The organism is Cupriavidus sp. 05T313, from assembly GCF_056396665.1.
Map to the genome: position 1 here is coordinate 1 of NZ_JBFTLX010000008.1, position 57,671 is coordinate 57,671.

Sequence of the window (57,671 nt, forward strand, 5' to 3'; positions counted from 1 at the left end):
CCCCGTCTCGATCACATACCCATAGTCCGCCACCTGCAGCGCCGCGCGTGCGTTCTGCTCGATCAGCAGTGTCGCCACACCGGTCTTGCGCAGGTCGTTGATGATGTGGAAGATTTCCTTCACGATCAGCGGCGCCAGCCCGAGGCTTGGYTCRTCCARCATCAGCAGTTGCGGCTTGGCCATCAGCGCGCGSCCCACCGCCAGCATCTGGCGCTCGCCGCCGGACAGCGTGCCGGCATCCTGCYTSGCCCGCTCCTTCAGGCGCGGGAACAAGCCGTAGACCACTTCCATCTGGTCGAGAAAGTTCTTCTCCCCGGCGCGCTTGCGRCGATACGCCCCCAGCACCAGGTTGTCCGCCACGCTCATCGAGCYGAACAGCTCGCGCTTCTCCGGCACCAGGCACATGCCTCGCGCCACGCGGCCCTCCACCGGTATGCCGGCGAGGTCGTGGCCGAGATAGGTCACCGCACCGGCCGAGGAGCCGCTCACCGGCAGCGCCCCCAYGATCGCGTTGAGCATGGTGGACTTGCCCGCGCCGTTGGGGCCGATCACCGTGACGATCTTGCCCGCCTCCACTTTCAGGTTGGCGCCGTGCACCGCTTCGACCTTGCCGTAGCGCACGTGGAGGTCTTTCACTTCGAGGATCAGGCTCATTGTCTTTTCCTTACTCCACGCCGCCGAGATAGGCTTCGAGCACCGCCGGGTTCTTCTGCACGTCCTCGGGCACGCCTTCCGCGATGCGCGTGCCGAACTCCATCACCACCAGGCGGTCGGTCAGATTCATCACGAAATCCATGTCATGCTCGACCAGCAGCACGCTCATGCCCTCGCCCTTGAGCTTCTTCAGCAGTTCCGCGAGCGCCTGCTTTTCCTTGTAGCGCAGCCCCGCCGCGGGTTCGTCCAGCAGCAGCAGCGCGGGGTCGCAGCACAGCGCACGGGCGATTTCCAGGATGCGTTGCTGGCCCAGCGCGAGGCTGCCGGCCTCCATGTACATGCAGTCGGCCAGCCCCACGCGTTCGAGCTGGCGCGCGGCCTCGTGCAATAGCTTCGCCTCTTCGTTCTGGTTCATGCGCAGGATCGCCGCGGTCACGCCGCCCTGCGCCGCGAAGTCGCCGCGCAGGTGCGCGCCGATCGCCACGTTCTCCAGCACCGTCATGGTGGGCAGCAGATGCACGTGCTGGAAGGTGCGCCCGATGCCGCGCTTGACGATCTCGCGCGACGGCAGCCCGGAGATCTGCTCGCCACGATAGAGCACCTCGCCGCGCGTGGCGGGCAGCACGCCGGTGACGAGATTGAAGGTGGTGGACTTGCCTGCGCCGTTGGGACCGATCAGGCCGATGATCTCGCCGGCGCGCACCTGGAAGCTGACGTCATTGACCGCCACCAGCCCGCCGAACTCCTTGCGCGCGGCCTTCACATCAAGGATCAGCTCGCCGGCCTGCGGCTTCGCCCGCAACGGCAACCGCTCGGCCTGCGCCGGCGCCGCCACCGGCAGCCCGCTCGGGAACAGCTTCTTGATAAAGGGCCAGATGCCGTCGCKCGCGTAYTGCAGCAGCAGCACCATCAGCACGCCGAACACGATGGTTTCGAAGTTGCCGTTGGCGCCGAGCAGCTTGGGCAGCACGCCTTGCAGCACGTCCTTCAGGATGGTGAGGATGCCCGCGCCGAGCACCGCGCCCCACACATGGCCGACGCCGCCCACCACCGCCATGAACAGGTACTCGATACCGTAGTTCAGGCCAAAGGGCGTCGGGTTCACCGCGCGCTGCAGATGCGCGTAGAGGAAGCCAGAGATGCAGGCGAGTATCGCCGCCACCACAAAGATCACCACCTTCATCCACGCGGTGTTGACCCCCATCGCCTCGGCCATGGTGCCGCCGCCCTTGAGCGCGCGAATGGCGCGGCCCGGGCGCGAGTTCAGCAGGTTCTGCATGGCGATCACCGCCAGCAGCACCACGGCCCAGATCAGGTAGAACATCGAGCGGCCGGAGGCCAGATCGATGCCGAGCACGTTCAGCACCGGAATGCCGTTGAGGCCGTCGTATTTGCCGAGGAACTCCAGGTTGCCGAACAGGAAGAACAGCGACAGCCCCCAGGCGATGGTGGCCAGCGGCAGGTAGTGGCCGGACATGCGCATGGTGATCAGGCCGATCACATAAGCCGAGGCCATCGTGATCACCAGCCCCACCAGCAGGCCGAACCACGGCGACAGCCCGAACTGCGTGGTGAGGTACGCCGTGCTGTAGGCGCCCAGGCCAACGAAGGCGGCCTGCCCGAAGGAGGTCATGCCGCCCACGCCGGTGAGCAGCACCAGGCCGATGGCGACGATGCTGTACAGGCCGATGTAGTTGCCCAGGGTGATCCAGAACTCGGGGGTGGGGAGCACCGGCAACAGCGCCAGCACCACCGTGAAGGCCAGCAGGAAAATTCGGTTCTTGAGGTTCTTGTTCATGGTGTGTCCCTTATTCCTCTTCTTCCACATGCTTGCTGGTGAGCGAGCGCCACAGCAGCACGGGCAGGATCAGGGTGAACACGATGACCTCCTTGAAGGCGCTGGCCCAGAAGGAGGAATAGGATTCGAGCAGCCCCACCAGGATGGCACCCGCGGCCGCCACCGGATAACTCACCAGGCCACCCACGATGGCACCGACGAATCCCTTGAGACCGATCAGGAAGCCCGATTCGTAATAGACGGTGGTCAGCGGCGCGATCAGGATGCCGCACAACGCGCCCATCGCCGCCGCGAGCGTGAACGACAGCCGCCCGGCCTGGGTCGTGCCGATGCCCACCAGGCGCGCGCCAAGGCGATTGACCGCGGTGGCGCGCAGCGCTTTACCGGCGATGGTGCGCTCAAAGTAGAAGTACAGCGCCGCGATCAGCAACGCCGACACGCCCACCACCCACAGGCTCTGGCCGGATATCGACAGGCTGCCCACTTCGAAGCGAGCCTCGGAGAACGGCGTGGTGCGCGAGCCCTCGGCGCCGAACATCACCAGGCCCAGCCCCACCAGCGCGAAGTGCACGCCGACCGAAACGATCAGCAGCACCAGCGTGCTGGCCTCGGCCAGCGGCTGGTAGGCCAGGCGGTACAGCATGGGCCCGAGCGGAATCACGATCAGCAGGGTCAGCGCGATCTGCGCCAGCATCGGCATCGACTGTCCGTTGAAATTCTGCGCCAGCAGATGCACGGCCAGCGGGAAGACCAGGTACTTGCCCGCCAGCACGGCCAGCCGCCTTGCTGCCGTACGGCGCAGCTCGGCGCTGCCCAGGATGGTGATCGTCTCGTAGAGAAAGGTCAGCACGCCCATGACCAGCAGCAGCCAGCTGCTTTGCGGCGCATGACCAGACTGGATCGCCGCCAGGGTCAGCGCGCCATAGGCGACGAACTCCCCTTGCGGAATGAAGATGACGCGGGTCACCGAGAACACCAGCACCAGGGCCAGCGCAAGCAGCGCGTAGATGGCGCCCGAGGTGATCCCGTCCTGCGCCAGGATGGCGGCGATCGAGAGGTCCATTGTCTCCCCGTATTGTTGAATAGTCCTGCCGGCGAGGGAGGCCGGCTGGCTTGTGAAAAAACGAATTACGAAATAGTAAAGAACTTACGCATAGCGTAAATCCTGACGAACCCTTAGGTTGCGCAGTGCCGCATCGGTCATCCGCAAGCACGCACGCCAAACCTCTGATATGCCTGAAGCAGCATATCCGCGGCGCAGCGTGGCCGCCATCCCGATTCGCCCGCTCCTGCCGGCCTCGCAGACCCGTCAATTTAATTAACACGTTAAAGATCGTGCATGACGCATGCGGTGTCAAGTACGGGATTGCCTGTAGTGACGGCGCTGCCCGCTCTGCTTCCGGCAAGCCGCTGCGCACCCAATAAAAAGGGCGCATGGTTTGTCCATGCGCCCTCCTCGCACCGCCGTGCACCTATGCCGGCGGTCTTACTTGGTCTGCAGCTTCCACTTGCCGTCGACGATCTCCACCATCACGCGCGAGCGCTGGTCCAGACCGAGGTGGTCCGTCGGCGTCATGTTCATGATGCCGTGGGAGATCGGCAGTTCCTTGGTCTGCTCCATCGCATCGCGCAGCGCCTTGCGGAATTCCTTGGTACCCGGCTGGCCCTTCTTCAGCGCCTCCGGAATGGCACGCTGCAGCAGCAGGCCGGCATCCCAGGCGTGGCCGCCGAAGGTCGAGACCTGCCCGCCATACGCCTTTTCGTACGCGGTCTTGTAGGTGATGGCGGGCTTCTTGACCGGGTTGCTGTCAGGCAGTTGCTCGGCCACCAGCAGCGGGCCGGCCGGCAGGAAGGTGCCTTCGCAATCCTTGCCGCACACGCGCAGGAAGTCGGCGTTGGCCACGCCGTGCGTCTGGTAGATCTTGCCCTTCCAGCCGCGCTCCTTGAGCGCCTTGGCCGGCAACGCGGCCGGCGTACCCGAACCAGCGATCAGCACCGCATCGGGATTGCTCCCCATCATCTTGAGCACCTGKCCGGTCACGGAGGTATCGGTGCGGGCGAAGCGTTCGTTGGCCACCACCTTGATCTTGCGCATCTCGCCAACCTTGGCAAATTCCTGCGCCCAGCTATCGCCGTAGGCATCCGCGAAGCCGATAAAGGCCACCGTCTTCACGTTGTGGTTGGTCATGTGCTCGGCAATGGCGGTTGCCATGTGCGAGTCGTTCTGCGGCGTCTTGAAGACCCAGTAGCGCTTGGCGTCCATCGGCTCGATGATGCGGGCCGAGGCGGCCAGCGTGATCATCGGCGTCTCGTTCTCGGCGACGACGTCGACCATGGCCAGCGAGTTGGGCGTAACGGTGGAGCCCACCACCACGTCGACCTTGTCCTCGCTGATCAGCTTGCGCGTGTTCTTGACCGCCGTGGTGGTGTCCGATGCATCGTCCAGCACGATGTACTCGACCTTCTTGCCGGCGATCTCCTTCGGCAGCAGCGAGATGGTGTTCTTCTCGGGGATGCCCAGTGAAGCCGCGGGTCCCGTGGCCGATAGCGTTACCCCGACCTTGACCTGTGCGCTGGCGGTGCCGGCGCACAGGCCGGCGGCAGCGAGAGCCAGCAGGCTGGCGCGCTTGAATGTCATCGTGTCTCCTTCCATTGCGGCAAACGGAAAAGGCATCCGTCCCGGCCTCCGGCCGGTCGGATGCCCCAGTCTGGTGTTCTTGTCTTTCTATTCTTCTTATAGTGCCGGTCCCTCGCGGGACCGTCTCCAGGCGCAACGCCGGCGCCTGCCTGCTACCCCAGGGCACTTGGCGAATGCAAATTCGYCGCACCCCGTCTCCCGCCCGACGCTTGATCCCCGGCGGCGCTCGGCACGAACTCGCCATGCCAAGCCATGGCGCGCCGGACCGGCCGCGCATTCGCCGACCGCCCGGTCGGGAATGCGTAGCGAGTCTAGCAACAGCCATATCGGCCGGGTAGCCGGATTAACCCGCATCGCAGCATGCAAGCGACCCGGCCTCTCGCGGACATCGCGCGACGCCGTGTTGGCTCAGCGGCCGAACGCATCCCACGCGGTCTTCACAATCAGCGCGGCCACCACCACGATAAACACCCGCCGCACGAAGGCGCTGCCATGCTTGAGTGCGAGGCGGCTGCCCACCTGGCTGCCCGCCACGTTCGCCACGGCCATGACCAGGCCGAGCTGCCACCAGACATGCCCCTTCGCCGCCAGCAGCAGCAGCGCTGCCAGGTTGGTGGCGAGGTTGACCACCTTGGTCGACGCCGATGCGTGCAGGAAATCGTAGCCGAACACCCGCACGAACACGATCATCAGGAAGCTGCCGGTCCCCGGCCCGAACACACCGTCGTAGAAGCCGATGGCCGCCCCCGCCAGCAATGCCGCCGCGCGCTCCTTGCCGCCCGACAGCGACGGCGCATGCTCGGTACCCAGGCTTTTCTTGGCCACCGTGTACACCAGCAGGATGACCAGGATAAAGGGCAGTGACTTGCGCAGCGGGTCCGCGGGAATCAGCGTGAGCGCGTAGGCCCCCGCCATCGAAAAGGCGAAAGCCGACAGCATCGTCGGCAGGGTCGCACCCCAATAGATACGAACGCTGCGTCCGTAGCGAAGCGCGGCATTCGTGGTCCCGGCCAGCGAGGCTACCTTGCTGGTGCCCAGCAGCGTGGCCGGCGACATGTTGGGATAAGCGGAGAACAGGGCCGGGATCTGCACCAGGCCGCCACCGCCAGCGACGGCATCGATCAGGCCGGCAAGAAATGCGGCAACAGCGAGAAACGCGAATTCCATGGAATGCGAGAAAAATAAAGAGGGGAAAACGAAGCAGCAGAGACGGTCGCGCCAGTCAGGCGCGACACCTGTCAGCCCAGGGTCTTGGGCGCCGGCGTGAGATTGCGATGCCACAGGCCCCCGGCATGCGCGACAAAGCCCGCTGAAGCGGCCTGTGACCCACCCAGCAGCGCCGGCGCCAGGAGCATGTGCCGCACGCCGTGCGCGCGGCACCAGTCGGCCAGCAGGTCGCAACAGGCCAGCAGCACAGCGGGATCCTCTTGCGCGGCTTCCGCGCCAACCCACCACTCCACGGCTAACGCCGCCAGGCCGGACAGTTGGAGATGTGGCACCAGCGCCACGGGGAGGCATCCCACCAGCCGCGGCGCCGCAGCGGCCCCGGCCACCGCCAACACGCAGGTCCCGCGCTCGGGCCTGGCCAGCAGGTTCTCCACCAGCGCATCCCGGGCGCGCGCCGCCGCTACGGGCAACGCTTGCCGTGACTGCAGCCAGGCGCACAGGGGCCCGGCATCGGCCGGGGTGGCGAGACGTACCAATGCCTGCGGACCGGCGGGAAGGGCCGGGGCACTAGCGGGATCGGGCTGGGAAGGAAACGGGGAAGGGAAATCTGAAGGCATGGCGGGCCCGATGGCAAGGCAGCATTGTCTCATGCGCTTCTGGCTGCCCTTATGCCGATTCCACATGGCGAGGGCATTACGCACCACAAACGGGCATTCACGGGTATCGAGCGGGCATTAAAAAAGGCGTTGCCAGGGATCACCCGGCAACGCCCTCATCTTATATTGGCACTCCAGCCTAGTGACTGCGCGCCTGTCGTCTCCTCGCTTCCGCCTCCATTTAACCTGCGAAAACCGTATATGGAATGTAACGAAGCGGTGCGTTTCCAGCAAGCTAGAAGAAACCCTAGCCCCAAAACCGGGCATGTATCCCGGCGGTCACTCCCGGGACTTCCCGAAGAAGCGCGCCATCACTTCACCCATGATGCCGCGGCGGAAAGTCAGCACGCAGATCACGAAGATCACGCCGGTGACCATTGTGACGGACTCGCCCAGCGTGCCGAACCACTCGATGCCCGTCGCCGACGCCAGGAAGTTGCCGATATCGCCGAGCTTGTTCTCAAGGGCCACCACCACGAAAGCGCCGACCAGCGGACCGGACAGTGTACCCAGCCCGCCCACCAGCGTCATCAGGATCACCGAGCCCGACATCGACCAGTGCACGTCGGTCAAGGTGGCAAAGCCCAGCACCAGCGCCTTGATCGAGCCGGCCAGCCCGGACAGCGCGGCGGACAGCACGAACGCCATCAGCTTGAAGCGGTCGGTATCGTAGCCCAGCGAGATGGTACGCGGCTCGTTCTCCTTGATCGCCTTGAGGATCTGCCCGAACGGGGAATGCACGACGCGCACGATCAGCGCGAAGGCCGCCACGATGATGGCCAGCGCCACATAGTAGAGCGTCAGGTCGTTGGCCAGCGGCAGCAGGCCAAACAGCTTGCCGCGCGGAATGCCCTGCAGCCCGTCCTCGCCGCCGGTGTACGGCACCTGCAGGCAAAAGAAGAACAGCATCTGCGCCAGCGCCAGCGTGATCATCGAAAAGTAAATGCCCTGGCGCCGGATCGCGATATATCCCACCACATACCCGATCAGGGCACCAGCCAGCGTGCCCAGCACCAGCCCGACCTCGGGCGTGACGCCCCACGCCTTCATGGCATGGCCGGCCGTGTAGGCCGCGCCGCCGAAGAAGGCGGCATGGCCGAACGACAACAGGCCCGTGTAGCCGATCAGCAGGTTGAAGGCGCAGGCGAACAGCGCGAAGCACAGCACCTTCAACACGAACACGGGATACGCCCCGGCCATCGGCGCCAGGATCAGCGCCAGCAGCAACAATCCGTACAACAGTTTCTTCTGCACGCCCCGCCCCTGTCTTGTCTGCCCTGCGGCCACCGCCGCGCCGGTTGGTTGGTTCATCACTTCTCCCTCCCGAACAGTCCGGCCGGGCGCAGCATCAGCACGATCACCATGATGAAGAACACGACCGTGGATGAGGCCTCGGGATAGAACACCTTGGTCAGGCCTTCGACCACGCCCAGGCCAAGGCCGGTCAGGATCGAACCCATGATCGAGCCCATGCCGCCGATCACCACCACGGCAAACACGATGATGATCAGGTTCTGCCCCATCAGCGGCGAAATCTGGATCACCGGGGCCGCCAGCACACCGGCGAACGCAGCCAGCGCCACGCCGAAGCCGTAGGTCAGCGTCACCATCAGTGGCACGTTGACGCCGAAGGCCTCGACCAGCTTGGGATTCTCGGTGCCCGCGCGCAGGTAGGCACCCAGCTTGGTCTTCTCGATCAGGTACCACGTGGAGAAGCACACCACCAGTGAAGCCGCCACCACCCAGGCCCGGTAATTCGGCAAGATCATGAAGCCCAGGTCGGTTGCGCCGCTGAGCGCCTCGGGCGCCGAGTACGGCAACCCGGACACACCGTAGATCGACCGGAAGATGCCTTCGATCACCAGCGTGATGCCCAGGGTCAGCAGCAAGCCGTAGATATGGTCGAGCTTGTAGATCCAGCGCAGCATCGTGCGCTCGATCACGATCCCGATCAGCGCCACCGCCAGCGGCGACAGCACGAGCATCACCCAGTAGTTGAGCTCGAAGTAATTCATGCCCATCCAGGCCAGCACCGCGCCGAGCATGAACAGCGCCCCGTGGGCGAAATTGATGACGTTGAGCAGCCCGAAAATGACCGCAAGGCCAAGGCTCAACATCGCGTAGAAAGCACCGTTGACCAGTCCCAGCAGTAACTGGGACAGCATGGCGGGCAGAGGAATACCGAAGATGTCCATCGCAGGCGTTACCGTTTGCGCACCAGCCGGGATCCGTCGTTCCCCGCCAGCAAGGCGCAGTCAAAATGAAGCGTGCCGGTCCTGCCCTGACACAATGCCTGAGGCAGTATCACCACGCCGGAATCATCTTGCTTGTGCCTCCAGGCGGGAACCCAGCGCCGTTGCTGGCCCGGTGCAAAGAAAGACACTGGACCCCCGCTTCGGTCCCCGTAGAAGGCACCGGGCGCGGGGGCGACATACGTCATGCATTCACATCACGTTATTACTTCTTCATCAGCGCGCACTTCGATTCCGCCACCGTGGTGAAGGCCTGGTCGCCAGGAATGGTGGCCACCACCTTCATGTAATCCCAGGGCTTCTTGGATTCCGCCGGCGCCTTCACCTGCATCAGGTACATATCGTGGATGCCGCGGCCGTCCTGGCGGATGTAGCCCTTGGTGTAGAAGTCGTTGATCTTGGTCTTCTTCAGTTCGGCCATGACCTTGTCCGGGTCATCGGTCTTGGCTGCCTCGACCGCCTTCAGGTAGGTATGCGCCGCGGAGTAGTCGGCCGCCTGCAGGCTGCTCGGCATCTTCTTCATCTTGGCGAAGAAGCGCGTGGCGAACTTGCGGGTATCGTCGTTCATGTCCCAGTACCAGCTGTCGGTCATCAGCAGGCCTTCGGTGTTCTTCAACCCCAGGCTGTGGATATCGTTGATGAACATCAGCAGGCCGGCGATCTTCATATTCTTGGTGATGCCGAATTCCTTGGCCGCCTTGATCGAATTGATGGTGTCGCCACCGGCATTGGCCAGGCCCAGGATCTGGGCCTTCGACGACTGCGCCTGCAGCAGGAAGGACGAGAAATCGGAGGCGTTCAGCGGATGGCGCACCGAACCCGCCACGGTGCCGCCATTGGCCTTCACCACGGCGGCGGTGTCGGTCTCGAGCGAGTGGCCGAACGCATAGTCGGCGGTCAGGAAGAACCACGACTTGCCGCCCTGCTTGACCACCGCGCTGCCCGTGCCCTTGGCCAGCGCCACCGTGTCATACGCATAGTGCACGGTGTATGGCGAGCATTCCTCGTTGGTCAGGCGCGCAGTGCCGGCGCCGATATTGATGTAGACCCTCTTCTTCTCCGACGCCACCTTGTTCATGGCCAGCGCGGTGCCGGAATTGGTGCCGCCGATCAGCACGTCGAGGCCCTGCTGGTCCATCCACTCGCGCGCCTTCGAGGCGGCGATATCGGCCTTGTTCTGGTGATCCGCCGAGACCAGTTCGATCGGCTTGCCCAGCACCTTGCCGCCGTTGTCTTCAATCGCCATCTTGATGGCCTCGAGGCCGCCCGGGCCGTCGATGTCGGCGTACAGGCCCGACAAGTCGGTGATATAGCCGATCTTGACGGTATCGCCCGAGACCTGTGCCGATGCCGTACCCGTTGCCACGCCCGCTACGATAGCCGCCAGAGCGACCGCCACCCGAGTCATCTTCATTACCTGTCTCCTTAGTTTCGGCGGCACGTTACGCCACCCGTTCCTGCCCTAAAACAATGCCTGCGATGCATGCCGGCGATGTGCGCCGGCGTGAATCAGACCCCAAGCAGTTCATTCAGCACCGGCATCTTGGCCTGCAGCTCCGCGGCCGCGAAGCGCTCGACGATGGTGCCGTGTTCCATCACATAAAAGCGATCGGCCAGCGGCGCGGCGAAGCGGAAGTTCTGCTCCACCATCACCACCGTGTAGCCCTTCTTCTTGAGCATCAGGATCATGCGCCGATGGTCTCGGTGCCGTTGACGCGGATCGAACCCTTGCGCTGGCCGGTCAGGCCCATGATCGCGCGCAGCGTGGTGGTGCGCCCGGCCCCGTTGCGGCCCAGCAGCGTCACCACCTCGCCGGGATTCACGGTCAGGTCCACGCCATGCAGGATGTGCGATTCGCCGTACCAGGCGTGCAGGTCCTTGATTTCTAGTGCGGGCGTTGTGCTCATCCTGGCTCCTCAGTGCGCGCCCTGCAGTTCAGCGTCGACGGTGCCCATGTAGGCCTCCATCACGCGCGGGTCTTTCGATACTTCGGCGTACGGCCCTTCGGCCAGGATCGCGCCGCGCTGCAATACCGTGATCTTGTCGGCGATCGACGAGACCACGTTCATATTGTGTTCGACCATCAGGATGGTGCGCCCCACCGCCACCTTGCGGATCAGTTCGGTGACACGCGCCACGTCCTCATGGCCCATGCCCTGGGTGGGTTCGTCGAGCAGCATCAGCTCCGGCTCCATCGCCAGCGTGGTGGCGATCTCCAGCGCGCGCTTGCGGCCATACGGCAGGTTGACGGTCACGGTCTGCGCGACGTCGGTCAGGCCGACCTGATCGAGCARCTCCATGCCGCGCCCGTTGAGCGTGTCGAGCGTGTTCTCGCTGCGCCAGAAATGATAGGACGTGCCGAGCTGCCGCTGCAGGCCGATGCGCACGTTCTCCAGCACCGTCAGGTGCGGGAACACGGCCGAGATCTGGAACGAACGGATCACGCCGCGCCGGGCGATCTGCGCCGGTTTCTCGCGCGTGATGTCGATGCCGTTGAACAGGATCGTGCCGGTCGTCGGCTCTAGGAACTTGGTGAGCAGGTTGAAGCACGTGGTCTTGCCGGCGCCGTTGGGGCCGATCAAGGCATGGATGGACCCGCGGCTCACCCGCAGGTTGACGTCGCTCACCGCGGTAAACCCCTTGAACTCCTTGGTGAGGTTCCGCGTTTCCAGGATCGTGTCTTGCTGATTCATGGTCTCCTGCCCGCCCTCTTGCTGCGGCCCCGGCTTCTGGTCGGCACCGCCAAATGGTCAGAACTGTGGTGCCTGTCGCACCACCACGGCACGGGTCGCGCCAATCCAGTTGCGCTCCCCGTGGCTGCTGCGGCGTTGGCGCCGCTTGTCTTTTTCTACCCGCCGTGCCCCGCCCTCCCTGAACGCGCGACGCGCCCTGGGGAGGGCGCGCCAATGTGAGCGGTACTGCACGGCATCTCGGCGTCTATTGTGTGCGTCTGCTGCGTCGCAAAACATCCGGGTTTGCACTAATTATGAAACATGAACCAGATGTCAGGTTGGTGTCAGGTTCGCGTCAGTTTTGCGATGCCGGCGCATTCAGGCCTGGGTTGCGGCTCCCGCCTTGACGGCGAGCGAGGCTTCCGCCGGGGAAACAGCATCCCCCGCCACCTTGCCGGCCACGCCGCTCACGCGCAGGCGCCGGTCTTCGCGGATCATGTCGCTGGCGCGCTCCGCGATCATGATGGTGGGCGAGTTGGTATTGCCCGAGGTGATCAGCGGCATCACCGAGGCATCCACCACGCGCAGACCATCGATGCCGATCACGCGCAGGCGCTGGTCCACCACCGCCTGCGGATCGTCGGGACGCCCCATGCGGCAGGTGCCCACCGGATGGAAGATAGTGGTGCCGATTTCGCTCGCTGCCTGAGCGAGCTGCTCGTCGGTCTGCAGGGCCGCGCCGGGCAGCCATTCCAGCGGCTTGTAGGGTGCCAGCGCCGGCGATGCCACGATGCGCCGCGTCAACCGCAGCGAATCTGCCGCGACCTTGCGGTCCGCATCGGTGGACAGGTAATTGGGCGCGATCACCGGCGCATGGCGGAAGTCCGGATCGGCGATATGCACGCTGCCGCGCGAGGTCGGGCGCAGATTGCACACGCTGGCCGTGAAGGCATTGAAGCGATGGAGCGGATCGCCGAACTTGTCGAGCGATAGCGGCTGGACGTGGTACTCGAGATTGGGCCGCGCGTACGAAGCGTCCGAGCGCGCGAACGCGCCCAGTTGCGACGGCGCCATGCTCATCGGGCCGCTCTGGTTGACCGCGTACTGCAGGCCGATGCCGAGCTTGCCCCACCAACTGCCCGCGCGGGTATTGAGCGTGCGCACGCCTTCCACCTTCACCACGCTGCGCAGTTGCAGGTGRTCCTGCAGGTTCTCGCCCACGCCSGGCAGCGCMTGSCGCACRSRGATRCCSAGCGMCYGCAGCCGCTCSGGCTGSCCGAYGCCGGACAGCTCCAGCAGCTGSGGCGWATTGACCGCGCCCGCCGCCAGGATCACCTCCTCGCGCGCCGCCACCGTGAACGGCGTGCCGCCGCCGAGATAGGCCACGCCGCTGCAACGCCGTCCATCGAACGTCAGGGCGCTGACCTGCGCGCCGGTGACGATGGTCAGGTTGGGCCGTTCGGCCGCGCGGCGCAGGAAGGCCTTGGCGGTATTCCAGCGAATGCCGCGGCGCTGGTTGACCTCGAAGTAGCCCACGCCGAAGTTATCGCCGCGATTGAAATCGTCGGTGCGCGGGATGCCGGCCTGCTCGGCGGCCTCGATGAAGCGCTCAAGGATATCCCAGTGCAGACGCTGCCCTTCCACCCGCCATTCGCCGCCGGCGCCGTGGAATTCGTCGCCGCCGCGATGATGGTCCTCGCTGCGCTTGAACAGCGGCAGCACATTGTCCCAGCGCCAGCCGTCGTCGCCCGTCAGGCGTGCCCAGTCGTCATAGTCCTCGCGCTGCCCGCGCATATAGATCATGCCGTTGATCGACGACGAGCCGCCCAGCACGCGCCCGCGCGGATAGCCCAGCGTGCGGCCGTTCAGGCCAGCCTCCGCGGCGGTGCGGTACATCCAGTCGGTGCGGGGGTTGCCGATGCAATACAGGTAGCCCACCGGGATATGGATCCAGTGATAGTCGTCGCGCCCGCCGGCTTCGAGCAGCAACACGCTCACCTCGGGGTCCAGGGTCAGGCGGTTGGCCAGCACGCAGCCGGCCGAACCGGCGCCGACGATGATGTAGTCGTAAGTCTCCATGCTTTTTCTTGTCAGGCCTTGCGCCGCGTTTGAAAGGGTTGAAGATGGGCCCGCACGGGAACGCTCCGCCGGGCTTGCGAAACCATGCGGCCCTGCGCGGGCTGCGGAACTTGGGCCATGGCCGCGCGCAATGGTTCAGGAAGCCGCAGCCGGCAACGCATCATGCGCTCACGCAGCCTGCGGCTGCAAATGCTTGCGCAGCCAATCGGCGAGCGCGGCAAAAACCTCGCCGCGCAACGGCTGGGCCTCGTTGAAAATCTCGTGGTAAGCGCCATCGAACCAGCGCGCTTCGCACAGGTCGCGCGGCGCACTATCGCAGAAGCGGCGGCTACCGGCCGGGTCGACGATGCGATCGTCGCCCGCGACGAGCATCAGCGTGGGCGCTTCCAGCAAGATCGCATCGGCCTGCGCCTGCGCCATGCCGCGCAGGAACGTCTCGAGCACGCTGGCGCTGATGGTGCCCTGCACCAGCGGATCGGCGCGATACCGCGCCACCACCGCCGCATCGTGCGAGAGGTAGCGCGCGTCGATCGGGTTCGGCACGCGCAGGCGCGGCGCCAGCGCCAGCAATATGTGGTGCAGCGTCAGCATCGGTGCGGAGAGTTTCAATGCCAGCGCCGGCGACGACAGCACCAGCGCGCGCACGGGCCGCACCCGTGCCGTGGCAAAACGCGCCGCCACCAGGCCGCCCATGCTATGGCCCAGCAGGAATGGCAGTTCCTTCCACTGGCTCAAGGCCGCATCGTGGATTTCGGTGAGGTCGTCGACAAACACGTCCGGGTGCCCGGCCACCATGCGCGGACCGCCGCTGGCGCCATGGCCCCGCTGGTCGTAGGCGCGCACGCGCAGGCCCAGGCCGCACAACAGCTCGGCCACGTGCTGGTAGCGGCCGCAATGCTCGGCCAGGCCATGAACCAGCAAGAGCGAGCCAGTGGCCTCGGGAAAGGAGTCGGGATCGGGCTGCCAGGTACGCAGCAGCAGCTCCGTGCCGTCACGCATGCGCTGGCGGCTTTCAGAGGGAACGACAGGCCGCGCCGGTGCCGCGGCGCCGGAACCAGCGCCACCGGCCTCGCCGGCACCACCGCCAGCAATGCTCGCGGGAGCCCCGGCGGGAGCAGCGGTACTCGGTCGATCCATGCGATTGGTCTCCATATCTGTTCCGCTACGGTGGTGCTGGTACGGCGCTACGGTTCCACTGGCCGGCGCCGCGCGGCTAGGTGGCCGCCGTGCCGTCCCCTTCACGGGCATGGCGATGGCAATCAGGCATTGCCACGCCGCCAGCCTCGTCCAGGCCGGCCCGCGCCATATCCGCCAGGATCGGGCAATCGGGCCGCGCGTCGCCGCTGCAGGCCTCGGCCAGCTGGCGCAGCGTGTCGCGCATGGCGGCCAGCTCGGCGATGCGCTGCTCTAGCTCCGCCACGTGACGCAAGGTAAGCGCCTTGACATCGGCGCTGGCCCGCGCGCGGTCATGCCACAACGACAGCAGGCCGCGTATCTCGTCCAGCGAGAACCCGAGATTACGGGCACGCCGCACGAAGCGCAAGGTGTGCACCGCGCGCTCGTCGTAGCGCCGGTAGCCGCCCTCGCTGCGCGGCGGCGCCGCCAGCAAGCCGATGGCTTCGTAGTGCCGGATCATCTTGGCGGAGACGCCGGAAGCTTGTGCCGCTTCACCGATATTCATGCTCTGTCTCCCGCCGGCTTCCAGCGCCGCAACAACAGTGCATTGCCGACCACGCTCACGCTGGAGAATGCCATGGCCGCGCCGGCCACCACCGGGTTCAGCAAGCCGGCTGCCGCCAGGGGGATACCGATCACATTGTAGAAGAAGGCCCAGAACAGGTTCTCGCGAATCTTGCGCACAGTGCGGCGCGAGATCGCCAGCGCATCGGCCACCAGCGCCGGATCCCCGCGCATCAGCGTGATGCCGGCGGCATGCATGGCCACGTCGGTGCCGGTGGACATGGCAATCCCGACATCGGCAGCGGCCAGCGCCGGCGCATCGTTGATGCCGTCGCCCACCATCGCCACCACGGTGCCACCCGCCTTGAGTCCGATGACGCGCTCCGCCTTGTCGGCCGGCAGCACTTCCGCCTGCACCTCGTCCAGCCCGAGCGTCTCGGCCACGCGTGCCGCGGCTCCCCTGTTGTCGCCGGACAGCATCACGGTACGCACGCCAGCGGCACGCAGCCGGTCGATCGCGCGGCGCGCGCCGGGCTTGATGGCGTCGCCAAAAGCGACCAGGCCCAGCACGCGCGGCAGTCCTTGCGCAGGCGACGCATCCTGCGCGCCCGTCTCGATCAGCCAGGACACCGTGCGCCCCTGGTCCTGCAGTGCTTGCGCCTGTGCGCCGAGCGTACCCGGTGCTGCGCCCAGCGAAGCACGCAGGCGCTCGCTGCCGAGCTGCAGCGCCACGCCGTCCACCTTGCCGGCCAGGCCCATGCCCGGCAGCGCGCGCACATCGGTAGCCGTCGGCGCCTCGATGCCGCGCGCACGGGCCGCCGCCAGCACGGCATGCGCGAGCGGATGCTCGCTGCCGGCCTGCAGCGCGGCCAGGCGTGCCAGCAAGCGTTGCGCTTCGTCCGCGCCGGCGCCTTCGGGCACCGCCAGCGCCACCACTTCCGGCTTGCCCACCGTGAGCGTGCCGGTCTTGTCGAAAGCCACCACCTTGACCCGGTGCGCCACTTCCAGTGCCTCGGCGTCCTTGATCAGGATGCCGGCGCGCGCGCCCGCGCCGGTGCCCGCCATGATCGCCGTCGGCGTCGCCAGGCCGAGCGCGCACGGGCAGGCGATCACCAGCACAGCCACCGCGTTGAGCAAGGCCGCTTCCCAGTTGCCGCCGAGCACGCCCCAGCCCAGCAGCGTGACCATGGCGATACCCAGCACTACCGGCACGAACACCGAGCTGACGCGGTCGACCATGCGCTGGATCGGCGCCTTGGCCGCCTGCGCGTGCTCGACCATGCGGATAATGCGGGCCAGCACCGTTTCAGCGCCCACCGCCACGGTGCGCGCAACCAGACGGCCTTCGTAATTGATGGCACCGCCGGTCAGCAGCGTGCCAGGCTCCTTGGGCACCGGCAGGCTCTCGCCGGTCAGCATCGATTCGTCGGCATGACTGCTGCCCTCGATCACTTGAGCGTCGACGGGCACGCGTGCGCCCGGCAGCACCACGATCTCGTCGCCCACCCGTACCAAGCCCAGTGGCACCGTGACTTCGCCGCCATCGCGACGCACGATCGCGCTATCGGGGCGCAGCGCGGCAAGCGCGCGGATGGCGTCGGCGGTCTGGCGCTTGGCGCGCGTCTCCAGCCACTTGCCCAGCCGCACCAGCGTGATGACCACCGCCGCGCTTTCGAAGTAGAGGTGCGGCATGCCGTCCGCGCCGCGCCACATCAGCCACAGGGACAAGCCATAGGCCGCCGAAGTGCCGAGCGCGACCAGCAGGTCCATATTGCCGGCGCCCGCGCGCACCGCCTTCCAGCCCGCCTTATAGAAACGCCAGCCGAAGACGAACTGCACGGGCGTGGCCAGCAACCATTGCACCCAGGCCGGCAGCATCCAGTGCACGCCGAACCATTGCGCCACCATCGGCGCCACCAGCGGCAGCGACAGCGCCGCCGAGATCGCCACCGGCCACGGCCCGGACCAGAAGCCCTCGCCTGCCGCGCCCGCGGGCAATTCGCCGCCCACCGGCACGGCGCCATAGCCGGCGCGCGCGACCGCCGCGGCCAGCGCATCGGCGTCCACGGCACCGCGCAGCACCGTGACCTCGGCCTGCTCCGTGGCCAGGTTGACCTGCGCATCCACCACGCCCGGCACCGCTTTCAAGGCACGCTCGACGCGGGCCACGCAGGACGCGCACGTCATGTCGCTGATGGACAAGGCAATGGCCTGGTGCGGTACCTCGTAGCCGGCAGCCTTCACCGCCTCGGCCGCGGCGGGCAACACCGCCGCGCTATCGGCTTGCAGCGTGGCCTCTTCGGTGGCGAGGTTAACGGCGACCTGCCGCACGCCAGGCACTTTGCCCAGCGCGGTTTCGACACGCCGCACGCATGAGGCGCACGTCATGCCGCCGATCGGCAGGCGCCATTCGGAAGCCGGCGCGCTCGCCGCTGCGCCGGGTACGGGAAGAACTTGGGAATTGGCGGGCATGGCCTGAAGGAAAGAGATCCTCAATGATGACCAACACATGATGGACCTTACCATGCTGGGAAGGTCAAGGGCGAAGACAAGCCACTCTTCAATCACCCGCGCAAGCGGACCTTGCTTCGAAAAGGCCTTGCGCTTGCCACCGTGGGAAGGTGCAAACTTCAGGGGTAGATGCAGTCCGGCCCGGTCAGCGCAGCGGTGGGTACGCTTTTTCCGGGGCCGCCGGACGCTTTCATTGAATCCTTTCCTACAGGAGATTCCAGATGATCCAGTTCCAGGTTGAAGGCATGTCGTGCGGCCACTGCGTGGGCGCCATCACCCGCGCCGTACAGGCGCTCGATCCGGCCGCGAAGGTGTCGGCCGACATTCCCGCGCAGGCGGTTATGGTCGAAGCCACGGCAAGCAGCCAGGCGCTGCGCGAGGCGATTGAAGCGGCCGGCTATCCCGTCAAAGCCAGCGCATAAGCTGGCACCGCGGGCATGGCCCGCGGCTGCCCGGAAAACAAAACGGGCGCCTCGCGAGAGGCGCCCGTTTGCTTTCTGGCGATACGGCAGCTTAGAAGCGGTAGCCGACGTTCAGGAAGGTCACTACCGGATCGATCTTGATCTTGGTGTGCGACACCACGGTGGCATTGCCCGCCGGACCGGCGTTCTGCGTAGTCAGCGTAGCGGTGCTGGACAGCGGCAGGTAGGAAACCGACAGGCCGACAAACCAGTTGTCGGTCACGGCATAGTTGGCGCCGATATTGAAGACCGGGTTCCACGAGCTCTTGGCGCTGGCCGACATCGTGGCTTTCGGACCGAACTCGGACTTCACAAACGTCTGGTTACTGATGGTCTCATCGGTGAACCACGTGTAGTTCACGCCGATGCCCACATAGGGGCGGAACTTGGACTTCGCTTCCAGGAAGTGGTACTTCACCAGCAGCGCCGGGCTCCATTGCTTCACATTGCCCAGCGTGCCGTACTTGGAAAACGACCCCGAGCCCTGCACATCGTGCTTCGGCGGGATGCCGGCCACGAATTCACCCGAGATATTGTCCGTAAAGTAGTGGGTAAACGCGATGCCAAGCGTATCCGCGGACTTGATCTTGGCGCTGGTACCGGTCTCGGTCAGGCCAACGGGAGCACCGTTGATGCTATCGACCACCAGCGGGTCGGCGGAGCTGGTCGGCATCACGCGGAACCAGCCCAGGCTGACGATGTTGCTGCCGGCGCTTTGCGCTTGCGCGGCACCGGCGATTAGCATGGCTACKCTGGCCAGCAGGATCTTCTTATGGGACATGCCTCTTACTCCTAGTTAATTCTCTACCCGAGGCACGCATTATCCTGCTTGGTATGACCCGTCTGTTTCAAGCGCTTAACACATTTGTAGAAGGCTCACCCTAAAGTGCGGGTTAACCATTAAAAAAGCGACAAATCACGGCGAAATCGCGTTCAAAACTGTAACGAATATGCGACGCCCGCCGGCCGAAAATCCTACTGCGCGGTATAGGCCTACTTTGGACAAGGGAATTCCCATAGTCCACCGGCCGGCGAGGCTCCCGAAGCACAGTACGAAGGTGTCAGGCCGCCGGGTTGCCCGCCTCGGGTCCGGCGCTGGCCAGCACACAGGCGGCCAGGTCCCACAAGGCATAGCCGACACTTTTGAATACCAGCGGGCTGCCCCTGCGCGCGCGCAGTTCGTCGGCGGCGAGGATGGCTTGCTCGAAGGGCTGCACGGTGGCCCAGTCGATGCCCGCCTGCAGCAGGTCGCCCGCCTCCTCCTCGATGCCGAACGATGTGTCGGCCAGCAGCCGGCCATGCGCCGAAGCCGCCTGGCACAAAGCCGGTGGCAGCTCGCACATCTCCGGGCGGAAAGCGCCGACCGCGGCAATGAAATGCTCGTCGCGCCACAAGCCGCTATCCAGGTCCGGCAGCACCGGGGTCAGGCTGGACGTCACGGTCACCACCATCGACACGCGCGGCAGCACGGCGCTCACGTCCGCCACCGTCTGCGCCTCGACACCGAGCGTGCGCGCGTGCGCGGCGAGGGCTTCGGCCTTGGCGGCCGTGCGCGAATGCAACCACACGCGACGCGGCGTCAGCCCGGCCACAAAGGCTTCCAGATGCGTCTGGGCCTGCACGCCGGCACCAATGATCAACAGTTCGCCGCCGGGCTCCGGGGCGAAGGTCTGCGCCGCCAGCAGCGACACGGCGGCGGTACGCCGGCCGGTCACGGTGGGACCGTCCAGCAGCGCCAGCCGGCGCCCGGTATGGGCGTCGGCCACCACCACTTCACCGAGGATATTGGGCAGGCCGCGCCGCGGATTGCCGGGGTGCACGGTGATGTTCTTGGTCATCACCAGTTCTCGGTTACGCGCCGGCATCACCAGCAGCGTGCCTTCGCCACCGGCCGCATCGCCCACCGGCAAGGCAATGCGTGGCGGCGCCATGGCCGTGCCGGCGCGCAGTTCGGCCAGCATGCCGGCAATGGCGCGGGCCAGCGCGGGATACGGCAGGCGGGCCGCGGTCTGGGCGGCGTCGAGCAGGGCAAGGGACATGGCGGATAACTCTGGAGGCGGTTCGCGATGCTGGATTATCGGCGAACTCGCCACCTGGGTAACGCGTACCCGCTACTGCGATGCGGTCTACGTACATCACCCGTATTAATATCATTGATTAAATTAGATGCCACGTGATTGATATCACGAATAAAAATTCCATCATCATGGGCACCGTCAACKTGCTCATGCCCATGCAGCCAGGGCCGAGGGGAACCCCCGCGGACCATGGCGGGCCCCAGCCAAGCACAACTTCACGATCAAGCCTGACCCTCCCGCCAGGACAGGAAGTCGACCAGCACCCGAAGCTTCGGCAGCATGTGCCGGCTCGATGGCCACAGCATCCAGAACGTACCCTGGACCACGTTGTATTCGTCCAGCGTGGTTTCCAGGCGCTTGTCGCGCAGCGCGTCTTGCGCGACAAAATCCGGCACATAGCAAATGCCCAGGCCGTCGATTGCGGCAGCCAGTACGGCTTCGATATTGTTCAACGCGAAGGCGGCCGGCAACCGTAATGCCTCAGCACCGGCATCCTCCACCAGCACCCAGTCCTGGAGTTTCCCGCTGGAGGGAAACCGGTAGCGCAGGCATGCGTGCTGCTCCAGGTCCTTCGGCAGCCGCGGCATGCCGCGACTCGCAAAATACCCGGGCGAAGCACAAACCACAAAACGGAATGGACGCAGGCGTCTGGCCATCAGTTGGGAATCCGACAGTTCGCCGCTGCGGATCACCATGTCGAAGCCCTCTTCGACCACATTGACCATGCGGTCGCTGAAGTCCAGGTCGAACTCGATCTCCGGATAAGCCGCGCAGAACGCGGCCAGGTCCGGCAGCAGCAGGCGATAGCCGATCGCCGGGACGCTGATGCGCAACCGGCCGCGCGGCGCCTCCTTCAGCCGCGTCAACTCGAGTTCGGCTTCATCGATTTCGCCGAGGATGCGCCGGCAGCGCTCGAAGAAGAGCTCGCCCTCCTCCGTCAGCCTGATCTGGCGCGTGCTGCGGTGAAACAGGCGAATGCCGACCCGGGATTCGAGCCGCATCACGCTCTTGCCGATGGCGGATGACGATACGCCGAGCAGCCGCCCTGCGGCGACGAAACTGCGCGACTCCGCTGCGCGCACGAAGGCATACAAACCGCTGAGACTATCCATACCGGGCCATTAGAGAATTTTTGTCCGTTATTAGCGGAAATCACGGTGCTTTAAGCAACATTAAAGCGATCCTATCATCAGTGCACTTTCGCGGAGTGGCGCTGTCGGCTATCGAACGTGCCCGCTCCCCTCGCCTCCCGACACGGACTTCCGATGAGCACACCTGCACAGCCCGCCGTGCGCAAGACCGCGCAAAAACTGTTGATCCTGGGCGCTGTCTGCCTTGCGGCACTGGCCATGCCGCTGAGCTTCACCGGGCCCGCCGTGGCGTTGCCGGCGATTGCCGATGACCTTGGCGGCAGCCCCATCGCGCTGAGCTGGGTCACCAACGCCTTTATGCTGAGTTTTGGGAGTTGCCTGATGGCCGCCGGCGCACTGGCGGACCGCTTTGGACGCAAGCGCATCTTCATCGCAGGCATCGCCGGCTTCGGACTCGCCTCCCTGGCCCTGAGCGCGGCACCCGACACCACCTGGCTCGCCTTCCTGCGCGCAGCGCAGGGGGTAGCCGGCGCCGCGGCATTGTCCGGCGGTGTGGCAGCACTGGCGCAAGAGTTCGAGGGCCAGGCCGCTACCCGCGCCTTCAGCTTGCTGGGCACCACCTTCGGCGTCGGACTGGCGTTCGGCCCCGTACTAGCCGGATTCCTGATCCAGCACCATGGCTGGCGCTCAGTGTTTCTCAGCGCAACCGCGATCGCCGCATGCGCGCTGGTGTCGGGCGCCCGCTGCATGCGCGAGTCGCGCGACCCCGCCGCCACCGGGCTCGACTGGCCGGGTGCGGCCACCTTCACGGGCGCGCTGGCCTTGTTCACCTATGCCGTATTGAGCGCACCGGAGAACGGCTGGAGCAGCCCGCCGGTGGTCATCCAGCTGACGGGCGCGGTGGTACTGCTGGCGGCGTTCATCGTCATCGAACGGAGCGTGCGCGCACCCATGCTGGACCTGTCGCTGTTTCGCTATCCGCGCTTTGTCGGCGTGCAATTCCTCGCCGCCGCGCCAGCGTATTCCTACGTGGTGCTGCAAGTGCTGCTCCCCATCCGCCTGATCGGCATCGAGGGCTACAGCGCGATGGAAGCGGGCCGCATGATGATTGCCCTCTCCGCCCCCATGCTGGTGGTGCCGCTGCTGGCTGGCCAGCTGACGCGCTGGCTCGCGGCGGGATTCATCTCAGGCCTGGGCTTGCTGGTCTGCACCGGCGGCTTGCTGTGGCTGGCGCAATGCGCGCCCGGCCAGCCAGGCGCGGCGCTRGTGCTGCCCATGCTGACCATTGGGCTTGGCATCAGCCTGCCCTGGGGTTTGATGGATGGCCTGGCCGTGAGCGTGGTGCCCAGGGAGCGCGCCGGCATGGCCACAGGCATCTTCAACACGACGCGGGTCGCCGGGGAAGGCATTGCGCTGGCCATCGTCGGCGCCACGCTCGCGGGGCTCGCCGAGTCCAGGCTGCATGGCCTGCCCATCGCCGGGCCTGCCACAGCACTGCCGGAAGCCGCCCACCGGCTCGCCATGGGCGACCTGCCGCGCGCCATGTCCCTGCTGCCCCAAGCCGGCCAGCACGCGCTGGTGCAAGGCTACGGCGACGCATTCCACCTGCTGCTGTATATCCTCGCGGCAATCACCGTGGTGTCGGCGGCGCTGGTGTTCGGCTTCCTGAGTCATTCACGCTTGCCGCATCGCTCCGGATCCGCGCCGGAGCCGGCATAGTCAGCGGCGCCTTCGCCACCGCGCCGCGCACCTCGATGCCGATCTGGTCCACCACCTTGCCGGCGGCATCCAGCAGTTCCACCTGGTGCCGGCCCGGCCAGGGCAGCCAGGCCAGTTGCCCTCCACGCCCCAGCGGCTTGCCGTCCATGCGCCAGCTGACGCGCTGCGCGGTCTGCCCGCTGACCCCTTCGGCGTGGAACCACACACGCTGCGCCGTCGGCGGGATATCGGGATCAAGCGCGAACACGGTGCCGTCGGCGGGACTTGCAATGGCGGCTGCGCGATCCTGGCTGCCGCCCTGCTTGTCCGTACGCGCGGCGCCGCGCGCGCTATCCGCGCTGGCCAGGTTGACCATGCGCAATGCCGTACCGGCCAGGAAGACTTCGTCGCGCGCGGGTTCGAGATCATCGGCAAAGCGCAGCGGTACACGTTCCACGCCCGCGGGCATGACCGGCGCCACGCTCGGCACCGAGCGGTGCAACGCGTCCATGATTTCGTGCCACACCGGCGCCGCGCCGGACACGCCCGACACCTCGTGCATGCTCGCGCCGCTGGCATTGCCCACCCACACCCCCACGGTGTAGCGCTGCGACCAGCCCACGCACCAGTTGTCGCGCATGTCCTTCGACGTACCCGTCTTGACCGCGGTCCAGAAGCGCGTGGTGAGCGGGCTGTCGAGACCGAACGTGCGCGCCCGCGCGTGGCGGTCCGACAGCACGTCCGCCACCAGGTAGCTGGCAGCCGGCGACATCACGGCGCGCGCCGCCCCGGGCGCCGCATCGGTGCGCCATCGCGCGGGGGCGTAGCGCCCGCCGTTGGCGAATGCGCGATACGCATTGGTGAGCGCGGCCAGCGGTACGTCGGCGCTGCCCAGCGCCAGGCTGTAGCCATAGTAGTCGCCAGCCTGAGCAAGCGGCAACCCGAGCGCCGTCAGGCGCTGGTGGAATCGATGCGGCGTCACCATCACCAGCGTGCGCACSGCSGGSACGTTGAGCGAGGAAGCCAGCGCCGCGCGCATGCTGACCCAACCCGCATACTGGCGGTCATAGTTCTGCGGCACATAGAGCCCGCCGCCCCCGCCGGTAGGCAGGTTGACCGGCCGGTCGTCGAGCAGGGATGCCGTGGTCAGCCGCCGCGCCTCGAGCGCCTGCTCGTACAGAAAAGGCTTGAGCGTGGAGCCGGCCTGGCGCGGCGCCGCCGCGTGGTCGACCTGCGCGGCCGCCGACAGGACGCCTGACGAACCGACGTAGGCGAGCACGTCGCCGCTGGCATTGTCGATCACCACCACCGCGCCATCTTCCACGTTGCGTCCGGCGAGTTCGCGCAGATGACGGTCCAGGCTGCGCGAAGCGGCACGCTGCAAGCCGGCATCGAGGGTGGATGTGATGGTGGGCGGTACGGTGCCCGCGGCACGCGCTTGCGCGACCAGCAGGCGCGCCAGATGCGGTGCGAGATCCGGCGCCAGGGCCGACGCCTGTGCGGAGGATGCAGATGCGCTGCCCGCACCGCCGCCACTGCGCAGCAACGCCAGTTGCGCAAAGCCGTCCAGCCCGTCGCACGCCTTGGGCAACTGCTGTTCGCGCAGGATGCCGCAGGCGCGCTGCGCCACCTGTGGCGCGCGTGCATTGGGCGCGCGCACCAGCGCCACCGCGAGCGCCGCCTCGCGTGCGTCGAGCCCGCTGGGATACTTGCCGAACAGCGCCTGCGACAGCGCGGACAATCCCACCAGCTCGCCGCGGAACGGCACCAGGTTGAGATAGGCCTCGAGTATCTGGTCCTTGCTCCAGCTGCGCTCCAGCGCCGCGGCGCGCACGGCCTGCGCCATCTTCTGGCTCACGCTGCGCCCGCCCTCGGCACGCCGCAGGTCTTCGTCGAGCAGGCCCGCGAGCTGCATGGTCAGGGTGGACGCGCCGCGCGTGCGCGTGTTCCACAGATTGGCCCACGCGGCGGCGGCCACACCCTGCCAGTCGACACCGCTATGCGCATAGAAGCGCCGGTCCTCGGACAGCACGATGGCGGTGCGCACCGCTGGCGAAATCTCCGCCAGCGTGACCCAGTCGCCGCGCCGCGCCCGGAAGTCGTCGCGCACGCGCGACAAAGGCTCGCCGTGGCGGTCGAGCACCACTACGTCGGCGCTGCGCCAGCTTGCGCGAACGCTATCGAAGGTGGGTAGTGCATGCGCCTGCGCGCTCGCCACGCAGGCAGCGAGGAGGACGGCGCGCACGGCGTACCGGCTTGCGTTCATTCGCTTCGCCTGGCTACCACGCCGGCCACCAGCAACACCTGCGCGACCGCGTAAGTCCACCAGATGCCAAGCGCGAAGGTATCGAACGGCACCAGGAAACGCGCGCTGCCGAGCAAACCGTCGGACACGGCGAAGAACACCGCGCCGATAGCCGCCAGCGCCGTCGGCAGCTTCGCCACCAGCGCGGCGCAAACCATCGACGCCAGCGCCACCACATAAACCGAGACCGGCACCACCAGCGTGCCCAGGTTGGGCCAAAAGCGCCCGAGCATGACGCCGGCCGCGCCCAGCACCATGCCGCAGGCGAGCAGGCGATGCGCCCGCCAGTCGCCCGCCATCGGCAAGAACAAGCCAAGGTAAGCGAAGTGCGCGATCAGGAAGGCCCCCAACCCGCCGATAAAGGAGAACGACAGCCACGGCATCGCCAGCAGGAAGTCTCCGATCGCCGAGAACAGCAGCGCCGCCATCAGCCAGCGCCGCTCGCGGCGCGGCGGGTGGAAATGCGCCGCGCGCACCAGCAGCAGCGCCATCGCCGTCTTCCATACCGGCTGGAAGGCAATCTGCCCATTCAACGGCGCACCGGGCGGCGAATCCATCGCCACAGTGACCAGCAGGCCGCCGTAGACCAGCCCGGCCATCGTGCCTGCCAGCCACCATTCGCGCACCCGCGCGGGCATCATCATCGCAAGCCAGCTCAAGGGCGTGCTCCTACGGTCAGTCTGGCATTGGGTTGCGCGCCGAACACATCGGGCGCGTACATCGCCTCCACCCGCGTGGGCGGCAACGCGAACTCGCCGGCGTTGTTCAGCCGCACGGTGTATTCCACCGTGGCGCTGCCGCGCGGCATGTAGGCGTAGTACTCGCGGAAGGCCTGCGGCGTGCGCTCGGTGAATGCGGGCCATGCCCCCTTGCGCCGCTCGCCGCGCGAGGCGATCTCCGAATCGCGCCCGAGGCCGCTGCCGAGGATGGTGGCGCCGGCAGGCACCGGATCGCTCACCACCACCCAGGTCATATCGGCCTGAGCGTCGATCTGGAGCTTCACCCGATAGCTGTCACCGCGCGACCATTTGCCCGCCACCGCCTGATCCACCGGCGTCACGCTGCGCGTAATGCGGTAGCCCGCCGACAGCGGCGAGGCCAGCGGTACCGCCGCCAGCGCGCGCACCGTGGCCCAGGGCTTCCCCGCGCCTTCCTGGCCGGCGCGCAAGTTGGCGGCAACCCCCGCGCGCGGCCACGGCAGGCTGACGCTGCCTCCGGCCACGCCATCGACCTTCGCGGCGCGCACCCAGTCGAAGCTGCGCGTGGCCTCGGGCACGCCCTCCAGCGTCACGCGCGTCGCGCCCGCCACCGGCGTCTTCTCGAAGGCTTGCGCAAAGCGCGTGATCGCCAGCGCGCCCCACGCGTTGGCCGTGGTGGTGCCCCAGGCGCCGCGCATCTGGCGGCCGAGCAGGCCGGTTGCGAGTTGCGCGCTTTCCGACTTCCAGCCGGGCAGGTCGAGCGACAGCGACAGCAGGCGCGCCGCATTGAAATCGCCGCCGCTCATCAGCCACCACCAGTTGTCGTCGCGCTCGGTGGAGAACGCCAGCCGCGTGCCTTGCACTGTCAGCCGCGAACGCAGGATCTGCTGCGCTTGCGCCAGCCGCTCGTCGCGCTGCGGGATATCCTGCACGCGCGACAGCACGGCGATCCAGTCGAGCAACGCCGAGGTCGGCCACTGCGCGGGCAGGATCTGGATCGACCCGAGCATGCGTGCCTGCGCGTGCCCGTTGCGCGACAGCGCCTCGAGCGCGGCCAGCTTGCGCACTTCCAGGTCCTGCGTGGGCGCCCAGCGTTCGCGCTTGATGCGGCCCTCGACGAAGGCGGCCAGCCCGCGTTCCATGCGCTCGCGCGTCTCGTCGGGCAGGCGCAGCGGCAGGCCCGCGCGCACGGCTTCGTCGGACACGGCCAGCAGGTATGCGGTCAGCACTTCGCTGCCGGCATTCCCCTCGTTTTGCAGCGGAAAATACGCGGCCAGCCCGTCGTCGTCGAGATAGCCCGGCAACTGCGCCGTCAGCGCGTTCCACTGCACCGCATCGCCCAGCCCGACCGCGCGCGAGGCGCGCTGCTCCAGGCACGAGAACGGATAATTGCGGAACCAGTCGCGCACGCCCGGCATGCCGCCCGCCAACGAAGCTTGCAGGTTCACCTGCAGGCCACCGCGAGGCTGGCCCGTGGCGTCCGCGAGCGCGCCCTGCGGCGCACGCACCGGCACCGACAGATCCGGCGCCAGTTGCGCCAGCGTGGCTTGCTGCACGGTAAGTGGAACCGCGGGCACCAGCTGCTGCGAGAGCTTCACGCGGTCGCTGGCGCCGGCGGCCTTGCCGGTCTCGGTGGCTTCCACCTCCCACTGCACCGTGCCCTCCTGCACCAGCGATCCCGCTGCCAACAGCGGCGCGCTGACGTCCCAGCCGGTCTCGCGCGATTCGCCGGCGGGAATCTCCACGGTCTGCGCCGGCAGCGCCTGAGACTGTCCGGACTGCCCCGGCGGACTGACGCGCGCCACGGCCTGCACCGTCATAGCGCGCTGCGTCGTGTTGCGCAAGGTGAACATCGCGCGGTAACGATCCTCCTCGCGCACCAGCGGCGGCAGGCCCGAAATCAGTTGCAGATCCTGCGTGGCGGCGATGCTGGCACTGCCGCTGCCAAAGCGGCTCACGCCCAGGTCCGCCACGGCGACGATGCGGAAGCGCGTGAGCGAATCGTTAAGCGGCACCGTCAGCGTGGCCCGCCCATCGCCGTCGAGCTGCACGCGCGGGTTCCACAGCAGCAAGGTATCGAACAGCTCACGCGTGGGGCTCTTGCCGCCGCCGCCGCCGACCGGCACCGCCTTGCGTCCGTAGTGGCGCCGGCCGATGATTTCCATCTGCGCGGTAGCGGTCTCCACGCCGTAGCTGCGCCGCCGCAGCATGGCGTCGAGCAGGTTCCAGCTTGTGTTCGGCATCAGCTCCAGCAGCGCTTCATCGACAGCGGCCAGCGCGATTTCGCCATTGGCCGCGGGCTTGCCGTCGGGCAGCTTCACCTGCACCGCCACCTGCGCCTTGCCGCGCACCGGATAACTGGTCTTGTCCGGCGTCACCTTCACATCAAGCCTGTAGCCTTCGTTGCCCACGCGGACCTCCGCCAGCCCGAGGCGGAACGCCGGCTTGGACAGATCGACCAGCGCGGTGGGCGCGGCATACTCGCGGCCCTCGCTGCGGAACGCCTGCCACCACTCGCCCGGCTGGCGCCAGCCCCACGTGAAGAAGGAATACCAGGGCACCTCGCGCAAGCGTCCGCGCAGCGCCAGTACCGACACATACACATTGGGCCCCCACTCCGGCCTGATCTTGACCCGCACGGTGGGATCGCGTCCGTTGAGCTCCACCACGCTGGTTTCCAGCACGCCCTCGCGCTCCACCGCCACCAGCGCGGTGGCGTGGCGGAACGGCATGCGCACCTGGAACACCGCGGTCTCGCCCGGCGCGTACGCCTTCTTCTCGGGCAGCAGATCGATGCGGTCGTTGTTCTCGCCGCCGAACCACAGTTCGCCCTGCCGCGTCACCCACACCGAGGTAGCCGCCTGCGATACGCGCCCCGCGTTATCCCTGGCCTGCGCGATCAGCTCCACCTGTCCGGCCTCGGGCAACGAAACCTCGCATTGCATGCGGCCTTGCGCGTCGGTCCTGCCCTCGCACACGCTGCCGAGATCCTTGCTCTCGTTGCGATTGTCGTAGCGATAGAAACCGCCCACCACGCGCTTGCGCACAGACGTGGTGATGCGCAGTTGCGCGCGCAGGGCGATCGGCACGTTGGCCTGCGGCCGCCCTTGCGGATCGAGCGCCACGGCATGTACGAGGAGTTTCTGCCTGACCGAAACCCAGCTCTCCGTGCGGATCCCCGCCACCACGCCAGCCGGCCACAGCGGCACGGTTTGCCGTAGCGTCTGAATCTCGCCGTTGGGGTCGGCAAAGCCCGATTCCACCACCAGGTCCTTGGGCGCATCCAGCCTGGGCATGTTCTTGAGGTTCAGCGTGCCGCTGCCATTCTTGTCCAGCTTGAGCGGCAGCTTGTCGGCAACCAGCTTCTGCGCCTCTTCGCGCTGCGCGGCACCGTCCTCGCTTTCGTCCTCGTCGCCGCCGCTGTCCTTGCGCGGTTTGCGCGGCGCATCGAATGCGTAACCGTCGTAGTCGGCAAAGCGCACGTACTTGTCGCGCAGCAGTGCCGACACCTGTACCGGCAGGCCCGCCGCGCCGCCGCCCGATACGTAGTGCACTTCCAGGTTGAGCGGCACCTCAGGCGGCGCCACCAGCGCCCCGCCGCTGCCCGCCTTGAGCGTCCCCGCCAGCACCGGCAGGCGGAACGCCTCGACACGGAAGCTGCCGCTGTCCAGCACGCGATCCTTCGCATCGCTGAACGATACCGAGTAGATACCCAGCTTGGCCGCCTGCGGAATCGCGAAGGTGTTCTCGGCGCTGCGCCCGCCGGTGGCTGTGGTGCGCCACTGCACCGGCTGCTCGTAGGTCTGGCCGCTGCCTTCGTGAAGGATGACCATCTTCTCCGGCAAGGGATCGCCTGCCGGCGGCAGCGCGAAACCATTCGCGGTCTCGGTGCGGATCACGTGCTTCATCGACACCGTTTCGCCAGCACGCAGCAAGGTGCGATCGAAGATCGTATGGGCGCGCACATCCGGCACCACGCTGGTGTCGGTGGGCACGTTGAAACGCCAGCTCTCGATGCCCTGGTTCCAGCCGGACATCACGAAGGCCATGTCGGCTTGGCCGCGCGCCTGCGGATGGTCCGCGGCAATGCGGGCGGAGACGAAATAGCCTGATAGCCCGGTGTCGTCGCAACTGCGTTCGCGCACGTCGTCCACGCCGTTGAAACTGGCCAGCCCGGCGACATCGGTGCGGCCCGATGCCAGCAGCTTGCCGCTGCAATCGCGCAGCGCCACGGCGGCATTGGCCACCGGCTTGCCGTCGTCGAGCGTGGTGACCCAGGCCAGCGCGGTCATCTTGCCGGGGCCGCGCGCGAGCTTGAAATGCACGCCAAGGTTAGTCACCAGCGCGGCGGTGCGCACGTACATCGGCGCCGGCTTGCCGAGCAGTGCCTCGCCGAGCATCGGCGAAGCGATTTCCACCACATGAAAACCGGCTTCGGGCAAGGGAATGCCCACCACCTCGAACGGCCGCGGCGCCTTGCCGCCCGGCTCCGACAATTGCGGAATGGCAAGCTTGCGCGCGCCGGCCGCGCCATCGAGCAGCGAGATCGAACGGGTCTCGATGGAAGGCGCATTGCGCGGGTTGTTGACGGCGGACGGCGACCGGCCCGCGAGAATGGCATCGAGTTCGCTCCGGGTCCAGCTGCTCTCGTGCAGCCGGCGCACCAGCCCGTACCAGCGCAGCACGGCGCCGTCGTCATCCACCTTGAGGCGGCGCACGGTGCCGGCTTGCGCGCGCACGCCCAGCGCGGGCAGGTCGGCTTCGACATTGCGCAGCGTCACCGGCAACAGCGCCGGGAAGTCGGCCGGCGACTTGCCCTTGGGCAGCTCGCCAAAACGCTCAAGCACGCCGAACGGCGCGGCCGGGAACTTGGCCAGCGGCGGCATCGCGGCCGTGCTCACCTTGAGGGGGAACAGGTCGGCATTGGACAGCACGCGGCCGCTGTCGTCCTTCAGGCCGGAAGGTACCGACAGCGTGAACTCGGTCTTCTCGGCAAAGGGCGGCGTGAAGGTGACGCTGCTGACGGGCGCGTCGCGCGCCGCGCCCGGCTCGAATTGCGGAGCCCGCGGACCTTTCGGCGTATTGAGCAGGATATGCTCGGCATCCTTGCGCGAGATCGGTGCCGAGAACGACAGCGAGATCGGGCGCAACGGCGTGCAAGGCGACTGCGCGCGTTCGCGTTCGCAAGTAAAGCTGGCGGTGAAAGGCTCGCGCACGGTGTAGTCGAAGCGCCGTTCGTCGCGCGTGGCCAGGCCCGACGGCGTGGCAATGCCGCCGCCCAGCACAAGTTGCATGCGCGCGCCGGACGGCAGGCGTTGCTGGCAGGCCAGCAGGTGCACGGTGTCGGCCTCGCCGGCTTTCAGCTTCCAGTGCAGCGCGGCCAGCACGGCCTCGCGTTCCTTGCCGCCCAGCAGCCGCACCGGAATGCGCTCGCCCAGGCCCTGAGCCTGGCACCATGCGGCGCTGCGCACCGAGTCGGCGGTGGCCGGCCCGTTGAAGCGCAACGCGAATACCTGGTCTTCCTCGATCTGGCCGCCACCTGGCCGCGCCGTCACCACGGTCGGGCCGCCGGTCTCGAAGCGGTACTCCGGCTTGCCGGCGTAGGCCTTGCCTGCCTCGCTCTTCAGGCCCGCGACAATGCGCACCGCGCATTTGACGCCGGGCGGCAGGTCGCGCGCAAAATCGAACACCCAGTTCTTCGCGTCGATCCAGCGCGCCTGTCCGGCGATTGCGCTGCCGCTGCAGGACACCACCGCGGGCGGGCTTGCCTGTGCGTCGCCCAGCGGCACCATCGCTTCGTCGAACCGGATCGCCACCTGCCGCACGCGCGAGACCTCGCCCTCCGGCGAGAAGCGCGCAATCTGCGCGGCCTGGCCCGAACCTGGCATCGTCGCCAACACAACCTGCAGGCAAGCCGCTGCGGTCCACCCGGCCCACCAGTACTCACCACGTTTCGCACGCTTGTCCATCCGAGCGACGATCTGCGTCATCCTGACCCTCCCGTTTACGGCACCCGGCGAGGGTGACATGCGCCGATGGCAAGTGCAAGTCCGCGCAGGACGCGCGGGCCCGATGGCTATCGCAAATGCGACAGCGGCAGCGGCCCGTCGCGCTTGAGCGCGGTCAGCACAATGTTGGACCGCACACTCTCCACGCCTGGCACGCGCATCAGCTTCTTCATGGTGAATTCGGCCAGGGTCGGCAGGTCCGGCACCATGATGCGCAGCAGGTAGTCGGCCTCGCCGGCCACGGAGTAGCACTCCTGCACCTCCTCCAGCAGCAGGATGTCCTCGCGAAAGCGCTCGACGATGGTATCGCCATGGTGGGCCAGCTTGACGCTGGTAAAGACCAGCACGCCGAGGCCGAGCGCCGGCGGCGACAGCACCACGCGGTAGCCGGTGATGACGCCGTCGGCTTCCAGCCGCGCCAGGCGCCGCCCGATCTGGCTGGGTGAAAGATGGATGCGCTCGGCGAGCTGCTGGTGGGTGGAACGGCCGTCGGTCTGCAACGCCGCCAGCAGCGCGAGGTCGAATGGGTCGAGGTTGATCATGGTTGGGTCGCTTCGATCGCGTTAGTCGAGTCAGAATCGCTTCTTGTTGTGCACTACGCCGGAAGGAATGCTAACCCTCCCGGCCTGGTGGCGGCGCGCCGATTGTCGGCAGCAACGCACCCGCGCAGATTTCACGCATAAAATAACAAATTCTTGCGCGCTCAATGCATCACTATACGAAAGTAAGCCGTTTTTGCGGGCCATCTGCGTCATCTCCTCGCTAAACTGTGCGGTAAATCTGCAGGAGATAAGACATCATGGACGCCATGGCTACCGCCACCCAGGCAAGCAACGCCCAAGCCAGCTTTGCCGGCACCCTGACCGATAAGCTGAAAGAGCAGTTCGACGCCGGCCTGCTGTCCGGCCAGGCGCTGCGCGACGATTTCACCATCGCACAGCCGCTGGAGCGCTATACCGAGACCGACCACGCGGTATGGCGCAAGCTGTACGACCGCCAGGCCACCATGCTGCGCGGCCGCGTCTGCGACGAATTCCTGCAGGGCCTGTCCACGCTGGGCATGGAGCGCGACCGCGTACCCAGCTTCGACCAGCTCAATGAGACCCTGATGCGCGCCACAGGCTGGCAGGTGGTGGCGGTGCCCGGCCTGGTGCCGGATGCCGTGTTCTTCGAGCACCTGGCCAACCGGCGCTTTCCCGCCAGCTGGTGGATGCGCAAGCCCGAGCAGCTCGACTACCTGCAGGAGCCCGACTGCTTCCACGACGTGTTCGGCCACGTGCCGCTGCTGATCAACCCGGTCTTCGCCAACTACATGGAAGCCTACGGCAAGGGCGGGCTCAAGGCCGCCTCGCTGGGCGCGCTCGACATGCTGGCGCGGCTGTACTGGTACACCGTGGAGTTCGGCCTGATCCGCACGCCGGAAGGCCTGCGCATCTACGGCGCGGGGATCCTGTCGAGCCAGGGCGAGTCGATCTACAGCCTGGATTCGGCCAGCCCCAACCGCATCGGCTTCGATGTGCGCCGCATCATGCGCACGCGCTACCGCATCGACACCTTCCAGAAGACGTACTTCGTGATCGACAGCTTCGACCAGCTGTTCGACGCTACCCGCCCGGATTTCGCGCCGCTCTACGAGGAACTGCGCGCGCTGCCCACGCTGGGCGCCGGCGACGTGGCCGCCACCGACCTCGTGCTCAACCGCGGCACGCGTGAAGGCTGGGCCGACAGCGACGACGTCTGATCCCGGCTCCGGCTGCCTTTGCACAACGGCTGCAGGCTGCCCACGCACGCACTTTGTGAAACAATGACGGCATGCCCGCCCGGCCCCCAGCCCCGACCCAGGTCGCACAGGCTGGAAGGCTGCGCGGGCGGGCCGGTTTCATCCTTTGCTTATCCCTTTCCGACCATCGAGCCCATCATGTCCCCTGCGCCCCTCGTGCCCCTTTCGCTGGAAGAACGTGCACCGCTGCTGGCTGCCCTGCCCGGCTGGAGCCTCGTCGAAGACCGCGACGCGATCCACAAGCGCTTTACCTTTGCCGACTTCAACGCCGCCTTCGCCTTCATGACGCGCGTGGCGCTGGCGGCGGAAAAAGCCGACCACCATCCCGAATGGTTCAACGTCTACAACCGGGTCGATATCACCCTGTCCACCCATGACGCCAATGGCCTGACCCGGCGCGATACCGACCTGGCGGGCTTTATCGAACGCGCTGCCGCGTCGCTGGCCAAAGCCTGAGCACACCGCATGCGGCAACGCAGGGGACTGTAGGCAAACCGAAAGGTCGGAGGCGGCCCCGCCCTGTACAATCGGTGGCTAACCGGTTAATCAACGCACCGGTTTATTGCTTTCCCGTTCCTTTCCAGCTTCCTCCTGCCCCCATGCGTATCCTTCTGATCGAGGACGACCGCCAGATTGCCAGTGGCGTCGAAGCCGGCCTGTCCCAGGCCGGCCATCAGGTGCGCGTGGTGCACGACGGCGTCTACGCCACCGAGCACCTGCTGCGCGAACAGCATGACCTCGTCATCCTCGACCTGGGCCTGCCCGGCATCGACGGCATGACCCTGCTGGCGCGCTACCGCGCCCGCAACCGCACCACGCCCGTCATCATCCTGACTGCGCGCGACGAGCTCGAAGACAAGCTATCCGGTCTGAACGCCGGCGCCGACGACTACCTCGTCAAACCCTTTGCCCTGCCGGAGCTGGAAGCACGCGTGCGCGTGCTGCTGCGGCGCAGCCAGCATGGCGAGGCCGCGCCCGAGCGCGACGTGCGGCTGGGCCGGCTGCGCCTGTCGGGCAACGACCGCCGCATGTTTATCGACGGCAAGCCGCTGGAACTCTCCCCGCGTGAGTTCGCCGTGCTGGAACTGCTGTTGCAGCGCCAGGGCCGCGTGGTCAGCAAGGCGCAGCTGCAGGACCACCTCGCCACCTTCGCCCATCCCGCGGGCGAAGGCGGCGACACGGTCGGCGACACCGCCATCGAAGTCTATGTGCACCGCGTGCGCAAGAAGCTGGAAGAAAGCGACGTGGAGATCGTCACGGTGCGCGGCTTCGGCTACCTGCTGCAGATTCGCGCCGGCACCTGACGCCGCGCACAGAGCAAGCCCGCCATGTGGCTGCGCCCACGTCCTCCCCAGCCGCCCGAGGGCCTGACCGGCACCGCTGGCGGCGTATCCGGAAAGCCTGCCGCAGCGGCGGAACAACCCTCGGCGGCGGCACCCGCGCGCACCGCCTCCACGCAAAGCCTGCGCGTGCACCTGCTGCGCGCGCTGGCCACGCCGCTGTTTGCGCTGGTACTGACCAGCGGCTCGCTCTCCTACTGGCTGGCCGCGCACTACACCACGCAGGTATTCGACCGCGCCCTGTACGGCGTGGCCAACAATATCGCCCAGCAGATCCGCATTGCCGGCCCGCGCCTGGAGCAGGACATCCCGATGATCGCGCAGACGCTGGTCGAGGCCGAAGGCACCGACCGCATCTACTGGCGCATCCACGGCCCGGACGGGCTGATCGGCGGCATGGACACCTGGCTGGGCTACGGCACCGGACAGACATCGCTGCACGATGCGCGGCTGTTCTACGCCTGGTTCAGCGGGCGCCAGGTGCGCGCCGTGCGGCTGCCGGTCAACCTGCCCAGCCCGGCTTCGGACGAACTGGCCACCAGCGAGGCTGGCCGCGCCCCGCGTGGGCCCATCGTGGTGGAAGTGGCGGAGTTGCTGGACCGGCGCGAAACCGCCGCCAACGAGATCCTGCTGTCGGTGTCGGTGCCGCTGATCCTGCTGCTGGTGGTGGGCAGCCTGATCCTTTCGCACGTGCTCAAGGAAGAGCTGGTGCCTTTGCAGATCCTCACCGACAAGCTCAATCGCCAGACCGCGCGCTCGCTGGCGCCGCTCGATGAAACCCAGGTGCCGGCCGAAGTGGAGCCGCTGATCCGTGCGCTCAATGCGCTGCTGGCCAGGCTGCGCGACGCGCTTGATGCGCAGCGCAAGTTCATCGCCGACGCCGCGCACCAGTTGCGCACGCCGCTGACCGCCGTCAAGCTACATGCCGACCGCGCGGTGCAGTCGAACGATCCCGCGGTGACGGACCACGCCCTGCGCGAGCTGCAAGCGGCGGCCGACCGCGCGGTGCGCCTGTCCAACCAACTGCTGTCGCTGGCGCGTGCCGAACCGGGACTATCCCTGGAGCGGCTCGGCCCGATCGAGCATTTCGACCTGGCCACGCTGGCGTTCGAGACCGGTGCCGAGTGGGTGCCGCAGGCACTCGCGCGCCAGATCGACCTGGGCTTCGAGACCTTGCCCGGCCCCACCTTTACCGGCGCGGCACCGTCCACCGTGCGCGGCAACCGGCTGCTGATGCGCGAAGCGCTCAGCAACCTGATCGACAATGCCGTGAAATATGTGCCGCCCGGCGGACGCATCACCGTGCGTGCCGGCGGCGAGGCACTTGGCCATCGCGGCATGGCGGTCGTGATGGTGGAAGACAACGGGCCTGGCATCGCCCTGGCGCGCCGCGAGGAAGTCTTCAAGCGCTTCTTCCGGGGCGACCATACGCCGGGCCCCAATGCGCCGGCGCAACCGCCCGGCGGCGCCGGCCTGGGGCTGGCGATCGTGCATGAAATCATCGGGCTGCATCACGGCACCATCCGTATCGAGGATGTGCCCACCACCGGCGAGCAGGCTGAGGCGCGCGGCATGCGTTTTGTGATCCGCATTCCATGCGAGGCGGCGGGCGCCGCCTGAACCGCATCAAGCTGCGGCGCAGATCCGGCATCTGCGCCGCGGCTGGCATTGTTACCGGCCTTTCTTTGCCTTCGGCGCCAGCATGGTCCCGCGGCACTTCGGGCTGCCGCAGCGGCACTCGAATTCCTTCTTGAGCTTCTTGGTGTAGCGCGCGTCGATCACCAGTCCATAGTCGTAGAACAATTCCTCGCCACCGGCGATATCGCGCAGCGCGTGGATGAATACACGCCCCTTCTTCTCACGCGCCTCGCAATTGGGTTCGCAAGCATGGTTGATCCAGCGCGCGCGGTTGCCGCCGAACTTGGCGTCGATCACATCGCCGTCTTCCAGGCTGAAATAGAAGGTGTGGTTAGGATCCGCCGGATCGTGCGGATGGCGCTTGAGCGCTTCCTTCCACGAAATATGCTCGCCCTTGTACTCGATGATGCGTTCGCCCTCACCGATCGGCGCGATCGCGTAGACGCCCTTGCCGTGCACGCCCGAACGACGCACTTCGACGCGGTCGGCAGCGGTCTTGCGCTTGCCTTCCTTGGGACTCTTGACGCCCTTGCCGCTCCCTGCGTCTTTCACGTCAGTCCCTTCCTGCTTCAATTCCTCTTGCTTCGCCTGTTCCGCCATGTGCCATCCCGTATTGATCCGCCTGCCACTGCGCGTGGCTGTGCGCCGCCCGGCGCGATGGCGATGATACCTGCCCATATTGGCCGCGGCATCCCCCTTGCCGGCAAATAGACGTTTACGGATGAACCGGCCGGCCCGTATACGTCAAGGCAGGTATACGTACCGCCCGCAAGTCGTGCGTCCCGTCGATTTGCCGCCCGGCAAACAGCCTTAAGAAGCCCTTGTCCACCCGCGTATACGGCACGTATACCGCCATCGGCCAGCCCAGACGATGTGGATAACCCGGCAAAAATCTGTGGATAAAGACATGCGATTCATGTGGGCTGCCTGGGGTTGGCATGGGGACGCGTCAGGCATAAGTCGGAGGGTTGCACCTGGACCCCTCATCCAAAAGGCCAAGTCATCCACGGCAGCCAACATCCGGTCCGACCACTTTTGCTTCCCACAACCCATTGATTTCAAAAGTGTTTACCGGGTTATCCACAGAAAAGGCAGCCGTTTACCTACTACTACTATTTGTATACATTAAAGAAAGAAGTAAACCGAAAGGACAGCGTCCTGCTATCGGCAAAGAAAGAAGGCAGCCGGAAAATAAACTGCCGGAAACCCGCTTCAGGCGGGGCTTCTTTTTTAAGCAAGGCGAAATGACCTGTCGAACTGAGGTTTACTGCGATGTCCCGAAAGGTTTTTTCGCGGGAACTCGACGTATCCGCATGGCGGTGATGGCCAGGCGAGGTGGTATACGCTCGTCCTCGAAGGCTGCGTATACGTTCGACCCCGGTTTACCGACGAGCGCGCTGCGTGGAACGGGGGATTTCTGTGCTGGCGGGGATCTGCGGGCCAAGACGTAAACGCATGCCGTTAGCGCCGCACGCAAGGCATGCACGATGCGAATATCCGCGAAAATCCATTCCCCGTCGGGGGCTATCGGACATGCACAATAGTTCATGAGGTTGCCCGGGAGCGCCTGCGCCCCGTAGCTACGCTGCACTGGGTACGCGTTGCCGGGGGCAGGACTCCGGCTGAAGAGTCGCTCACAGCGCCGCTAAGGCCCTCTGGCGGGCAGAGAGCGCCTGCCAGGGCGGCCACCTGCCGTTGGTGCCGCCTGCGGTCCAGGTATACGCCGGGAAATCGCCCGGATGCCCTGGGCCACACCTCCATCGTGCCAATGCCCCTGAGAGGGGCCAGGAGGCCGCTGTAGCCGTTTTCCAGGCTGGGATGCCCTGTGGGGCACCTATGTACGTTCTTTCGCCTGAGGGCCATCCTGACGCCCTCAAAGGCTCGGCCTGCCCCGCCAAATCCCCCCAAAGCCCCAGCCAGCGCGGGCTGGCGGCGCCTGCGCTGTAACAATCTGTTCCCAGTCCGCCTTGCCCGACACGGTATGATGTGGCCCGCGGCGCCTTTGCCGACGCCGGTGCCCAGTGGGCCGGCCCAGCCAGGCGTCCTTGTTTTATCAACTCGACACGGAGTGAAGCATGACGAAAACCGAACTGATCGACGCCATCGCGGCCGGCGTGGACGGCCTGACCAAGGCCAAGGCAGAACAAGCGCTGAACGTGACGCTTGGCGCCATCATGGAAGCCGTGGCCAAGGGCGACACCCTGAGCCTGATCGGCTTTGGCACCTTCAGCCAGGGCGAGCGCGGCGAGCGCATGGCGCGTAACCCGCGCACCGGCGAAGAAATCAAGGTGGAAGCCGCCAAGACCGTCAAGTTCAAGGCTGGCCAGAAGTTCAAGGACGCAGTGAACCAGTGAGTCCCGCGGGCGGTCTCGTGCCAGCCCCGTTGGATCTACCCCGCCGTGCCGCCACCCGTAGCCTGATGGCGCTGGTGAGCGCCAGGCGGGGGGCGTTATCCACAATATTTGCCCACTGGTTATCCTGCGCCATCGCGGTATACGCCGCACCCCGCGCAAGACCGGTAAGATCGTGCCCTATCGGCGCCTTCCCTCAGTAAATACAAGGGTCTCGGGCGTCCTGCTCAGTAGGCCCCTCATGTCCCGTCGATCGCCGCCAGGCAGATTTCCACAGTTTTATTCACAGCGTTTCCCACAAAATTTTCCACAGGCGCGCCGGCTCGGCCTGAGCTTGCTGACGGCTCTCGCGCTACTGTCGGGTTGCACCACGCCATCCCAGCCGGCGCGGCCCCAGGCTATCCCGTTGCCTGACACCGAACGCCCCGCGACGACACCTGGCGCCACGCAGCGCCAGCGCATTGTCGAGATCGCCTGGCAGGAGTGGCAGCGCTGGGGAGGGCAGACCGTGCGCCTGGGCCGCGACGATACCGCTTGCGTGGCCGATAGCCCACTGCCGGCGCCGGCGCTGCCTGGCCTGCCGGCGGCGACGGATACCGAGGGCAATCCGGACGCCAGCGATGCGACGGGGCGGACGGCCGACCGCGAGGATGAGGAAAGCGGCGAGTCGAGCTGCCTGCACTTTCCCGATGGCACCGGCATGGAAGCCACCGCCCAGGGGTGCCGGCTGGCGCAGCGCTATTGGGCCATCGTCGGCAAGGCGGTCACGTGCCACCAGATCACCCAGGGCAGCTGGGCCTGGTCCGCGGTCTTTATTTCCTGGGTGATGCGCAAGGCGGGCCTGGACGACCGCCAGTTCCTCACCGGCGATTCGCACTCGATGTACGTAGTGGACGCGCGCGACGGCATCCTGCCCGCGCCAGCCTTCCGCATTGAACCGCTGCCGGCCATGCCGCGGCCAGGCGATGTGCTTTGCGCCGGGCGCGGCAGCGACAAATACCTGGCCAGCGTGGCCGCAATCGGCTTTGGCACTACGCCCATGCATTGCGACATCGTCGTCGAGGTGGACCCGGCGGCACGGATGGTCAAGGCGATTGGCGGCAATGTCCAGCAATCGGTCTCGATGGAACTGATCGAGCTGGGAGACTCCGGCATGATCGATGGCGTGACCAACTCGCACATGCCGTGGCTGCTGATCATGCGCAACACCCTGCCTTGAGTGTCGATATGGGCCTGCGGGTACCTCCGGCTTGACCGGCTCCATATAATCATTAACATGGTAATTAATCGAGGCATCGGTATCGCCATGCGCGTGCCGTAGCCCGACCCCACCCGAATAGCACCCCACGGTGCGCGCACCGACGCGCGAAAACGCAGAGGAGACCTGCATGGCTGTCGCTAACTGTCACCCGGCGGAATGGGAGGCGCGCGTCAAGCTCGCCGCCTGCTACCGCATCTTCGACCGGCTGGGCTGGACCGAGCTGATCTACAACCACATCACGCTGCGCCTGCCGCCCGAGGCCGGCGGCGATACCGGCAAGCCACTGTTCCTGATCAACCCGTTCGGCTTGCGCTATGCGGAGGTGACCGCCTCCAACCTGGTGAAGATCGACCTGGCCGGCCAGGTTGTCGGTGAGAGTCCTTGGCCGGTCAATCCTGCCGGCTTCGTGGTGCATGCGGCGATCCACGCCGGTATTCCGGGCGCGCATTGCGTAATGCATACGCACACCACGGCCGGCATGGCGGTGGCGTGCTCGGCGCAGGGCCTGTCGATGAGCAATTTCTATGCAGCGCAATTGTTCGACAAGGTGGCCTACCATCCTTTTGAAGGCATTACCGTGCACGACGAGGAAGGGCCCAGGCTGGTGCGCAATATCGGGGACAAGCCGGCCGTGATCCTGCGCAACCATGGCTTGCTCGCCTGGGGCGACAGCATCGCGCGCACCTTCTCCACCCTCTGGCTGCTAAACCGCGCCTGCGAGATCCAGCTTGCCACGCTGGCCATGGGTGCCGCGCTGCCCGTGCCGGAGGAGATCCAGCGCAAGTGCACGCGCGACTCGCTGCAGTTCAATCCGAAGTTTGGCGCGGGTGAAGACGTGTTCGCGGCGCTGACTCGAGAGATTGATGCTATCGATGGTTCGTATCGTAATTAGATACATATGATTCGTTCCGTAAATAAACAAAGAAACCCACGAGAGTGACGGCCATGACATCTCTTTGCATCGTCGGCGCAGGCGCCGTCGGCGGCTTTATTGGCGCGCGGCTTGCGCGTTCCGGCCAGGGGCTCAATGTGCTGGCGCGCGGCCAGACCTTGTCCACGCTGCGCGCGCAGGGTCTGACCCTGGTCGAAGGCGAACGTAGCGAGACCTTCCAGGTGCACGCGGAAGGCGATCCCGCAGCGCTAGGTACGCAGGACGTGGTGATCCTGGCGGTGAAGGCCCCGGCGTTGCCGCAGCTGGCGCGGGCCATAGGGCCGTTGATCGGCCCCGATACGGTGGTGGTCACGGCCATGAATGGCGTGCCGTGGTGGTTTTTCGAGCGCCCCGGCCCGCACGCGGGGCTGTCGCTGCACACCGTGGATCCGGAAGGCGCCATCGCGCGTGCCATTCCGGCCACGCAGGTGATCGGCTGCGTGGTGCACCTGACGGCCTCCACGCCGGCGCCGGCCACTGTGCGCCATGGCTTTGGCGAGCGCCTGATCCTTGGTGCCGCCGGTGGCGATTCGGGGATGGCGGCCGGCAAGGTCGAAACGGTGGCCAGCCTGCTCGCCCGAGGTGGCCTGGAGATCGAGCGCAGCGCGGCCATCCAGCAGGACATCTGGTTCAAGCTATGGGGCAATATGACGATGAACCCGGTCTCAGTGCTGACCGGCGCGACTTGCGACCGCATCCTCGACGACCCGCTGGTCAACCGCTTCTGCCTGGCGGTGATGGAGGAAGCTGGACGGATCGGCGCGGCTATTGGCTGCCCGATCGCGCAGAGCGGCGAGGAGCGTAGCCAGGTGACGCGCAAGCTGGGAGCCTTCAAGACCTCAATGCTGCAGGATGCCGAGGCGGGGCGGCCACTGGAGATCGACGCGCTGGTGGCCTCAGTGAGGGAAATTGGCGAGCACGTGGGGATTGCTACGCCCAATATCGATGCGCTGCTCGGCCTGGTGCGTCTGCATGCGCAGGTGCGCGGCCTTTACTGAGGGGGATTGGACTGCAGGCAGGGCTTTGAACGATTTGATAGATGGGAATGAGTATTCTCTACATCAATGAATGCTCGCGAAATTTTGGTTGTCGCGATAGATGCAGCGAATATTTGTGTCAGGATCTGATGGTCCCCGCCTACCCGTTCTCTCAGTGAAAATGTCGGAAATCTTCGAAATTCATCAACAGAATGGATGATGACTCGATTTTTGTTCTTATATTTATTTCTGGCAAGAATAAGATGAGGCCCCAGCGGAAGGAGCCCCCCCTTCCCTCAGCCTTGCGCCACGGCGGCGCTGCGCCGGCGCCCCGCCCAGATGCCTTCGATGGCATAGACAGCCAGCGATATCCAGATCATTGCGTACCCGGCCTGCTTGCTTGCCGGGAACGGCTCGTTCCACAGCCACACGCCGAGCAGTAGCTGTAGCGTCGGCCCCGTGTATTGCAGCAGCCCTAGCAAGGACAGCGGGATGCGGCGCGCGCCCGCCGCAAACAACAGCAGGGGGACAGCGGTGACGGGACCGGCCAGCAATGCCAGCAACTGCACGCCGCCGCTGGCTTGGCTGAAGTCCGCCTGCCCGGTGGCGAACAGGTAGGCCAGGGAGCTTGCCGCCAGCGGGAACAACAGCAGGGTCTCCAGCGACAGGCCTTCCAGCGCGCCAAGCGTGGCGGTCTTGCGCAGCAATCCGTACCCGCCAAACGTGGCGGCCAGCGCCAGCGCGATCCACGGCAACTGGCCGGCTGCCACGGTCAGCCAGGCCACTCCCGCGGTCGCCAGCGCGATCGAGGCCCACTGGCCGGGGCGCAGCCGCTCGTGCAGGAACAGCACGCCCAGCAGCACGTTGAACAGCGGATTGATGAAGTACCCCAGGCTTGCGTCCACCACCCGCCCGTTCGATACCGACCAGATGTAGAGAAACCAGTTGCCGCTAAGCAGCAGCGCGCTGGCGGCGAAGCCGGCCAGCAGGCGCGGATTGGACCATACCCCGCGCAGCCAGCCCCAGTGGCGCCGCCAGGTGAGCACCAGGCCCAGGAACACCAGCGACCACACCATCCGGTGCAGCAGGATCTCCATCGGCGCGATGCCGTGCAGGGACTTGATATAAAGCGGCAGCAGGCCCCAGATGGTGTAGGCGAGCAGCGCGTAGATGATGCCGGTTTGCATGAGAAGTCCCAAAGAATCGGGCGATTCTACCGGCGTAAAAAAGCCCGTGCTTGGCACGGGCTTATCGCTTGCGGCGCAGCGGGCAGCGGCCCGCATGTGTCAGGGCATTTACAGCTTGTGCGTGAAGCTGAATTGCGAGAATGCCTGCTCGGCCACATTGAACCAGGCGGCTTCGTTGTTGCGGAATACGCGCCAGTCGTCGTAGATCTTCTTGAACGAAGGATTCTTGGCGTTTTCCTCGGCGTAGGCTTCCTGGGTGGCCTTGAAGCAGGCCTCCATGATCTCCTTGGAGAACGGACGCAGCTTCACGCCGTTCTCCAGCAGGCGCGCCAGGGCTTGCGGATTGACCGTATCGTACTTGGCCATCATGTTGGTGTGGACCTCGATGGTGGCCGTTTCCAGCGCGCGCTTGTACAGCGCGGGCAGCTTCTCGTACTCCGTGGCCGAGGAATAGAAGGACAGCTGCGCGCTGCCTTCCCACCAGCCCGGGTAGTAGTAGTACGGCGCAACCTTGTAGAAGCCCAGTTTCTCGTCATCGTAGGGGCCAACCCATTCGGCCGCGTCGATGGTGCCTTTTTCCAGTGCCGGATAGATGTCGCCGCCGGCGATCTGTTGCGGCACCACGCCCAGGCGCGCCAGCACCACGCCGGCAAATCCGGCGATGCGGTACTTCAGGCCCTGCAGGTCGGCTACCGTCTTGATTTCCTTGCGGAACCAGCCGCCCATCTGCGCGTTGGTATTGCCGCCCAGGAAGTTGACGACGTTGTATTCCTTGAAGAATTCGCGCATCAGCTTCATGCCGTTGCCCTGCAGCATCCAGGCGTTCTGCTGGCGTGCGGTCAGGCCGAAGGGGATGGTGGTGTCAAAGCACAGCGTCGGGTTCTTGCCGAAGTAGTAGTAGCCGGCGGTGTGGCCGATCTGCACCGTGTTGTTCTGTACCGCGTCCAGCACCTGCAGGCCCGGCACGATTTCGCCGGCGGCGAACACCTTGATGTCGGCAGCCTTTTCTTCCTTGCCGCAGGCGGCCAGCGCCCCGGTGGCGGCCACGGCCGATGCCTTCAACAGAAAGGAACGACGTTCCATAACTTCTCCTCTTTATAAATTTTTTGGTGCGGCAGCAGCGTCAGGCACGCTCACGTCATGCGTGGGCATCCGGCTCTGTACCGTGTCGCGCATGAAGCCGGGGTACGGCGGCTGCGCAATTAATGAGCCTGTTACAAAGGCATGCCAGGATCCGCGGATGACCTTGGCATGCCTTTGTAACAGGCTCGGGGGGCGCCGGTCCGTACCCGTCGGACAAGCCCGATGATTATAGCGGTGGCCCTTTCGCCACGGGGAACCGCGAAAGTCCGGGTTTTCGCTAGGAAAGCGCTGCTTTCCGGGTGGTTCCTCCGCCCTGTTCCATATGGTGAAAAGGCCGCCTTTGCCGCGGATTTTGTAACCCCGCTTGCTGTCCAATCGGGCGACTGTTAAAAAATCACGCCTTACTGGTGTTGCCTATGTTGCCTGTTGTCCCGGCCGAATCGGGCCGCCCGCTGCCTCGTCACTCTCGCCGCCTCGCCGTTGCCGTGCTGGCCGCCTGGGGGATAAACGCGTGTGCGCAGGCCGGCACGGGTCTGGCGGCATCGGACGCGCTGGTGGCACCTCCGGCCGTGGCGGTACAGCCCCGGCCCTCGCCACAGGTAGATCCGGAGACAGACCCGCTGGCAGCCTTGGTTGCGCGCGAGTCAGCTGGTGGTGCCGAGACCAGCCCAGCGGTAGTACGCCTGGCTGACGCCGCGCCTGCGGTCATGGAAGCGCCTTCCGTGCCCGTTGCCGCCGCTGCGGCCCCTGCTCCCGCCGATCCTTCCGAGTCCGGTGCACCAGACGCCCCCAAGGCCGGTGCCGCGGACGCCGCCCTGCCAGCCCCGCCGCTTCCGGCCACCTGGGCCAACGCAGGCCTGGCCGACGACGGCATGGAACTCGCCGGACCGCCCGAGCCTGCCTTGCCCCCAGAGCCCGTGATGGCGCCGCCGCCTCCTGTCGTGTTCTTTCCGAAGCGCCTGGGCCAGTTCGTCGCGGAAGCATCGCCGAAGCTGGCCGAGCCGGTCGACGGCGATGCCCCCGAGGCGCCAGCCAGCGAGGGCTTCGCCCTGGTCTCGCAGTTGCCGGTCGACGATCCGGCCGGCGACCAGGTCTGGCGGCTAGGTTACAGCGGACGAGCTGCCTATGACGACCGCAACACGGCCACGCGTGCCTGCGCCGGTGGCGGCACGCTGTCCACCGGCGTAGGCGGAGGGCTGGCCTGCCGCAGCACGGGCGAGGTCAAGCTCAAGGAATCGCTGTTCGCCCTGGATGGCGGCGGCCAGGTGCAACTGGTGGCGCAGGCCAAGGGGACGGATGCCACCTCGGTCAATGGCCGCCCGGCAGCGGTCGATCCGTATGCCCTGCTGCCCCAGATCTATACCTCGGTCAGTGGCCTGTCGGTACTCGACGGCGCCACCATGTGGGCTGGCCGGCGCGAGACCTCGGCCTTCCTGATGTCCTCGGGACTGCTTCCGCCCACCTCCCCGGCAATGCGCTTCGGCGTGGACAATGCACGCTTTGGCGATATCGCGCTCAATTACCAGTACACCGCGCGCAACGATCTCAATGGCGCCAACCTGCCTAGTTACCATTCGCTGCGCACCGCCCCCATCACGACCAACGAGAAAGGCTCGGTGCAACTCGGCTATACGCGGGTGGAAGCGCAGCCGCTGATCCAGCAGACCGGCAGCGCATGGTGGGTGTCGGCCATGCACGAGCAACAGGGCGTGCTCGCCGGGACCAATCGTTTCGGCATGCAGTTTGGCGAAGGCAGCCGTAATGCGCTGACTGGCTACACAGGCATGGGTCCTGCGTTGTCCCGAGTACGCCTGGCCGAATCGATGGAATGGAAGCAACGCTCCGGCCTGGGCCTGGCAGGCTCGGTCGAGTCCAGCATGCAGTTCGACCGCTCGCCGGTCGGAACGCTGCAATGGATAGCCACGCGCGTGCGTCCCGCCTACATCGCCAGCGAGCAGTTCAAGCTTACCTTCGAGGTGGCGCGTGACCAGATTTCCTCGGGTTTTGGCGCGAGCGGGCAACGCACCGCCCTGACCGTGGCGCCGACTTTCACGCTTGGCAAGGCGGCCGGCAATGCCAACCTGCGCGCTTTCTACACGTACAGCAAGGCCAGCGACGTGGATGGCATAGCGTTCGCCTCGCCGGCGGATACGTGGGCCTCGCAAACGTCCGGCTCCATCTTCGGCGTCCAGCTCAATCGGCGCTGGTAGCGGCCGGAGTGGCCGCCGGGCCAGGCGTCGGCCATGCCGCCGTTTGCTTCGCATGTGAACGGCCCGGCAGCGCTGCCGGCGCGCGCAGCAACCAGTGGAAGATCAGCGTGGCGCTCAACCCTCCCGCCAGTTGCGCCAGCATGAAGCCGGGCACATCGATGGCACGGATACCTGTGAAGGTTGCCGTCAACGCACAGGCAATGGTGAGTGCCGGGTTGGCAAAAGAGGTTGATGCTGTGAACCAGTAGCCAGCCGTGATATAGGCCGCCACGGCGAACGGAACCAGGCCGGGCCGGCTGCGTCCGGTACCGGTGGCCACGCTGATCAGGCCGAAGGTGGCCACGAACTCGCTCCACCACATCGATGTCCCGGTGCGGCTTTGTGCCGACCAGGCCAGCATCGGCTCGCCAAACATCGCATGCGCGCAGATGACGCCCGCGATGGCGCCAGCAGCCTGTACCAGCGCATAGCGCCACGCATCGCGTGCCGGCAGCGTGCCCTGTACCAATGCACAAAGGCTTACCACGGGGTTGAAATGACCGCCCGATACCGGTCCCAGCGCCAGCAGCAACGCGATGAGCCCACCCCCCGTGGCCAGCGAATTCGCCAGCAATGCCAGTGCGACATTGCCACCGGCCAGCTGCTGCGCGCGAATGCCGGAACCCACCACCACTGCAACCAGCAACGCTGTGCCCAAGGCTTCGGCCACCAGGCGCCTGGCCAGTGTGCTCGCAGGCACGGGTACGGCGCGTCCATGCGGTTCAGCGGTCATTACATCGTCGGGGTGCTTGCGCATCGGGTTTGCTTGGCATGGCCTGGAAACCGCCTCGGACATGGAATCAGTCCTCGCCGCGGGAGCGCGCAGTGTTCGTTTTTCGTCTTCCGGCGTCAATGCACGCGCGGCTAGTTTTGAATGAACTGGTGGTATCGAATGCGCGGCGTGTTTTGCCAGATGGCTACCCGCACGGCACGGATACGAAGCGTGCAATGATGAAATTCGGAGGTCAGGCTGAAATGCGGAAGCCGGAATTCAGGGGTATTTGGCGCAATGCCGATAATCGCGGGTGCGATAGCATTGGTCGAGGAAATTGTGCCTAAACAATAGGCGGTGACAGTGGACAAAGCAAGGGCGTAGCGGGCGTCTGGCGATAGCCATGCGAGGACTGGAAAGGACGTCCATGCCCCCGTTTGCGCGTGGGCATACAGGACAGCCGGAGCAGGGAGACAACGCGCCCATGGCCTTCTTCGCCACCGTGCGGCGGCACATGGGAATGCCAATACGGCGAAGCGCATCGCATCTTATGCGTCGGTAAAAAATGAACACCGGCAAATGAAAAAAGCCCAAGACCTTTTCAGATCTTGGGCTTTTTCGTAATGCTGGTGGCCTGGGACGGAATCGAACCGCCGACACAAGGATTTTCAATCCTCTGCTCTACCGACTGAGCTACCGGGCCAAAGAAGCGAAATCATAGCAGCGCATTTTGAATCAGTCAAGCGCTGCGCGCATCACCGCATCATTGTTCTGCTGGCTCCGGCTTATTGCGGCCGAGTTCCACGCCGAGTTGCTTGAGCTTGCGGTACAGGTGGGTACGTTCGAGGCCGGTTTTCTCGGCGACGCGGGTCATGCTGCCGTGTTCGCGCAGCAAGTGGTATTCGAAATAAGCGCGCTCAAACAGGTCGCGCGCCTCGCGCAGCGGCATATCGAAGGAGAAGTGCATCTCCGCTTCGGGTAGCCGTTGCGGGGCGCCATTGGCGCTTTCCGCGGCGCTTTCCGCCACTACCGCCGCGATGCCTTCACCACTGCCGTTCGCGGGCAATGCCGTGCCGGCGGCCACGCCTGCGCGTGGCCGCTCGACGCCGCGTGCCAGGCCCTGCTCGACCGCCGACAGCAGCTTTTGCAAGGCAATAGGCTTCTCGAGGAAATTGAGCGCGCCAATCTTGGTCGCCTCCACCGCGGTATCGATGGTGGCGTGCCCCGACATCATGATGACGGGCATGGAGAGCAGGCCCTGGGCCGACCACTCCTTGAGCAGCGTGACGCCGTCGGTATCGGGCATCCAGATGTCAAGCAGCACCAGATCCGGCGTATTGCCGGCACGGTACTCGCGCGCCTTCTGCGCGTTTTCTGCCACTTCGACCACATGGCCTTCGTCGCTGAGGATTTCCGAGAGCAACTCCCGGATACCCATTTCGTCGTCGACTACGAGGATGGTTGCCATACTTCCCCTCTTGACCCTACCGCGGCTTGCCGGGTTCGGGGCCGCACATTGACTATGCCAGTTTAACGAACAGGATGGAGATCTGTGCCCCGATGATCTCGGTGCCCTCCATGCGATTGCGCAACTCGATGCGTGCGCCGTGTTCGTCAATGATCTTCTTCACCATTGCGAGCCCGAGGCCGGTTCCCTTGGCCTTGGTGGTCACATACGGTTCGAACGCGCGACTAAGGATGCGCGGGGCGAAACCAGGACCGTTATCCGCAATGGTGAGCTTGACGGCCTGCCGGTCTTCGCCGGYAGAATCTTTGTATTCTACAGTCTCGGTGTGCAGAGCGATATGGGGCGCCATTCTGGCCGCCGAAACGTTGTCCGACACGGCATCCTGCGCGTTTTGCAGCAGGTTGTGAATCACCTGGCGCAACTGGGTCGGATCGCCCTTGATTTCAGGCAGGCTGGCAGCCAGCGACGGATGGATCACCGCATGCTCGTGGGGGCCGGTGTCGTCGATGCCGTAGAGGTGCAGCACTTCCGCCACCAGGCCGTTGATCTGCAGTGACTGCAGCAGCGCTGGCGGCGTGCGCGCGTAGTCGCGGAAGTCGTCGACCATGCGCTTCATGGCCTGCACCTGGTTGACGATTGTGGTGGCGCCGCGCTTGAGCACGTCCACGTCGTGGCCTTCCAGCTTTGGCGAGAGCTTCATCTGCAGGCGCTCGGCCGAGAGCTGGATCGGGGTCAGCGGGTTCTTGATCTCGTGCGCAAGGCGCCGCGCCACTTCGCCCCAGGCCACGGAGCGTTGAGCGGAAATCACATCCGAGATATCGTCGAACACCACCACGTAGCCGGGCTCGCCTTGCTCGTCGCCCCGTCCGCCGGGCAGGCGCGCGCCGCGCACCAGCAGCGTGAGCGGTTGTTCCTCATCGCCCTGCGGCAGTTCGATCTGCTTTTGCCAGTGCTGCGCGCCACCCAGCATTTCACTGGTGGTCTGCTCCGAAAAGGCCTGCCGCACGATGTCGCCGAATGCGCCGAGCACCGGGATGCTGTCGATGGGCTGTCCCAGCGCGCCGGCGAAGGGCTGGCGGAAAATGCGCTCGGCGCCGGGATTGGCGGTGATCAGGACGAAGCGGCGGTCGAACACAAACACGCCGGCGGTGAGGTTCTGCAGCACGCTTTCGAGATACGCCGTCGATTTTTCGAGCGCGCTGCGGTTCTGTTCCACCGCGATGCGCGCTTCCGAGAGCTGGCGCGTCATCATGTTGAACTGCTGTGTCAGCATGCCGAGCTCGTCACGGCTCTTGAGTTCGCGCTTGGGCGAGAGATCGCCCTCTGCCACTTCCTTGGTCCCTTGCAACAGCATCAGCAGCGGCCGCGCCAGCTGGCCGCCGAGCAGCAGCGCCAGCATCACGGCAATGAACACCGCCAGGAACAGCGTGAGCGTGAGCGTGCCGATATACATCTTGCGCAGGCCGGTACGGCCAAGCGCCTTCTCCTGGTACTCCTGGTAGRCCCGCTGGACTTCGTCGGCATTGCGCGCCAACGCCGCCGGCACCGGATGCACGACTTGCAGATAGCGTTCCTCGCGCACCGTGTCGCCCACCAGCCCGAAGCCGGAAGAAGCCGCGTCTTCCGGGCGGCGTTCCACGGCCAGCCCCGAGCCCGCCCAGCGGCTGGCTGCATTCAGGGGCTGCTTTGCCGCCGGGCCGCTGGCGCTTTCCGCGAGGGTTTGCGCATTGGTCTGCGCGGTGGGCGCGGGGCCAAGCGGCACAATGACGCGCAGCCGGTACAAGTGGCCGCCATCGGTTCGTTCGGGCTTGTGGCGGCCGTCCACCACCGGATCGGAGCCACCCTCCACCGCGGCGTAGCCGCCGGCCAGCCGCGCCTGCTCGGCCAGCACGCCGGAAGGCAGGTCGGGCACCAGCGAGGCATAGTTGCTCGAGGCGGTGGCGATCACACGGCCGCTGCCGGTAAAGATGGCGGCTTCCTGCACGCCGTATTGCTCGCGCAACCGGTTGAGCTGCAGCGAGGTGGCGACATTCGACGAGCTGGCGATCTGGTCGGCCATCAGCCGCGCCTTGCCTTGCAGGTCGGACAGCGAACTGTCGATGGTCGAGCGTCCAAGATTCAGGCCGGCCTCGAGCGCGGTTTCCACGCGCACATCGAACCAGGACTCGATGCTGCGCGAGACGAACTGCAGCGACACCAGGTAGATCAGCACGCCGGGCAGCACGCCCACCACGCCGAAGAACACCGCGAGCTTGGTCATCAGCCGCGTGCCGAACTTGCCGCGGCGGTAGCGCAGCCACAAGGTCAGCGCCAGCGCCCCGATGATCAGCACCAGCAGGATGCCGATCACCAGGTTGATCTTGAACAGCAGCGTGAAATACCGGTCGAAGAATTCCGTATTGGCCGAGGCGCCTGCCAGCAGCGCTACCAGCACCAGTGCCAGGAACACGATGATGCCGGCCACGACGCGGTAAAGCACGCGCCGGAAACGGCTGTCCCAAAGGCTGGGGGCGGTGCTCATGGCTGGCCCGCGGCCGGCTGCACCAGGGTATTGGGGGAGAGCACGGTCGATACGGTCTGCGCGAACGGTACCGCGCGCGTTTCGCCGGCCACTGCCGCGGACGCGGCGGATGCCGGTCCTGGCACGGGGGGCGGCACCGGTACTGGCAACACCGGCGGTGGCGTGGGCGCGGGGGGCTGCGGGAACTCGGTGGGTACAGTGAAATTAAAGCGGCGCCATTCCGATGCCAGGTTCCATTCGCGCGTATTGACGGCGTTGATCTGGAACGGCTTGGGCAGTTGCGTCAGGTCCAGGCGCATGCGCGTTTCGGCCTGGTAGGTCTCGCCCGGCTTGACCATATTGCGCTCGAACACGCGCCAGCCACGCACGCGCTGGATGAATTGCAGCGCGCCCTTTAGCCGCATGAACGGCAGCTGCAGGCCGCCGGTGGAAACGCGGTACTGCCGCGTGAGCGGATGGTAGGACAGCCGCACGCTGCGGCTGGCATTGACCGGTTTTTCATCGAACCAGTACCAGCGCGGACGGGTGAGCTGGAAATCGACCACGAAATACAGAGAGATACCTTTGTTCAGCGCGTCTTCGAGCGGTGGCGGCAATTCGAAATCGAAGCTCGCGGCAAGATCGAAGCCGCCGTCCTGGTACTCGATGCGCGCTTCGTTGACTTCGATGCCATCGGCGCGCGCCGCTCCCGACAACACCATCAGTGCCATCAGCACGCACAGCATGATCGCCGACGCAAGCCGCCAGGCTGCCAGCCAGGTACGCGCCTTGCGCGCGGCGCCGACTATTGCACTACCTGCCGCCACGGGCACGTACGCACTGTCGTCAGGGACGCGAAGGACGAACAAGCGAAGCGGGCTCGGCATTGGGATCGATACGGATCGGTCAGGGTCGTTTCTGGAAGCGGGCGTAGAAGAAGCCATCGTGGTCGGTGGGCAGGCCTTCCTGGCTGGCATTGCCGCCGCCGGCCACCTGGTCCTTGTTGCCAGGCAGCATCTGGCCGGGTGCCTGCAATCGTATCGCATCTGGTAGCTGTGCACCAAACCAGCGCGCCTGCTCTTCCCCCTCCGTTGGGAAAATAGAACAGGTGACATAAACCAGGATGCCGCCCGGCTTGAGCAGGCTCCAGAGCTGCGACACGATGCGCCGTTGCTCGGTCACCAGGCGGGGAATGTCCACCTCGCGGCGCAGCCAGCGGATATCCGGATGGCGGCGCACGATGCCCGAAGCGGAACAAGGCACGTCGGCGAGGATGCGATCGTATTGGCGGTTATCCCACCAGTCCTGCGGGCGGCTCGCGTCGCCCACTACCACGGTGGCTTGCTGACCCAGGCGCGCGAGGTTCTCGTCGATGCGCGTGGCACGCTGGCCATCGCTCTCGAGCGCCGTCACCTCGACCTTGGCCAATTCCAGGATGTGGCCGGTCTTGCCGCCGGGCGCTGCGCAGGCATCGAGCACGCGCTGACCGTCGGCAAGGTCCAGCAGCGGCGCGGCCAGTTGCGCGCCTGCGTCCTGCACCGAAACGTCTCCCTCGGCAAAGCCGGGGATCTGCGACACGGGAAACGCGCGCACCAGCCTGACCGCCTGCGGACCGATGGCCACGCCAGCCATGCCGGCGTTGGCCACGCGCTTGAGATACTCGGCGACCGTGACCCGCGCGGTATTGACGCGCAGGGTCATGGGCGGACGCACGTTGGCGCTTTCGGCCAGCGCGGTCCACTGGTCCGGGTAAGCCTTGCGCAGCGCGTCCAGCCACCATGCGGGCAGGTTCCAGCGCGCCTCGTCGTCCTGGCGCACTTCGGCCARCAGCGCCTTGCGCTCGCGCAGGAAACGGCGCAGCACGGCGTTCACCAGCCCGCGCGCATGAGCCGTCTTGGGCTCGGAGGCGGCGGCGCTGACGGCCTGGTCCACCACGGTGAACTCCGTATAGCCGCCCTCACCCTGCTCATCCTCGACCAGCAGCGCCAGGGCCACCGCCAGCAGCGAATCCACCAGCGCGCCGGGCGGCCGGGTCACCAGTTTGGTGACCAGCGCGCGCGCCGTGCCGAACTGGCGCATGGTACGGTAAGCCAGGTCCTGCAAGGCGCCGCGCGTGGCCGCGTCGCGCACGCGGTCCAGGCGGTATTGCGCGGCGGCGTTGTCGATGGCCAGCGGCAGCGCGCTGCCTTCGTTGACGCCGCGTACGGCGGCCGCGGCGGCGAGCATCTGGAAGGCGAGTGATTCGTGTGGCAGGCGCATGACAGTGAGGCAGTGAGACGGTAACGCGGGGTGGCAAAGGCAAGCCGCAAGCGGCGTGGACTGGCGGCAAGGCCGGGCGGGGCCGGAAAAAACACTGCCCGCCGCTTCGAAGGGAAGCACGGCGGGCAGTTTACCCTGTATGTGCCCAGGGCCGGCTTTTTTGCGCCCGGCTGGCCGGCGCCTGGAGCAACGGGACGGCTTGAACCGACCCTAAACCGGGTAGACGCCGGTCTGGGCCATCTGCATCAGCCGTGCCACGCGCTCCTCGGTGGCCGGGTGGGTCGAGAACAGGTTGGCGATGCCGCTGCCCGAGAGCGGGTTCATGATCATCATCTGCGCGGTCGCGGGGTGCGCTTCCGCGGTCTGGAAGGGAATGYCCTGGGCATAGCGGTGGATCTTGTCGAGCGCCATCGCCAGCGCCTGAGGATCGCCGCTGATCGTGGCGCCGCCACGGTCGGCCTCGAACTCGCGGGCGCGCGAGATCGCCATCTGGATCAGCGAGGCCGCCAGCGGCGCCAGGATTGCCACGGCGATGCTGGCGATGGGATTGGAGCGGTTGCCGTTCTCGTCGCGCCCGCCGAAGAACATGGCGAAGTTGGCCAGTGCGGCAATCGCGCCGGCCATGGTGGCGGCAATGGTCGAGATCAGGATGTCGCGGTGCTGCACGTGGGCCAGCTCGTGCGCCATCACGCCGCGCAGCTCGCGCTCCGACAGCACGCGCAGGATGCCGGTGGTGGCGGCGACGGCCGCATGCTCAGGATTACGGCCGGTGGCAAAGGCATTGGGCGCGTCCTCGTTGATCAGGTACACGCGCGGCATCGGCAACTGGGCGCGCTGCGCCAGCTCCTGCACCATGCCATAGAACTGCGGCGCCGTGCTCGCGTCGACTTCCTGCGCGTTGTACATGCGCAGGACCATCTTGTCCGAGAACCAGTAAGAGAAGAAGTTCATGCCCAGCGCCATGATCAGCGCGAACATCATGCCGCTGCGGCCGCCGATCATGCCGCCGATGACGATGAACAGCGCCGTGATGRCTGCCATCAGCATGAAGGTCTTGACCCAGTTGAACATTGTCGTGATCTCCGAAAAAATCATCCTCGCGCGCGCACCCGGTGGCCGGGCTGGCCAGGCCTGCGAAGCGCGACGCGGTGATGATTAGATGGTACCCCTGGGCGGAAATTCAACCGTGGGGTGCCTAAAAATAGAGCAATACCACAGTTAGCGACGCCTTCGGCCGTTTGTCCGCCAGCGGGGGCTCAGCGCTGAGCCAGCGCCAGGCGGACACCCAGCCCGATGAACGCGGCGCCAACAATGCGATCCAGCCAGCACTTTAGCCGGGGCGCCTCGCTAGCGCGGCGGGTCAGGGTGCCCGCCATCCATGCGACCAGGCCGTTCCAAAGCGTCGACATCAGCACCATGACGCCGCCCAGTGCCAGGAATGCCAGGGCCTGATGTCCGGCATGACGGTCGACGAACTGCGGAAAGAAGGAAATGAAGAACAGGATCACCTTCGGATTCAGCACATTGGTCAGGAAGCCCTGCATGAACAAGGCGCGCAGGCCGTGCGTACCCGGTTGCGCGGCGGGGGCCGCGCTTGCCTCCCGGGGCGCCGATTGCTGCCAGATGAGGCGCAGCCCCAGCCACACCAGATAGGCCGCGCCGGCAAACTTGATCACGGTAAAGGCAGTGGCCGACGCCGCCAGCAGGGCGGTCAGGCCAAAGGCGATGGCCAGCGAGTGCACGCAGCAGCCGGCGCTGACGCCGAGCGCCGAGACCACGCCCGCCGCCCTGCCCTGCGCCACGCTGCGCCCGACGATGTAGGCGGTGTCCGGTCCGGGTGTCACATTGAGCAGCAACACAGCGCCGACGAACAGGGGGAAGTCAGTAATACCGAGCATGGGATTCCTGGCTGCTGGATTGGCAATGGCGGGCAGGCGCCGGTTATGCCGTGCCTTCCGGCACGGCGCAGCGGGTGCCAGCCGGCAGCGGCATGCCCTGCAGGAACTGCTGGGCCGGCAGCCTGCGGCCGCCCGGCTTCTGCAGCTCGGCCACGCGCAGCGCGCCCTCACCGCAGGCGATCACCACGCCGTCGGCATCCGCGGCCAGCACTGTGCCCGGCGCCTGCCGCAGACCGGGCACGGCCTCCGTCGCCTGGGCCTGCCAGCACTTGATGACGGTCTGGCCGACCTGCACGGTGGCGCCTGGGAAGGGATTGAAGGCGCGCACCTGGCTGGCCAGTGCCGTGGCCGGGCGGCGCAGGTCCAGCGGCGCTTCTTCCTTGGCGATCTTTTCGGCATAGGTGACGCCCTCGGCAGGCTGCGGCGTGCCGGGCAGCGGCTGGCCAGCGGCGAGCCGGCGCAGCGCGTCCACCACCATGCGGCCGCCCAGCGCGGCCAGCGTGTCGTGCAGCGTGCCGGTGGTGTCGTCGGGCCCGATCGGCACCGTTTCGCCCTGGATCATCGCGCCGGTATCCAGGCCTTCGTCCATCTGCATCAGCGTGATGCCGGTTTGCGCGTCGCCGGCCTCGATGGCGCGATGGATGGGCGCCGCGCCGCGCCAGCGCGGCAGCAGCGAGGCATGGATATTGAGGCAGCCGTGGCGCGGCAACGCCAGCACCTCGGCTGGCAGGATCAGGCCGTAGGCGGCCACTACCATGACGTCCGGCGCAAGCTGCGCCAGCGTATCCACCGCGGCGCCGGCTTCCTCCGGGTACTTACCGTTGCGGCGCAGGGACCGCGGCTGCAGCACCGGGCCCAGACCATGCTCCAGCGCGTACTGCTTGACGGGGCTGGCCTGCAGCTGCATGCCGCGGCCCGCCGGGCGGTCGGGCTGGCTGAGCACGGCCACGACGGGGAAGCCGGCCTCATGGATGGCCTGGAGCGCCACGCGGGCGAATTCGGGCGTGCCGGCAAAGGCTACGCGCAGCGCTTGGGTTGGGCTTGCGGCTTGGGACATGGCGCGCTCCGGCATAAAGCGGCACCGGCCGCATCAGCGGCCGGCAACTTGATTCATCGGGAAGGCAATACGATAGCAGACCGGTGCCGGGGCGTCCGGGCGCGGCTACCTTACATGCGGGTGCGTTCGCGCTTGTGCAGCTTGACCAGCTTGGACTTGATACGCTGAAGCTTGAGCGGTGACAGGTACTCGACGAAGRCCTTGCCCTTGAGGTGATCCATCTCGTGCTGGATACACACGGCCAGCAGATCGTCGGCTTCGATCTCGAAGCTCTCGCCCTTTTCGTTGAGGGCTCGCACGCGCACATGGTCCGGGCGTTCCACGCGGTCGTAGACCTCGGGCACCGACAGGCAGCCCTCTTCCGATACCTTGCGGGTCTCGCTGGACCAGACGATTTCCGGGTTGATGAAGACTTGCAGCGCGTCGCGGGTTTCGGAGATGTCGATCACCACCACCTGCTCGTGCACGTCCACCTGGGTTGCGGCCAGGCCGATGCCCGGTGCTTCGTACATGGTCTCGGCCATGTCCTGCACC

44 protein-coding genes, 1 tRNA gene and 1 pseudogene (1 of these 46 running past the window's edge) are annotated in these 57,671 nt (G+C 66.3%); 11 read left to right on the forward strand and 35 right to left on the reverse strand.

Going from position 1 to position 57,671, the window contains the following annotated elements:
* From AC1DKD_RS03080 to AC1DKD_RS03150, 15 genes and pseudogenes are all read right to left on the reverse strand, one after another.
* Positions 1-654: ABC transporter ATP-binding protein (locus AC1DKD_RS03080; protein WP_477142921.1), on the reverse strand; the 654-nt coding region annotated here is incomplete at its 3' end.
* A gap of 10 nt (positions 655-664) precedes the next feature.
* Entirely contained in the window at positions 665-2,452 is a 1,788-nt protein-coding gene (locus tag AC1DKD_RS03085; RefSeq protein ID WP_477142922.1) for a branched-chain amino acid ABC transporter ATP-binding protein/permease, read from the reverse strand.
* A gap of 10 nt (positions 2,453-2,462) precedes the next feature.
* Entirely contained in the window at positions 2,463-3,515 is a 1,053-nt protein-coding gene (locus AC1DKD_RS03090) for a branched-chain amino acid ABC transporter permease (protein WP_441637036.1), read from the reverse strand.
* A gap of 423 nt (positions 3,516-3,938) precedes the next feature.
* A complete protein-coding gene (locus tag AC1DKD_RS03095) occupies positions 3,939-5,090 on the reverse strand; it encodes an ABC transporter substrate-binding protein (protein ID WP_441637034.1) in 1,152 nt (383 codons plus the stop codon).
* A 408-nt stretch (positions 5,091-5,498) separates the two neighbouring features.
* Positions 5,499-6,257: a sulfite exporter TauE/SafE family protein gene (locus tag AC1DKD_RS03100; protein WP_441637032.1), complete on the reverse strand. Its 759-nt coding sequence runs from the start codon at positions 6,255-6,257 to the stop codon at positions 5,499-5,501.
* 71 nt (positions 6,258-6,328) lie between these two features.
* The gene (locus AC1DKD_RS03105; protein WP_441637030.1) at positions 6,329-6,874 is read right to left on the reverse strand and encodes a hypothetical protein; all 546 of its coding nucleotides are present in this window, start codon (positions 6,872-6,874) and stop codon (positions 6,329-6,331) included.
* Positions 6,875-7,192: 318 nt separating this feature from the next.
* On the reverse strand, positions 7,193-8,224 hold the full coding sequence (locus AC1DKD_RS03110) for a branched-chain amino acid ABC transporter permease (protein ID WP_441637028.1): 1,032 nt from the start codon (positions 8,222-8,224) through the stop codon (positions 7,193-7,195).
* Complete coding sequence (locus tag AC1DKD_RS03115) at positions 8,224-9,108, reverse strand: branched-chain amino acid ABC transporter permease (RefSeq protein ID WP_276287246.1); 885 nt, start codon at positions 9,106-9,108, stop codon at positions 8,224-8,226. Before AC1DKD_RS03115 ends, AC1DKD_RS03110 begins: the two co-directional genes overlap by 1 nt.
* Positions 9,109-9,370: 262 nt before the next feature.
* Positions 9,371-10,579: an ABC transporter substrate-binding protein gene (locus tag AC1DKD_RS03120; RefSeq protein ID WP_477104695.1), complete on the reverse strand. Its 1,209-nt coding sequence runs from the start codon at positions 10,577-10,579 to the stop codon at positions 9,371-9,373.
* Positions 10,580-10,674: 95 nt separating this feature from the next.
* A pseudogene (locus AC1DKD_RS03125) lies at positions 10,675-11,072 on the reverse strand (ATP-binding cassette domain-containing protein).
* Positions 11,073-11,081: 9 nt separating this feature from the next.
* The gene (locus AC1DKD_RS03130; protein ID WP_477142923.1) at positions 11,082-11,858 is read right to left on the reverse strand and encodes an ABC transporter ATP-binding protein; all 777 of its coding nucleotides are present in this window, start codon (positions 11,856-11,858) and stop codon (positions 11,082-11,084) included.
* A 357-nt stretch (positions 11,859-12,215) separates the two neighbouring features.
* Positions 12,216-13,916 (reverse strand): GMC family oxidoreductase, encoded by a 1,701-nt coding sequence (locus tag AC1DKD_RS03135; RefSeq protein ID WP_477142924.1) that lies wholly within the window; start codon positions 13,914-13,916, stop codon positions 12,216-12,218.
* Between the two features lie 168 nt (positions 13,917-14,084).
* Positions 14,085-15,053 (reverse strand): alpha/beta hydrolase, encoded by a 969-nt coding sequence (locus tag AC1DKD_RS03140; protein ID WP_441632509.1) that lies wholly within the window; start codon positions 15,051-15,053, stop codon positions 14,085-14,087.
* Between the two features lie 76 nt (positions 15,054-15,129).
* On the reverse strand, positions 15,130-15,597 hold the full coding sequence (gene cueR, locus AC1DKD_RS03145) for a Cu(I)-responsive transcriptional regulator (protein WP_441632511.1): 468 nt from the start codon (positions 15,595-15,597) through the stop codon (positions 15,130-15,132).
* Positions 15,594-18,068 (reverse strand): heavy metal translocating P-type ATPase, encoded by a 2,475-nt coding sequence (locus tag AC1DKD_RS03150; RefSeq protein ID WP_441632513.1) that lies wholly within the window; start codon positions 18,066-18,068, stop codon positions 15,594-15,596. The genes cueR and AC1DKD_RS03150 overlap by 4 nt, the downstream gene beginning before the upstream one ends.
* Positions 18,069-18,328: 260 nt before the next feature.
* Between AC1DKD_RS03150 and AC1DKD_RS03155 the strand changes: the two genes are divergently transcribed.
* Positions 18,329-18,529 carry a heavy-metal-associated domain-containing protein gene (locus AC1DKD_RS03155; RefSeq protein ID WP_035865681.1) on the forward strand — a complete coding sequence of 67 codons (201 nt, stop codon included), beginning with the start codon at positions 18,329-18,331 and terminating at the stop codon, positions 18,527-18,529.
* Between the two features lie 91 nt (positions 18,530-18,620).
* Here the strand turns inward: AC1DKD_RS03155 and AC1DKD_RS03160 are convergent, their stop codons facing one another.
* From AC1DKD_RS03160 to AC1DKD_RS03170, 3 genes are all read right to left on the reverse strand, one after another.
* A complete protein-coding gene (locus AC1DKD_RS03160) occupies positions 18,621-19,349 on the reverse strand; it encodes an OmpW/AlkL family protein (protein ID WP_477142925.1) in 729 nt (242 codons plus the stop codon).
* Positions 19,350-19,629: 280 nt separating this feature from the next.
* Positions 19,630-20,607 (reverse strand): delta(1)-pyrroline-2-carboxylate reductase family protein, encoded by a 978-nt coding sequence (locus AC1DKD_RS03165; RefSeq protein WP_441632516.1) that lies wholly within the window; start codon positions 20,605-20,607, stop codon positions 19,630-19,632.
* 260 nt (positions 20,608-20,867) lie between these two features.
* Complete coding sequence (locus tag AC1DKD_RS03170; RefSeq protein WP_441632518.1) at positions 20,868-21,758, reverse strand: LysR family transcriptional regulator; 891 nt, start codon at positions 21,756-21,758, stop codon at positions 20,868-20,870.
* Positions 21,759-21,911: 153 nt separating this feature from the next.
* Between AC1DKD_RS03170 and AC1DKD_RS03175 the strand changes: the two genes are divergently transcribed.
* Positions 21,912-23,456: an MFS transporter gene (locus AC1DKD_RS03175; protein ID WP_477103005.1), complete on the forward strand. Its 1,545-nt coding sequence runs from the start codon at positions 21,912-21,914 to the stop codon at positions 23,454-23,456.
* Here AC1DKD_RS03175 and pbpC read toward each other — a convergent pair.
* The 4 genes from pbpC to AC1DKD_RS03195 all read right to left on the reverse strand — a co-directional run bounded on the left by pbpC (position 23,368) and on the right by AC1DKD_RS03195 (position 32,988).
* Complete coding sequence (pbpC, locus tag AC1DKD_RS03180) at positions 23,368-25,701, reverse strand: penicillin-binding protein 1C (RefSeq protein ID WP_441632522.1); 2,334 nt, start codon at positions 25,699-25,701, stop codon at positions 23,368-23,370. The genes AC1DKD_RS03175 and pbpC overlap by 89 nt on opposite strands.
* Positions 25,698-26,399 carry a lysoplasmalogenase gene (locus tag AC1DKD_RS03185; RefSeq protein ID WP_441632524.1) on the reverse strand — a complete coding sequence of 234 codons (702 nt, stop codon included), beginning with the start codon at positions 26,397-26,399 and terminating at the stop codon, positions 25,698-25,700. The genes pbpC and AC1DKD_RS03185 overlap by 4 nt, the downstream gene beginning before the upstream one ends.
* A complete protein-coding gene (locus AC1DKD_RS03190) occupies positions 26,396-32,428 on the reverse strand; it encodes an alpha-2-macroglobulin family protein (RefSeq protein WP_441632526.1) in 6,033 nt (2,010 codons plus the stop codon). The genes AC1DKD_RS03185 and AC1DKD_RS03190 overlap by 4 nt, the downstream gene beginning before the upstream one ends.
* A gap of 86 nt (positions 32,429-32,514) precedes the next feature.
* Entirely contained in the window at positions 32,515-32,988 is a 474-nt protein-coding gene (locus AC1DKD_RS03195) for an Lrp/AsnC family transcriptional regulator (protein ID WP_035865659.1), read from the reverse strand.
* A 266-nt stretch (positions 32,989-33,254) separates the two neighbouring features.
* Between AC1DKD_RS03195 and phhA the strand changes: the two genes are divergently transcribed.
* From phhA to AC1DKD_RS03215, 4 genes are all read left to right on the forward strand, one after another.
* A complete protein-coding gene (phhA, locus tag AC1DKD_RS03200) occupies positions 33,255-34,187 on the forward strand; it encodes a phenylalanine 4-monooxygenase (protein WP_441632557.1) in 933 nt (310 codons plus the stop codon).
* Positions 34,188-34,364: 177 nt separating this feature from the next.
* Complete coding sequence (locus AC1DKD_RS03205; protein WP_045241992.1) at positions 34,365-34,682, forward strand: 4a-hydroxytetrahydrobiopterin dehydratase; 318 nt, start codon at positions 34,365-34,367, stop codon at positions 34,680-34,682.
* Between the two features lie 143 nt (positions 34,683-34,825).
* Complete coding sequence (locus AC1DKD_RS03210; RefSeq protein ID WP_035865653.1) at positions 34,826-35,530, forward strand: response regulator transcription factor; 705 nt, start codon at positions 34,826-34,828, stop codon at positions 35,528-35,530.
* A gap of 24 nt (positions 35,531-35,554) precedes the next feature.
* On the forward strand, positions 35,555-37,186 hold the full coding sequence (locus tag AC1DKD_RS03215; RefSeq protein ID WP_441632529.1) for a sensor histidine kinase: 1,632 nt from the start codon (positions 35,555-35,557) through the stop codon (positions 37,184-37,186).
* 51 nt (positions 37,187-37,237) lie between these two features.
* Here AC1DKD_RS03215 and AC1DKD_RS03220 read toward each other — a convergent pair whose 3' ends face one another.
* Positions 37,238-37,804, reverse strand: a complete 567-nt coding sequence (locus tag AC1DKD_RS03220; protein WP_441632531.1) for an SET domain-containing protein — start codon at positions 37,802-37,804, stop codon at positions 37,238-37,240.
* Positions 37,805-39,279: 1,475 nt separating this feature from the next.
* Here AC1DKD_RS03220 and AC1DKD_RS03225 point away from each other — a divergent pair.
* From AC1DKD_RS03225 to AC1DKD_RS03240, 4 genes are all read left to right on the forward strand, one after another.
* Entirely contained in the window at positions 39,280-39,558 is a 279-nt protein-coding gene (locus AC1DKD_RS03225; RefSeq protein WP_006162250.1) for an HU family DNA-binding protein, read from the forward strand.
* 238 nt (positions 39,559-39,796) lie between these two features.
* Entirely contained in the window at positions 39,797-40,774 is a 978-nt protein-coding gene (locus tag AC1DKD_RS03230) for a DUF2272 domain-containing protein (RefSeq protein WP_441632534.1), read from the forward strand.
* A gap of 169 nt (positions 40,775-40,943) precedes the next feature.
* Positions 40,944-41,708: a class II aldolase/adducin family protein gene (locus tag AC1DKD_RS03235; RefSeq protein WP_441632536.1), complete on the forward strand. Its 765-nt coding sequence runs from the start codon at positions 40,944-40,946 to the stop codon at positions 41,706-41,708.
* A 53-nt stretch (positions 41,709-41,761) separates the two neighbouring features.
* Positions 41,762-42,745 carry a 2-dehydropantoate 2-reductase gene (locus AC1DKD_RS03240; protein WP_441632538.1) on the forward strand — a complete coding sequence of 328 codons (984 nt, stop codon included), beginning with the start codon at positions 41,762-41,764 and terminating at the stop codon, positions 42,743-42,745.
* 275 nt (positions 42,746-43,020) lie between these two features.
* Here AC1DKD_RS03240 and rarD read toward each other — a convergent pair whose 3' ends face one another.
* Positions 43,021-43,911 carry an EamA family transporter RarD gene (gene rarD, locus AC1DKD_RS03245; protein WP_441632540.1) on the reverse strand — a complete coding sequence of 297 codons (891 nt, stop codon included), beginning with the start codon at positions 43,909-43,911 and terminating at the stop codon, positions 43,021-43,023.
* Positions 43,912-44,019: 108 nt separating this feature from the next.
* The gene (locus tag AC1DKD_RS03250) at positions 44,020-44,994 is read right to left on the reverse strand and encodes a TRAP transporter substrate-binding protein (protein ID WP_477142926.1); all 975 of its coding nucleotides are present in this window, start codon (positions 44,992-44,994) and stop codon (positions 44,020-44,022) included.
* Positions 44,995-45,410: 416 nt separating this feature from the next.
* On the opposite strand from AC1DKD_RS03250, the gene AC1DKD_RS03255 reads away from it, so the two are divergent.
* Positions 45,411-47,204 carry a carbohydrate porin gene (locus AC1DKD_RS03255; RefSeq protein ID WP_441632544.1) on the forward strand — a complete coding sequence of 598 codons (1,794 nt, stop codon included), beginning with the start codon at positions 45,411-45,413 and terminating at the stop codon, positions 47,202-47,204.
* On the opposite strand, the gene AC1DKD_RS03260 is transcribed toward AC1DKD_RS03255, so the two are convergent.
* The 10 genes from AC1DKD_RS03260 to def all read right to left on the reverse strand — a co-directional run.
* Positions 47,188-47,976, reverse strand: a complete 789-nt coding sequence (locus tag AC1DKD_RS03260) for an aquaporin (RefSeq protein ID WP_441632559.1) — start codon at positions 47,974-47,976, stop codon at positions 47,188-47,190. The two genes, AC1DKD_RS03255 and AC1DKD_RS03260, sit on opposite strands and share 17 nt — an antisense overlap.
* Before the next feature lie 606 nt (positions 47,977-48,582).
* A tRNA-Phe gene (locus tag AC1DKD_RS03265) sits at positions 48,583-48,658 on the reverse strand.
* 60 nt (positions 48,659-48,718) lie between these two features.
* Positions 48,719-49,423: a response regulator gene (locus AC1DKD_RS03270; protein WP_045241983.1), complete on the reverse strand. Its 705-nt coding sequence runs from the start codon at positions 49,421-49,423 to the stop codon at positions 48,719-48,721.
* A gap of 52 nt (positions 49,424-49,475) precedes the next feature.
* Positions 49,476-51,944, reverse strand: a complete 2,469-nt coding sequence (locus AC1DKD_RS03275) for a sensor histidine kinase (RefSeq protein WP_477142927.1) — start codon at positions 51,942-51,944, stop codon at positions 49,476-49,478.
* A complete protein-coding gene (locus tag AC1DKD_RS03280) occupies positions 51,941-52,810 on the reverse strand; it encodes a DUF4390 domain-containing protein (protein WP_441632548.1) in 870 nt (289 codons plus the stop codon). Before AC1DKD_RS03280 ends, AC1DKD_RS03275 begins: the two co-directional genes overlap by 4 nt.
* 19 nt (positions 52,811-52,829) lie before the next feature.
* Positions 52,830-54,182, reverse strand: coding sequence for a 16S rRNA (cytosine(967)-C(5))-methyltransferase RsmB (gene rsmB, locus AC1DKD_RS03285; RefSeq protein WP_035865621.1), 1,353 nt, complete (start codon positions 54,180-54,182; stop codon positions 52,830-52,832).
* Between the two features lie 210 nt (positions 54,183-54,392).
* Positions 54,393-55,253, reverse strand: a complete 861-nt coding sequence (gene htpX, locus AC1DKD_RS03290) for a zinc metalloprotease HtpX (RefSeq protein WP_477142928.1) — start codon at positions 55,251-55,253, stop codon at positions 54,393-54,395.
* A 185-nt stretch (positions 55,254-55,438) separates the two neighbouring features.
* Positions 55,439-56,080: a LysE family translocator gene (locus tag AC1DKD_RS03295; protein ID WP_441632551.1), complete on the reverse strand. Its 642-nt coding sequence runs from the start codon at positions 56,078-56,080 to the stop codon at positions 55,439-55,441.
* A 43-nt stretch (positions 56,081-56,123) separates the two neighbouring features.
* Entirely contained in the window at positions 56,124-57,137 is a 1,014-nt protein-coding gene (fmt, locus tag AC1DKD_RS03300) for a methionyl-tRNA formyltransferase (protein ID WP_477103008.1), read from the reverse strand.
* A 110-nt stretch (positions 57,138-57,247) separates the two neighbouring features.
* Positions 57,248-57,671: the 3' portion of a peptide deformylase gene (gene def, locus AC1DKD_RS03305; protein ID WP_477142929.1), read on the reverse strand. The gene runs 92 nt beyond the window's last position; the window shows 424 of its 516 coding nt (coding positions 93-516); the start codon falls outside the window, past its right edge; it ends in the stop codon at positions 57,248-57,250.

What these genes read in the sequence shown, in the direction of transcription:
- AC1DKD_RS03295 (WP_441632551.1), bottom strand. Translation starts at nt 56,080, where the DNA reads ATGCTCGGTATTACTGACTTCCCCCTGTTCGTCGGCGCTGTGTTGCTG.
- phhA (WP_441632557.1), top strand. Translation starts at nt 33,255, where the DNA reads ATGGCTACCGCCACCCAGGCAAGCAACGCCCAAGCCAGCTTTGCCGGC.
- AC1DKD_RS03090 (WP_441637036.1), bottom strand. Translation starts at nt 3,515, where the DNA reads ATGGACCTCTCGATCGCCGCCATCCTGGCGCAGGACGGGATCACCTCG.
- AC1DKD_RS03205 (WP_045241992.1), top strand. Translation starts at nt 34,365, where the DNA reads ATGTCCCCTGCGCCCCTCGTGCCCCTTTCGCTGGAAGAACGTGCACCG.
- AC1DKD_RS03250 (WP_477142926.1), bottom strand. Translation starts at nt 44,994, where the DNA reads ATGGAACGTCGTTCCTTTCTGTTGAAGGCATCGGCCGTGGCCGCCACC.
- AC1DKD_RS03280 (WP_441632548.1), bottom strand. Translation starts at nt 52,810, where the DNA reads ATGCCGAGCCCGCTTCGCTTGTTCGTCCTTCGCGTCCCTGACGACAGT.
- AC1DKD_RS03225 (WP_006162250.1), top strand. Translation starts at nt 39,280, where the DNA reads ATGACGAAAACCGAACTGATCGACGCCATCGCGGCCGGCGTGGACGGC.
- AC1DKD_RS03115 (WP_276287246.1), bottom strand. Translation starts at nt 9,108, where the DNA reads ATGGACATCTTCGGTATTCCTCTGCCCGCCATGCTGTCCCAGTTACTG.
- AC1DKD_RS03150 (WP_441632513.1), bottom strand. Translation starts at nt 18,068, where the DNA reads ATGCCCGCCAATTCCCAAGTTCTTCCCGTACCCGGCGCAGCGGCGAGC.
- AC1DKD_RS03140 (WP_441632509.1), bottom strand. Translation starts at nt 15,053, where the DNA reads ATGGATCGACCGAGTACCGCTGCTCCCGCCGGGGCTCCCGCGAGCATT.
- AC1DKD_RS03165 (WP_441632516.1), bottom strand. Translation starts at nt 20,607, where the DNA reads ATGTCCCTTGCCCTGCTCGACGCCGCCCAGACCGCGGCCCGCCTGCCG.
- AC1DKD_RS03270 (WP_045241983.1), bottom strand. Translation starts at nt 49,423, where the DNA reads ATGGCAACCATCCTCGTAGTCGACGACGAAATGGGTATCCGGGAGTTG.
- AC1DKD_RS03260 (WP_441632559.1), bottom strand. Translation starts at nt 47,976, where the DNA reads ATGACCGCTGAACCGCATGGACGCGCCGTACCCGTGCCTGCGAGCACA.
- AC1DKD_RS03235 (WP_441632536.1), top strand. Translation starts at nt 40,944, where the DNA reads ATGGCTGTCGCTAACTGTCACCCGGCGGAATGGGAGGCGCGCGTCAAG.
- AC1DKD_RS03220 (WP_441632531.1), bottom strand. Translation starts at nt 37,804, where the DNA reads ATGGCGGAACAGGCGAAGCAAGAGGAATTGAAGCAGGAAGGGACTGAC.
- AC1DKD_RS03255 (WP_441632544.1), top strand. Translation starts at nt 45,411, where the DNA reads ATGTTGCCTGTTGTCCCGGCCGAATCGGGCCGCCCGCTGCCTCGTCAC.
- AC1DKD_RS03195 (WP_035865659.1), bottom strand. Translation starts at nt 32,988, where the DNA reads ATGATCAACCTCGACCCATTCGACCTCGCGCTGCTGGCGGCGTTGCAG.
- AC1DKD_RS03215 (WP_441632529.1), top strand. Translation starts at nt 35,555, where the DNA reads ATGTGGCTGCGCCCACGTCCTCCCCAGCCGCCCGAGGGCCTGACCGGC.
- AC1DKD_RS03230 (WP_441632534.1), top strand. Translation starts at nt 39,797, where the DNA reads ATGTCCCGTCGATCGCCGCCAGGCAGATTTCCACAGTTTTATTCACAG.
- fmt (WP_477103008.1), bottom strand. Translation starts at nt 57,137, where the DNA reads ATGTCCCAAGCCGCAAGCCCAACCCAAGCGCTGCGCGTAGCCTTTGCC.
- AC1DKD_RS03190 (WP_441632526.1), bottom strand. Translation starts at nt 32,428, where the DNA reads ATGACGCAGATCGTCGCTCGGATGGACAAGCGTGCGAAACGTGGTGAG.
- AC1DKD_RS03155 (WP_035865681.1), top strand. Translation starts at nt 18,329, where the DNA reads ATGATCCAGTTCCAGGTTGAAGGCATGTCGTGCGGCCACTGCGTGGGC.
- AC1DKD_RS03105 (WP_441637030.1), bottom strand. Translation starts at nt 6,874, where the DNA reads ATGCCTTCAGATTTCCCTTCCCCGTTTCCTTCCCAGCCCGATCCCGCT.
- AC1DKD_RS03210 (WP_035865653.1), top strand. Translation starts at nt 34,826, where the DNA reads ATGCGTATCCTTCTGATCGAGGACGACCGCCAGATTGCCAGTGGCGTC.
- AC1DKD_RS03120 (WP_477104695.1), bottom strand. Translation starts at nt 10,579, where the DNA reads ATGAAGATGACTCGGGTGGCGGTCGCTCTGGCGGCTATCGTAGCGGGC.
- AC1DKD_RS03110 (WP_441637028.1), bottom strand. Translation starts at nt 8,224, where the DNA reads ATGAACCAACCAACCGGCGCGGCGGTGGCCGCAGGGCAGACAAGACAG.
- rarD (WP_441632540.1), bottom strand. Translation starts at nt 43,911, where the DNA reads ATGCAAACCGGCATCATCTACGCGCTGCTCGCCTACACCATCTGGGGC.
- AC1DKD_RS03100 (WP_441637032.1), bottom strand. Translation starts at nt 6,257, where the DNA reads ATGGAATTCGCGTTTCTCGCTGTTGCCGCATTTCTTGCCGGCCTGATC.
- AC1DKD_RS03170 (WP_441632518.1), bottom strand. Translation starts at nt 21,758, where the DNA reads ATGGATAGTCTCAGCGGTTTGTATGCCTTCGTGCGCGCAGCGGAGTCG.
- cueR (WP_441632511.1), bottom strand. Translation starts at nt 15,597, where the DNA reads ATGAATATCGGTGAAGCGGCACAAGCTTCCGGCGTCTCCGCCAAGATG.
- AC1DKD_RS03240 (WP_441632538.1), top strand. Translation starts at nt 41,762, where the DNA reads ATGACATCTCTTTGCATCGTCGGCGCAGGCGCCGTCGGCGGCTTTATT.